This window comes from Palleronia sp., assembly GCF_042089775.1.
Classification (GTDB): Bacteria; Pseudomonadota; Alphaproteobacteria; order Rhodobacterales; family Rhodobacteraceae; genus Palleronia.
This window is the reverse complement of sequence record NZ_JBELKF010000022.1, coordinates 1-45,869: the sequence shown is the minus strand read 5'-3', so window position 1 is coordinate 45,869 and position 45,869 is coordinate 1. Positions and strand designations below refer to the sequence as shown.

Here is a 45,869-nt window from a genome sequence, read left to right as displayed (position 1 = left end):
GCGTTATGACCGAAGCCCAAAAGTCTTCCTCTCGGCCATCGCCCTCGCCGCTACCATCATCTTCTGGTTATGAGTCCAGAGCCTAAGACTGCAACTGATGCAAGAAAATTCCCAAAGTATCAGCCATTATGCATTTCCCACCCGCTTGCCAGCATATTTATCTTGACAGGGGGCGTGCATGAAACCGTCCAAACGTGCAAGGTTATGGGTCATTGGCAAAGAATGCGAAAGTGGTGCCCACGGGAGGACTCGAACCCCCAACAGCCCGATTAGAAGTCGGATATTCTATCCAGTTGAATTACGTGGGCACACCTGCGGATCCGTATCCTCGTAATGCCTTCCAGTCAACGTGGTACGGACGCGGTAGGTATACCACCTAAATTTCTCCACGAGGAGTACTTACACACATGTGGTAGGTAGTAGGGGATTATTGGCACTCTATCCAGTTGAGCTATGGGACCGCTCGACCTGTTCCATACAGGGGCAGCCCGCCGGGCGGCAAGCGGAACCGGCCCCGGCGGTGATGGTTGATCCACCACATGACCCAAAACCCGGAGATGCTCCGTCATGCTACGTACACTTCTTGGCACCTTGTCGGTCGCCGCCATAACGGCCATGCCGGCCATGGCCCAACAGGAAAGCGGCGAGGCAGAGAATGCCGCTGAAGCCACAGCCACCCAGGACGCTGGCTTTGTCACCGCTGCGCGCGCCAGCGTAGAGGACCGTGACGGCAACCAGGTCGGCACCGTCACCATCAACGAGACCCTCTCGGGCGTTCCGCTCGTCATCGTCGCGCTGAACGGAGTGCCATCGGGCGCCCATGGCATCCACCTGCACGAGACGGGCGACTGCTCGGCCGAAGACTTCACCTCGGCCGGCGGTCATATCGCGGGCGATGCCGAGCACGGCGTCTTTGCCGAGAACGGCCCCCACCCGGGCGACCTGCCCAATGGCATCGTCGACGACACCGGCGCGCTGAACGTCGAGTACTTTGTGCCGAACCTCAACATCGAAGACCAGATCTTCGACAGCGACGGCTCGGCCTTCGTGGTGCACGCGGGCGCCGACGACTACATCAGCCAGCCCGCTGGCGACTCGGGTGACCGTATCGCTTGCGGCGTCTTCGAAGAAGGCAACTGAGGCGACGGAATTTCGTGGTGCAAGGCCCGCCAGATCGGCGGGCCTTTTTCATGCGATCCGGGCCGCCCCCTGCGGCACGCGCGACAGGATCGGGGCAAGCGCCGAGACCATCACGGCAACCGCAGCAAGCCCTGCGAAGGCCAAGCGCAACGAGCTCGCCTCGGCCACCAGTCCGATGAGGGGTGGCCCCATCAGAAGCGCGCCGTATCCAAGCGTGGCGACCGCCGCGATGCCCTGCCCCGGCGGGACATGCGGATCGGACGCGGCCCGGCTGAACGCCAGTGGGATCAGCGCCGCATAGCCGATCCCCATGAAGGCGAATCCGACAAGCGCGGCCGCGAGCGTCTCCGGCACGATTGCGAGGATGAGTCCCGACGCCGCGATCAGACCGCTTGCCCGCGCCATTCGAACCGGACCGAACCGCGTCACCAGCCGGTCCACGGTCAGCCGCATCGCGACCATCGTGACCGAGAACACGGCGTATCCCAACGCGGCAGATGCCTCGCCCGCGCCCGTGACGTCGGTGAGGAAGATTGCGCTCCAGTCCGCCATCGCGCCCTCCCCCAGACCCGAGGCGAGCGCGATCATCCCCACCAGCAGCAATGGCCCGCGCGGCAGGACGAAGACGGCGTCGGTCGCGTTGCGCGGGCGCGTATGCGAGGTCCACCGGAACGCCATGAACGGCCCGAAAAGCACCGCCGCAAGCCCGGCAACGCCCGTGAAATGCACCGCGACCGGCAAGGAGAAATGGACCGCAGCAAAGCCGAGCCCCGCGCCGATGCCCGCCCCAAAGCTCCACATCGCGTGGAAGGACGACATGACCGACCGGCGCGACGTCTTCTCGACCTCGGTCGCCCATGAATTCATGCACACGTCCATCGCCCCGTGCGTTCCGCCAAAGAAGAACAGCGCGGCGGCCAGCCAGACCGGCCCCGGCGCCAACGCTACCAAGACGAGCGTCGTCAGGTAGCCCACAGCGATCCACCGGGTGACGCGCACCGCACCCACCCCGTCCGACAGCCGCCCGGCCAACGGAAAGGAGACGAGCGCGCCGATCCCCATGGACAGAAGGACCGCGCCCAGCCCTGCCTCGCCAAGGCCGTGACGCTCGACCACGGCAGGGATGCGCGAGGCCCACGTGCCCAACAGGATACCGTTCAGTGCAAAGGCGGCGGCGACCGCGCGCCACGGAGTTCTGATATCAGGCATGACGCACCTCCAGCCCGGATTCTTCGATCGCCGCGGTTTGCCCCGCGCTCGCGTCGGTGACCAGCAGGTCGAGCGCCTCGCAGGCCACCACGCGATGCCGGGCACGCCTGCCAATCTTGGCCGCCCCGGTCAGGACTACGGTGCGTGCGCTCGCACCGATCATGGCGGCCTTCACCGCCGCCTCATCGGCGTCGTCGGCCGAAAGGCCGAACCCCGCATCCAGTCCGCAGGCACCGAGCAGCGCCAAGTCGGCCGCCACGGCCTCGACGGCTTGCTCGGCCGTCCGGCCGACCGCAATCCCGCCGAATGGAGAAAGACGCCCTCCGACAAGGTAGGTCGGCGTTCCGGCACCCATTGTCGTTATGGCGACGGCTGGCGAAGGCGTCACGATCAGCCCGCGCGGCAGCGGCGGCAGCACCCGGGCGAGGCGCAGCACGGTCGTGCCACCATCAAGCATCAGGACCATCCCGTCTTCGACCAGGGCAAGAGCTGCGGCCGCGATGGCTTCGGCTGCGTCATCCGCGCCCTGCATGCGCGACGCCATCGGCGCAGCTGGCCGCGCCACCGGAAGCGCTCCGCCCCGCACCCGCCGCAAGACGCCGCGCGCCTCCAGAGCCAGAAGGTCGCGCCGCGCGGTATCGGCAGAGATCCCGAACTCCGCTACCAGCGCGGTCAGGCTCAACGAAAGTCCCCGAGCCACTCGATCCTCGAGCATGGCCTGTCTTGCTTCAGGTGTGTTCAGATCCGTGTCGCTCACTCGCGCGCCCCAGCAGAGTATTGCATTATACCGCATTATCACGCACCACACCGCATGCAAGCTCTAGCTGCCCGCCCAGAGAAGCGATGCCTCCTATGTGACGTGCTTGCACCCAGGCAGGTGCTATCCTCACCTTGAATCAACGGTGGGCCGACGGCCTTAGCGGATAAAGGACTGCAGATGACTGGAATTCTGATCGTCCTCGCGATCCTGATCCTGCTACCCGTCCTTACCACCGGCCTGCTGACGGCAGCGGGACGGCTATGGGTGCCGCCCATCGGCCGCTTCGTCACGGTTGACGGCGCGCGCCTGCACTACCGCGACGTGGGCGACGGGCCGCCAATCGTCCTGATCCACGGCGCCGGGGCGCAGATGCGCACCCTGACCGCGACGCTCGAGCCGCGCTTGTCGGACCGCTTCAGGCTGATCGCGATCGACCGCCCAGGCATGGGCTATCCCAACCCGCAGACAGATGAGTTGACGATTAGCCGGCAAGCCGAGATCCTTGTCGCAGCCCTCGACGCGCTCGACATCCGCAGGCCCGTCCTTGTCGGTCACAGCCTTGGCGGCGCGCTCGCTCTCATCTTGGCGCAGAGGGCACCGGAGCGGTTCGCTGGCCTCGCCCTCGTCGCACCGCTCACCCGGCATCTCGAGCAGATGATCGAGCCGTTCCGCTCGCTCGTCATTCCGAACGAGCGCCTGCGCACCGCCCTGTCCTACACCATTGCGTCCCCCACCGCATTGCTGCGCGGGCCCCGCACCATGCGCCAAGCCTTTGCGCCGGAAGAGCCCCCCACGTGGTTCGCGATCGAGGGCGGAGGGCTCCTGTCGGCCCGGCCGCGCATGTTTCGCGCAATGTCCGCAGAAGCCACGCTTGGCACAGGCGACATGATCGCAATCGCAGCCGCCTACCCGTCCATGACGACCCGGGTCGCGATCCTCTACGGGCGTGAGGACGCGATCCTCAACCCTGCCACACAGGGCGAGCAGACCGCGGCCGAAATCCCCGCAGCCACGATCGATCTCGTTTCTGGCGGACATCTGCTACCGATCACTCAACCCGACCTGACGGCAGACTGGATTGCCAAACGCGCGAACGAGATGCTGGCGCGGTAGCGCCGGGGTCAGACGCCCGCCGGAATGTTCATGGGATCGCGCGCCACCGCGCGGGGCGAAGTCAGCGCCTTCCACTTGGACAGAGCCTTCGCCGGCGCGCTGAAGGGCGGACGCGGGACGAACCGGCCCCTGCCCGGCCGCGGAGAGCTGTTCTGCCCCCACGCCCAGACGACCTCACCCCGCGACAGGGTGTAGCGTGGCTGGCCGGTGACCTCCCACCCCTCGTAGATGTTGTAGTCCAGGATAGACTGGTGGTTCGACACCGACAGGGTCCGCTTGATCTTGGGGTCCCAGACCGTGATGTCGGCATCCGCGCCTTCGACCAGTGCGCCCTTCCTGGGATAGATGTTGAAGATCTTGGCCGCGTTGGTCGAGGTCGCCGCAACGAATTCCTGCGGCGTCAGGCGCCCGGTCTCAACCCCGTGGGTCCAGAGCAGGGCAAGCCGCTCTTCCAGCCCATGGGTGCCGTTCGGGATGATCGTGAAGTCGTCCCGGCCCCGCCGCTTCTGCTCGCTTGAGAAGGCCGCGTGGTCGGTCGCGACCGTCTGCAAGGAGCCCGCCTGAAGCCCCGCCCAGAGCCCTTCCTGATGCTCTTTCCCGCGGAAGGGCGGAGACATCACCCGGCGCGCGGCATGGTCCCAATCCGGATTCTGGTACTCGCTGTCGTCCAGCGTCAGAAACTGGATCAGCGGCTCGCCATAGACGCGCATCCCCTTTTGCCGCGCCCGGCGGATCGCCTCGTGCGCCTGCTCGCAGGATACATGAACGATATACAAAGGCGTGCCAGCCGCATCGGCGATGGTAATCGCGCGGTTCGCCGCCTCGCCCTCGAATTCGGGCGGGCGGGAATAGCTGTGCGCCTCGGGGCCGGTGATCCCGTCGGCCAAGAGCCGCGCCTGCGCCTCGGCGACAAGGTCGCCATTCTCGGCATGGACCATCGGCAGCACGCCCAGCTCCTTGCAACGGCGGAACGAGGCAATCATCTCCTCGTCGTCGATCATCAGGGCGCCCTTGTACGCCATGAAGTGCTTGAACGAGTTGACGCCCATGTCGACGGCGTCCTTCATCTCGTTGAAGATCTGTTCGTTCCAACCGGTGATGGCCATGTGGTAGCCGACGTCGACGCAGATCTGGTCGCGCGACTTCTTGTGCCACGTCTCGATCGCGTTCTTGATCGACCCATCCTCGCCCGGAAGACAGAAGTCGATGATCATGGTCGTGCCACCGGCAGCGGCGGCGCGGGTGCCGGTTTCGAACGTCTCGGCAGCCTCGGTGCCCATGAAGGGCATCTGCATGTGGGTGTGCGGATCGATGCCGCCGGGAATGACGTAGGCGCCCTCGGCGTCGATCACCTCGTCGCCGGTCAGGTCGGTGCCGATGCGGGCGATGGTCTCGCCCTCGATCAGGATGTCGGCCTCCCACATGCGGTCGGCGGTGACGAGGGTGCCGTTCTTGATGACGGTGGACATCTTACTTCGCTCCAATCGTAGCTTTTGAGAGCAGGGAAATCAAAGGCATCACATCCGCGCCCTTCAGAAATTCGAACTGAACCAGCCCCATGCCTGAAAGCCAGATCTTCAACTCCGAATCCAAGTCGAACGTCCCGGCGGTCTCGACCGAGAACGCGGTGACCGATGCGTATGCGATGGACACGAATTCCTTCTTCTTGCCGCGCAGCCCCTGAACGTCGATCGAGATCACGCGCCTGTCCGTGCAGATGAGGCAGTCTCGGACGCTCTTGAATTCGCGCACGACCTGCTCTTCGGGTAGCAGAAGGAATTCGTAGAGAGCGGCGTTTTCTCCGACCGTCTGGTCCCGAAGCCCGACGATCTTCTTTCCGTCCCACGTCATTCCGGGACGATCTCCGCCGTCGCCACCACGGCATGCAGCAGAACATCTGCCCCGGCCTTGGCCCAGTCCTTGGTGATTTCCTCGGCCTCGTTGTGAGACAGGCCGTCTACGCAGGGGCACATGACCATCGCAGTCGGTGCCACCCGATTGATCCAGCAGGCGTCGTGCCCCGCCCCGCTGACGATGTCGCGGTGCTTGTAACCCAGCCGCTCGGCGGCATTGCGCACGGCGGCCACGCAGCCCTCGTCGAAGGTGACCGGGTCGAAATGACCGGCGATCTCGATCTCGATCCCGAGGCCCAGTTCGGCGACGATTTCGGGCGCTTCGGCTTCCAGCCGCGCCTTCATCCCGTCGAGCTTGTCCTGGTCGGGCGAGCGGAAATCGACGGTGAACACCACCTTGCCGGGGATCACGTTGCGCGAGTTGGGATAGACGTCCACATGGCCCGCCGCGCCCACGGCGTCGGGCTGGTTCTCCATCGCGATCTGGTGCACCCGTTCGAGGATTCGCGCCATCCCCAGCCCCGCGTTCCTGCGCATCGGCATTGGGGTCGATCCGGTATGCGCATCCTTGCCAGTCAGCGTGATCTGGAGCCACCACAGCCCCTGCCCATGGGTGACGACTCCGATTTCGTCGCCCTCGGCCTCAAGGATCGGCCCCTGCTCGATATGCAACTCGAAGAAGGCGCGCATCTTGCGCTGGCCCACCGGCTCGTCGCCCTTCCAGCCGATGCGCTGAAGCTCGTCGCCGAAGGTCTTACCCGCAGCGTCGGTGCGCCCGTAGGCCCAGTCCTGCTCGTGGATGCCGGCGAAGACGCCCGATGACAGCATCGCCGGGGCAAAGCGCGTGCCCTCTTCATTCGTCCAGTTGGTGACGACGATGGGGTGGCGGGTCTTCACGTCGAGGTCGTTCAGCGTGCGCACCAGTTCCAGCCCGCCGAGGACGCCCAGAACGCCGTCGTATTTCCCGCCCGTGGGCTGGGTGTCGAGGTGGCTGCCCACATAGACGGGCGGCAGATCCTCGGTCCCCTCGCGGCGGGCGAACATGTTGCCCATCGTGTCGAGGCCCATGGTCATGCCCGCCGCCTCGCACCACGACTGGAACAGGGCGCGGCCTTCGGAATCTTCGTCGGTCAGGGTCTGGCGGTTGTTGCCGCCCGCCACGCCGGGGCCAATCTTTGCCATCTCCATCAGGCTGTCCCACAGCCGGTCGGCGTTGATCGTCAGGTTGCTGTCGGGTGCTGTCATTCTGCGGCCACGGCGCTGGGATTGTGGGGGTGGGTGGTCCAGTCGGCCGGCTCCGCCTGGACGACCTTGCCGGTGCGCGGATCGACCGTGCCGGGCGAGAGCTGCTCCATCGTGATGCAATTCTCGACCGGGCAGACATCGAGGCACAGGTTGCACGCGACGCACTCGTCGTCCTTCACCTCGAACACGCGGCCGGGGTTCATCGCGATCGCCTGGTGCGAGGTGTCCTCGCAGGCAGCGTAGCAGCGGCCGCACTTGATGCACAGGTCCTGGTCGATCCGCGCCTTGGTCACGTAGTTGAGGTTGAGGTGCTTCCAGTCCGTCACGTTCGGCACGGCGCGTCCGATCAGGTCGTCCATCACCATGCCGCGCTCGTCGAGATACTGCGACAGGCCCGAGACCATCTCCTGCACGATCTTGAAGCCGTAGGTCATCGCCGCCGTGCAGACCTGCACCGACCCCGCGCCCAGCGCCATGAACTCGGCCGCATCGCGCCATGTCGTCACACCGCCGATTCCGCTGATGGGGATGCCTCCCAGTTCCGGGTCGCGGGCGATCTCGGCCACCATGTTCAGCGCAATGGGCTTCACCGCCGGGCCGCAATAGCCGCCATGGGCGCCCTTGCCGTCGATGGTCGGCTCCGGCGCGAAGAGGTCCAGATCGACGCTCGTGATCGAGTTGATCGTGTTGATGAGGGATACCGCGTCGGCCCCGCCGCGCTTGGCGGCCTCGGCCGGTTTGCGGATGTCGGTGATGTTGGGCGTCAGCTTCACGATCACGGGCATCCGGGTGTTCTGCTTCACCCAGCGCGTCACCATCTCGATATATTCGGGCACCTGCCCCACGGCCGAGCCCATGCCCCGCTCGCTCATCCCGTGGGGGCAGCCGAAGTTCAGCTCGACCCCGTGCGCGCCGGTATCCTCGACCAACGGCAGGATCATCTTCCACGGCTCTTCCTCGCACGGCACCATGAGCGACACGACCATGGCCCGGTCGGGATAGTCGCGCACGACCTGCTTGATCTCGCGCAGGTTCACCTCGAGCGGGCGGTCGGTAATCAGCTCGATATTGTTGATGCCGAGCACCCGCCGGTCGGCACCGTGGATCACGCCGTAGCGGGGGCCGTTGACGTTCACGACATGGGGGTCGAGGCCCAGCGTCTTCCACACCACGCCGCCCCAGCCGGCGTCGAATGCGCGGCGGACGTTGTATTCCTTGTCGGTGGGCGGCGCCGAGGCCAGCCAGAACGGGTTGGGCGACTTGATGCCCACGAAATTGGTGGTCAGGTCAGCCATTTGCGTGCTCCATCAGGGTCGCGTGGATATCCATGGCGGCGTCGCGGCCCTGCGCGACGGCGGTGACGGTCAGGTTCTCGCCCCGGTTCGTGCAATCGCCCCCGGCCCAGACATGCCCGAGAGAGGTCCGGCCGGTTTCACCTATGGCGATGCGTCCGTCCTCGACGGCCGGAGCCTCGACGGGGGCCAGCACCTGCCCGATAGCAAGGAAAAGCTGGTCGGCGGGGATCGTGACGATGTCCCCCGTGGGCTGCGCGAAGGAAACGGCCTCCAGCGGCGATCCGTGCAGTTCGACCGGGGCGACATCGGTCAGGATGTTCACCCCGTCCTGCGCCGCGAGATCCTGTTCATAGCGCGAGGCCTTCATCCGGTCTCGCGGACCGCGATAGGCGAGCGTCACGTTCAGCGCGCCCAGCCGCTTGGCCTGCACCGCCGCGTCCACGGCCGTCATGCCGCCCCCCACGACGATCACGTCGCGCCCGATCGCCACCGTGGACGGGTCCGACTGGCGCAGCCGGGCGATGAAGGCCACCGCATCCTCGACACCGGGCCGCTCGATATCGTCGAGCGTCAGGGCGTTCACATGGCCGAGCCCGATCCCGAGGAACACCGCGTCGAACGTCTTGCGCAGTTGCGACAGCCGATTCACGTCGACCGTTTCGCTGGTGTGCAGTTCGATCCCGCCGATGCCCATCAGCCAGTCGACCTCGGCGCGGGCAAAGTTGTTGGGGGTCTTGTAGGTGGCGATGCCGTATTCGTTCAGACCGCCGGGCTTGGCCGCCGCGTCGAACAGCGCGACCTCGTGGCCCAGCATCGCCAGCCGGTGAGCGCAGGACAGGCCCGCCGGGCCCGCGCCCACCACGGCGACGCGCTTGCCGGTCGGCGCGGCGCGGCTGAACGGATGCGCGTTGGCCGCCATGAGCGTGTCGGTGGCATAGCGTTGCAAGCGGCCGATCTCGACCGGGCGACCCTCGGCGATTTCGCGGACGCAGGACTCTTCGCACAGGGTTTCGGTCGGGCAGACGCGGGCGCACATGCCGCCCAGGATGTTCTGATCGAAGATCGTGCGCGCGGCCGCCTCGGGCGTGCCCGTCGAAATCTGGCGGATGAACAGCGGAATGTCGATTGCGGTCGGACAGGCGGTGACGCAGGGCGCGTCGTAGCAGAAATAGCAGCGGTCGGCCGCGACCATGGCCTCGTGCGCATCCAGCGGAGGATGAAGATCACTCAAGTTCGCAATCAACTGCGCCTCGGGCAAGCGGCCCGGATGGATCCCTTCGCTCCAGATACTGATCTTCATGGCTACCCTTCTCTTTTCACCGTCCGACCCTACTGAACCGCGAGGCGGGCGGGATCCTGAGCGGTCAGGCACCCGCTGAGGCGACCCCGCTTGCCCCACATTGAGGCGAAATCCTCGTGTCGCGCCAGTTTTTTCGGCAACCGCCCGGCCTGCCCCGTTCCAGGGTCGGATCACGCACCGCGGATAAGCGGTCCGCCGCCGGCACGGGAGGCTGCCCCGGCATCCCGGAACATTCGCGCACCGCACTCGTTTTCCTGACAACTTTCATTTCAAGGAGCGAAACAATGGTGACGACAGTCGGACAGGAAACCAGTGCAGCGAAACTGATCGAGAACTGCATGATCCTCGAACATGACGCCATCGCGGCCTACGACACGGTCATCGCGCGACTGGAGAGCCCGGAATACCGCGCGCAGATCGAAAGCTTCAGGAACGACCATCAGCAGCACCTCCAGGAGCTGAACCTCTTCGCCACGGAACATGGGGTGACGGCTCCGACCGAGGGCGACATCAAGCAGATGCTGACGACCGGGAAGGTCAAGCTTGCCGACATGGCCGGCGGTGACGGCGCGATCCTAAAGGCGATGAGCAGCAACGAAAGCGACACCGTCGCGGCCTACTCGAACGCGGCCAGCAACCAGGAGCTGCCGCCGAAGATGCTTCCCATGGTCGAAAAGGCCCTGGCGGATGAGAAGCGCCACAAGGAATGGATGGAGAGAACGGCCGCCCACGCCTGACTCTTCCCGCCAGAGCCGTCGAGGCGGAAGCGTGGACTCATCGGCTCCGGATTGTCCCGATCACCCCAGGGCGCTGGGGTGACCGGTTCGGTAGTTGGCGCCGGCTTCGGGGCGGGTTAAAGATCCCGTCCTCTCCCTTTGCCTGGATCACCGATGCCCTCCGATGCTTCCGCCCAGATTGTTCGACTCATCGCCAGCGATATCGGCGCCCGCCCCAATCAGGTGACCGCCGCGATCGCCCTTCTGGATGGCGGTGCGACGGTTCCGTTCGTCGCGCGCTATCGCAAGGAGGCGACCGGCGGCCTCGACGATACGCAGCTGCGCAACCTCGGGGATCGGCTGGGCTACCTGCGCGAGCTCGAGGCGCGGCGGGCGACGGTGCTCGGCAGCATTCGCGAGCAGGGCAAGCTGACCGATGATCTGAGGGCGCAGATCGAGGCGGCCACGACAAAGGCGGTGCTCGAGGATCTTTACCTGCCCTTCAAGGCCAAGCGCCGGACCAAGGCCGCCATCGCGCGCGAGCGCGGGCTTGAGCCGCTGGCCGACGCGATCCTGTCGGATCGGCGTGCCTCGCCCGAGACGCTGGCGGCCGGCTACATCACCGAAGATGTGCCCGACACTAAGGCCGCCCTGACCGGCGCCCGCGACATCCTGGCCGAACGGCTGGCCGAGGACGCGGGGCTCATCGGCCGGCTGCGAGGATTCATGCAGAAAGACGCGTTCCTGACTGCCCGCGTGGTCGAGGGGCAAGAGGAGAAGGGCGCCAAGTTCTCGGACTACTTCGCCCATAGCGAGCGCTGGTCGGCGGTGCCGAGCCACCGTGCGCTCGCCATGATGCGCGGCAGCTCCGAAGGGGTGCTGAACCTCGACATCGCACCGGACCCCGAGACCGGGCGCGATAAGGCCGAGCGCATGGTTTCGGCCGCTCTCGGCATCACAGGCGATATGCCGGGCGACGTGTGGCTGCGCGGCGTGGCCGGCTGGACGTGGCGCACGAAGCTCAGCCTTTCGATGATGCTCGACCTCATGGCCGAGCTTCGCCGCAGCGCGCAGGAAGAGGCGATCCGCGTCTTCGCCCGAAACCTCAAGGACCTGCTGCTGGCAGCCCCCGCGGGCGCGCGGCCGACGCTGGGACTCGATCCCGGCATCCGTACGGGCGTGAAGGTCGCCGTAGTCGATGCGACGGGCAAGGTACTGGACACCGGGACGGTCTACCCGTTCCAGCCGAAGAACGACGTGCGCGGCACACAGGCCACGCTGGCGACCTTGATCCGCAAACACGGGGTCGAGCTGGTCGCCATCGGCAACGGCACCGGCAGCCGCGAGACGGAGAAGCTCGTGGCCGACCTGCTGTCCAACCTGCCGGGGACGAAACCCACCAAGGTGATCGTGTCCGAGGCCGGTGCCTCGGTCTACTCCGCCTCCGAGCTTGCGGCGCGCGAGTTCCCGGGCCTCGATGTGTCACTCCGCGGCGCAGTCTCGATCGCGCGGCGACTTCAGGACCCGCTGGCCGAGCTCGTGAAGATCGAGCCGAAGGCGATTGGCGTGGGCCAGTACCAGCACGACGTCGACCAGCACCGCCTTGGACAGGCTCTCGACGGGGTGGTCGAGGATGCCGTGAACGCGGTCGGTGTGGATGTGAACATGGCCTCGGCCCCCCTGCTCGCCCGCGTCTCGGGCGTCGGCCCCGCGCTGGCCGAGGCCATCGTCACCGTCCGCAACGAGAAAGGCGCCTTCCGCAAGCGCAAGGACCTGCTGGCCGTCCCGCGCCTCGGACCCAAGGCTTTCGAGCAGTGCGCCGGCTTCCTGCGGATCGCAGACGGCGACGAACCGCTCGACGCCTCGGCCGTCCACCCCGAGGCGTACGGCCTCGCTCGGCGCATCGTGAAGGCCTGCGGCACCGATCTGAGGACGCTGATGGGGGACGAGGCACGGCTGCGCGCCCTCTCACCCGAGGATTTCGTAGACGACACGTTCGGCCTGCCAACCGTGCGCGACATCCTGTCAGAGCTCGCCAAGCCGGGCCGCGACCCCCGCCCCGACTTCAAGACGGCAAGCTTTGCCGAGGGTGTGGATGATATCAAGGACCTCAAGCCCGGCATGCAGCTTGAGGGGACGGTGACGAACGTGGCTGCCTTCGGCGCGTTCGTGGATATCGGCGTTCACCAGGACGGGCTTGTTCATGTCTCGCAACTTGCAGACCGGTTCGTCAAAGACCCGCACGAGGTGGTCAAGGCCGGCGACGTGGTGAAGGTCCGCGTGGTCGAGGTCGACATCCCCCGCAAGCGCATCGGCCTGTCCATGCGCCGGGACGGCGGAGGGGCGAACGACCGGCCGAAGCCCGAGGCGAACCGCCCGCGCGACGGCAAGGGCGGCCGGACTACCTCTTCTCCGGGGCCAAAGAAGACCGAGACCGGCTCGTTCGGAAACGCGCTGCTCGACGCCATGAAGCGAAAGTGACGGCCGAGGTGCCCCAGATCAAGGCCAGCTGAAACCGATGCGCTCCTCAGGACATGGCGGTTTCCTCGGCAGCCATCAGGTCCGGCCACGGGGCACGGATCGCATCGGCGATATGGGGCGTGATCGGGGGCGAGACGAGATCGGCATGCCGGCAGTCAAGCGAGATGCGCGCGAGGGACCGCGTATAGGGCGCCCAGAGCCCGGCGTGGTGCGGTGTGCCCGCCTGATCGCGCAAAGCCGCGACGTGGACGGTTGGCGTGCGCACTGCGACTTCCCGGTGCGCACGCACCAGGACATTCGTCGCGCGAACCGAGCGTACGATGCCGCGCTGCACCGCGACGGGAAGCTGGCCAAGGGCATGACCTTCCTGCCTCAGGAAACCCATGATCGCCTCGGGCGTCTCGAGTTCCGCATGATCATCGGGGTCGTAGCCGGCGATGGCGAGGAGCGCGCGCAGCGCCTGCCCCTCGTCCGGTTCCGGCTGATCGCGCCAGCACTCGGACGGGTAGGCGTCGAGCAAGATCAGACGCTGGACCGGCAGCCCGCGTCGCTCGGCCTCGGCCGCCATCGCGTGGGCGATGATCCCCCCGAGCGACCAGCCGAGCAAGATGAAGCCACCATTCGGGGCGGTGTTTTCGACCCGATCGACATAGGTCCGGGCGAGGTCTGACAGGCTCACCGGATCAGGCGCATCCGGAGTGAGGAGCGGCGACTGCAATCCGTTCACCGGCCAATCGTCCAAGGCCTGCGCCAGCGTTCGATAGCACCACGCGAGGCCGCCGGCGGGATGAACGGCGAAGACCGGCGCGGCATCAGCTGCTCCGGTGGACAGACGGATCACCGGCCCCAGCCCTTGGTCCGGCGCATCCCGCGACTCGAGCACCTTCGCCAGATCGGCGAGCACGGGCGTCTCGAGGATCGTGCCGAGCCCCGGATCGAAGCCCAACTCTTCCTCGAGGCAGAGCGTTAGCCGCACCGCCCGAAGCGAGTCGCCGCCCGCCAGGAAGAAGTCCGTCGTTGCCCCCGCCGGAATGCCCAGGATCTCGGCATAAAGCCGGGCAAGCAGGCGCTCGGTTTCGGACACCAGCTCGCGCGCGTCGCTGTCGGCGGCACCCTTGGGCGCGGGAAGCGCCTTCCGGTCGAGCTTGCCCGTCGGCGAAAGCGGCAGGTGGTTCAGGACGATCACGTGAGCCGGGACCATCGCCTGCGGCAGTCTGTCGGCCAGCGCGGCGCGGATTGCGGCCGGGTCGCCCTCACGCTGTTGCACCACGTAAGCGACGAGTTGCGCACCGTCGCGCAGGATGACCGCCGCCCGTTCGACCATCCCGGTGTCGATCAACGCGCGCTCGATCTCGGCCGGTTCGACCCGGGCACCACGCACCTTGATCTGGTCGTCCGCGCGCCCAACGAAGGTCAACACGCCAGCCTCGTCCGAGACGGCGAGGTCGCCGGTGTTGTACATCCGCTCGTCCGGATGAAAGGGGTCCGGCAAGAACCGTTCGGCGGTCAGCTCCGGCTGTCCCAGATACCCCCGCGCAAGCTGCCGTCCCGCCAAGTGCAGACGACCCGGTACGCCGTCCGGAACCGGCCGGCCCGCAGAGTCCAAAAGGTAGCACCGCGTGTTCCACGCCGGTCGGCCGATCGGCACGCTGAAGCCGGCATCGCCCGCGATCGCCTCGTGAGAGGTTACATCGACCGCCGCCTCGGTCGGTCCATAGAGGTTGTGCAGTCGGCCGTCGATCCGCGTGCGGAACTGTTCGGCAAGCCGGGCCGGCAGCACTTCGCCGCTGGCAAAGACGTGGCGGACACTCAGGCCGGCGGAGGCTGGCGCGGAAAGGAACAGGTCAAGCATCGAAGGCACGAAATGCAGCGTCGTGATCCGGTGCGTGCGGATCAGGTCGGCCAGCGCGGCGGGGTCACGATGCGCGCCGGGTGGTGCCACGACAAGGATCGCGCCCGCCAGGATCGGCAGAAAGAACTCCCAGACCGAGACGTCGAAGATCGGGGGCGTCTTCTGCAGGATACGGTCGCCGGGGCCGATGTCGTAGGTGTCACGCATCCACAGAAGGCGGTTCACGATGGCCCGGTGCTCGACCACGACGCCCTTCGGCGTACCGGTCGAACCGGAGGTGAAGAGGACATAGGCCGGATCTGTAGGCCGGATCGGCGCCGGATCAGCCTCGGGACCAGCGGCGCGGGCGTCGAGGCGGGGCAGGTCGCCGGCGGCGAAACCCGGTTCGGCAATCAGCGCTGCCGGCTGGCTGCGCGTCAGGATGCCTTCGCGGCGGGCGCTTTGGTCGGCGGGGTCGAGGGGCAGGAACGCGGCCCCCGCACGCAGGGTACCGACGAGCGCAACGACCAACTCGATCGACCGCGGCAGCGCCACCGCAACGATATCCCCCTGTCCGATCCCCCGCGCCGCCAGCCGCCGCGCGAGGGCGCGGGTCTCGGCATCAAGTTGCGCGTAGGTGAGCGTCTCGTCCCCGCAGTTCAGCGCGGGCGCCTCGGGGTTGGCGCGCATCCCGGCCTCGATCAGGACGGTCAGGGTCGTCTCCGGCACCTCGTGCGCGGTCGCGTTCCGGACGTGGATATGCGTCTGCGCCTCGGCCGGCGTCAGCGTCGGCACCTCGACCAGCCGCTGTGCGTCGAGGGCCGCGCCCAGAAAGGCGGCGAGGCGACGTGCGTGGATCGCCGTCTCTGCGTCCGAATAGAGGGCCGTGTTCGTGTCCACCTGCAGCACGAGCCCCGATGCGGGATGGCCGCGGTAGCAGAAGGTCACGTCGTCCACCGATCCCGCGCCGAGGATCTCGAGCCGTGTGCGGCAGCCATGCAGCTCGGGGCAGGCGTCGAACGGCAGAATGTTGACCAGCGGCCCCCAAAGCCGCCGCCCCGCCCCGATCCGCCCCAGTTCGCGCTGCAGAACCTCGCCGCGGTAGCCGGCGTTCCGACGCATGGCCGCGAGTTGTCCCGAAACAGCGCAGAGCCAATCGGACAGGGACGCGCCCTCATCTATCGCAAGGTGCAGCGGCAGGACGTTCACCCGCGTGGCCGGCACCCGCGCCACCCGGCCCATGCGGTTCTGCAGCGGGATGCCGAGGACGACCTCTGCCGCCTCGTCCCGCGCGGCTGACGGCACATGGCGCGCGACGTAGGCGCCCGTCAGCGCGGTCAGCACTTCGGTCCAATCCGCACCCGCCGCCTCTGCCTGGCGCACCAGCGCAGCGCACAGATCAGAGGGAAGCAGAGTTTTGGCGCGATGGAACCAGCGGCCGTCGCCGCCCGCAGGGCCGCGGCTCATGCTTGCGACCGGCGGCAGATCAGCCAGCGTGGCGTGCCAGTGATCCCGTTGGCGCAGGCGGGCGGGAGAGTTGGCAAATCGCGCCTCTTCTTCCAGCGCGCGTGCGTATGGCGCCAGCGCTTGGCCCCTGTCGGTGTTCGTCACGATCGCGTTGTAGAGTGCGGCGAGACGCCGGGTCACCTGCACCATGGCCTGTCCGTCTGCCGCGATGTGGTGGATGCGCTCGGTCAGGATGTGGCGCTGAGGGCCAAGCCTCCATAGCGTGAAGCCGGCGACGGCCCCGCGAGTGAGGTCCATCGATGTCCGCGCTTCGACCTCGATCTCGTCGGCCACGTCCGACGCGGCGGCGCCGGTCCTGTCGCGAAGGACGAGCACAGGCGCGCCGTCCGGCTCGATCCAGTGCGCGGGCCCGTCAGGCGCGTCGGCCACGCGCATCGCAAGGCTTTCGGCCTCGCGGCCAAGGGCGGTGACGGCGTCGGCCATTGCCGCGGCGTCGAGCGGCCCATCGATGTGGAGCGCCTGCCCGGTGACGAAGACGGGACTCTCCGGGTCGCGGCGCTGCGCGTACCAGATGCCCGACTGCGCCTCGGTCAACGGCCAGCGCGCCGTCATGCCCGGCCATCCCGCACGATCGCCCACCACTCCGCGAGCGTCTCGGCCTCGTAGAGCCGGGCGGGTTCGATTGACGGCTGCACCTCTTCCCACCGCATCAACAGTTGCATCAGCGCGACCGAGTCTAGGCCCAGATCGCCGAGGTGGTCGTCATCCGCGATCTCCTCGGGCGGAATCCGCAGAGCCTCGGCTATGTCGAGCCGCATCGTCTCGAGGGTCAGGGGCTGGGTCGGTTCGGTCATTGGCTGCCTCACTTGTTGCTGTCTGCTCCCCCAGAACCTCGTCCCGCAGCATGTCGCGCAGTTCCCGGCGGCTGATCTTGCCGACGGCCGTGGTGGCGAACGCATCGACGAAGCGGATCTCGTCTGGGATCTTGAACGCGGCGACCTCACGCCCGCGCATGTAGCGGCGAATATCGGCGGCTCGCGGCGGGCCACCTTTCGGCCGGATGAACGCGCAGGAGCGTTCGCCCAGCCGTGCATCGGGGATGGAAACGACGACTGCGTCGAACACGTCCGGGTGGCCGAGCAACAGGTCCTCGACTTCCTCGGCCGAGATCTTTTCGCCCGAGCGGTTGATCTGATCGTTCGCCCGTCCCTGCACGACGAGGTGACCCGTCGGCAGTCGGACCACGATATCTCCGGTCCTGTAGAACCCGTCTTCGGTAAAGCTGCGGGCGTTTGCCGCGGGCGCAGCGTGATAGGACCGGATCGTGTAGGGTCCGCGGGTCAGCAGGTTGCCCGGCTCCCCGTCCGGCACCGGATGGCCCGCATCATCGACGACCAGAACCTCGTCGTCGGGGCTGATCGGGCGGCCTTGGCTGCCCACCACGATGTCCTCGGGATCATCGAGCCGGGTGTAGTTCACCAGCCCCTCGGCCATGCCAAAAACCTGCTGAAGTCGGCACCCAAGCAGCGGCTTCACCCGGCGGGCGCTTTCGGGCAGGAACTTGGCGCCACCGACCTGCAGGATCTGCAGCGACGGCAAGTCCGGTGTCTCTCGTTCGGCAGCATCGAGCCAAAGCAGCGCCAGCGGCGGCACGAGGCCGGTGATCGTCACGCCCTCACGCCGGATCAGGGGGAACGCCACCTCGGGGCGCGGCGACGGGGACAGAACCACCCTCGTGCGCGCATAGAGGGCACCGAAGGCGCCAGGCGAGCTCATGGTGAAGTTGTGCGCCACCGGCAGCGTCGCCATGAAGACCGAGTCCCGGTCGAGCCCGCAGATCCGGGCGCTTTCGCGCAGCGAATAGATGTAGTCGTCATGCGTGCGCGGGATCAGCTTGGGCAGTCCGGTGCTGCCGCCCGAGATCTGCAGGAAGGCCACCGCTTGCGGGTCGGGATCGGCCGGCAGCGTGGCGGTGTCGCCCTCCACGACGTCCATTGTGATTGCGCCTTCCGGGGCCGCACCCGCAACGATCACGTACGACAGGCCCGACAGGGAAAGGGCAAGGTTCGCGTGGTCGAAGCCGTCGATGCGGTCCTGCGTCACGATCGCGACCGCCTCGGACGTGGTCGCCAGGTGGGCAAGCTCGGTCCGGCGATGCGCGGGAAGAGCATAGACCGGGATCATGCCCGCCGCGAAGAGGCCGAACACGGCCGTGAAGAAGGCGGGCACGTTGCCCATCTGCACGAGCACGCGGTCGCCCGGATGCAGCCCCAGGGCCAGCAGACCAGCGCCGAAGCGTCGCGTGCGGGCGTCCAGGTCGGCGTAGCTCCAGCGCTCGGCGCCGTCGGTGATCGCCTCGCGGTCGGGGTGGTCGGCTGCACGCGCGCGAAGCATTGCGGGGAAGGTCTCGCCCCGCCAGTAGCCCCGCTCGCGGTAGCGGGTGTCGAGCGCATCGGGCCAGGTTTGGGAAAGCGGAGTCATGCGATTGGTCCGTTCGGGATGGGGCGACCGCAGCAGGTCCTGCGGTCGCCGGTCGTGTCACTCGGCCGGGGTGATGTGGCTGATCTGGTTGGAGGTCGGATCGTCCTCGCCACCCGACTTGTTGACCACGTAAACGCCGCCCGATCCATCAACCGCGAGGTGGTTCGGGGTGCTGCCAATCGCGAGGTTCGCCAGGATCTCGCCCTCGGGTGAGATTACGGCCACCGCGTCGGCCTCGCGCAGGGCGATGAAGACGTTGCCGGTGGTCGGCTCGACCACGGCGTTCAGAGGGCTCGCGCCCACATTCACCTGGCTCAGGGTCTCGCCGGTTTCGGCATCGATGATCGACACCGCGTCGTTGCCCTGCGCAACCGTATAGAGGCGCGTTGCGTCGGGCGTGGCGGCCAGACCGATGGTGTTGACCGAATTATCCACGGCGAAGCCGCCCGTCTGGGTGTCGGTGGCAAGGTCCACCACGGCCACCTCTTCGCTGCGCAGGGACGAGACGAAGAGCTTGCCAGCCTGTTCCGCAACCGAAAGGCTCGCCGCGGCAAAGTTCTGACCGCGCCGGGCGGAGTCAAGCTCGATCACCCTCACCTCTTCGAGCGTCCCGGTGTCGAAGACATGAACCCGCGGCTCGAACGTGGCCGAGACATAGACCTTGCCGTCATGCGCCACGGCATCACGGGGGTGGCCAACGGTCTCGGGGTCGAACTGCTTGATGAGGCTCAGGTCTTCGGCATCGTAGACCGCGATCGTATTCTGGCGGGTGTTCGTGACCCAGACCTGCCCCGCCTCTTCGGCAACGCCGACCCCATAGACGGCGAAGACGCCGCCGTCGCTGCCATCCTCGCGCGCCGGTGCCTTGGACGGAGTCACTTCGGCCAGAAGCTCCAGCGTTTCCGGATCCACCTTGGCCAGCGTGCTTTCCTGGACCGGCGGACGCCCGACGGCGCCGGTCACGTAGATCGCGTCCTCCGTCACCGCCACCTGGTAGGGGTTGCGAACCGACGGGGCCGAGCTGACGTCGTATCGGTCGGTGCCGATCTCGCCCAGTTCCTTCGCGATCTTCAGATCGAAGATGGTCGCATAAGGAGCGTCGCCGCCGAGTTCCACGACGACGGGGTAGAGGCCCGGCTCGGCGCTTTCGGGAATGTCCACGGTGGCGGTCAGGTTGCCCTCGGCATCCGCGGTGAAGGGCTCGCCGCCGTTCAGATCCTCGCCGTTCTGGCGCAGCGTGACGGGCTGCTCTGGGCCGAAGCCGCGGCCCGAGATCTCGGCCGTGCTGCCCGCGACGATCGGCCCGCGATCGGGGCCTGACGCCCCAAGGCGTCCGTCGAACTCGCCGACGGCGTCGAACGGCTCGGCCACCGCCATCGAGCCTGCGAGGATTACCGCCGCCGAAAGCAGCCGGCCCATAGCTTGATGGGTTTTGTTCATTCTCATCATCTTCAGCCTATCTACTTGCGTGGTTTTGGCCCTTCGGCTGCAGCGATGCTGTGGCTGTGGAGCGCCGCAGGTGCGACGCGGGGGGAACGGGCGCAGTCCCCGTATCTTTCGGTGCTCAGTTCGCCTCTTTCAGCAGGTGCCGGATGGACGCTCGGAAGGTTTCTCCGTGGCTGAGGCCGGGAAAGATCGTCGTCTCACCCGGGATTCCCGCGGCGCGTGCGGTCGCGGCGAGGGTGCCAAATGCGTCCTCGCGCAAGGCCGCACGCATCCGGGCGAGCTTCTGCGCGTTCGGGTTGCCCGGCGTGCTGGCGCGGGCGCGTTCCATCTCGCCCCGGTGGAGGTCGAGCGGTTGGTCCGGCCAATCTCCCGCAGACATCCGGCCGACGGTCCGGTCGAAGTAGCGCCCATCATTCCACCACAGGGACGGGCTGGCCGCCACGAAATGCGCGAAGGGCGCGGACGGCGTGCCAGCGGCGTAGAGGACGAAGAGGCCGCCGTAGGAGTGCCCCCAGAGCGTCAGATCGTCGGCGTCGATTGGCGCCAGACCCTCGACCCGCGGCACGACTTCCGAGGTCAGGAGGTCCAAAAACGCAGGCGCCTGCCCGCCAGGCCGGCCGCGCGGGTCGGCAAGCGGCGCTCCGCCGGCGTCGGGAGGGGTGTAGTCGCGCGCCCGCTCTTCCGAGGCGAAGCGGCGGTCGGTATCGTAGCCGACCGAGACGACCACGGGCAGCGCATCAGGATCAAGCGTCGCCAGGAAATCCGGCGTCAGCACTTCGAGCGCGGCCTGCCCGTCGAGAAGGAAGAGCGCCGCAAACCCGTCGGCCGGGGGCGTGCGGCGCGGGGTCAGGACACCGATCTCGTAGTCCGCGCCCTGCCCCGCTCCGGCGATGGTGAACGCGTCGACAGCAAACAAGTCCGACCCCGTCTCGAGGATGGTTGGCCCCAGCGGCGTCTGCACCGGCTGCGCCACGGCCGCAACGGGCAGAACGATCGCAAGGATCAGCCCGCGCACGTTCATCGCGCCGCCTCGGCCTCGAGGTCAGCCAGAAGGGGCGCCTTCTCGCGCCAGTCCTCGTACCAAGCATCGACCGCCAAGCCGAACCAGTCACGTCCGACCGACAGGACTGGAAGACCGGTATCGCGCAGGTTCTCCAGGTTCGTCTCGTCGATCTCGGCGTAGAGATCGACCATCTCGGCGATGCGTTCGTCGAAGATCTGCGCGACGGTTGCGCGGTCTTCCTCGGTCAGCACCTGCCATTTGCGCCCCGACGCGACGGCGGCCATGGGAAACATCATGTGCCGCGAATCCAGAATGGTACTTGCGTGACGCCAATAGCCCGAGTTCCACGTTCCCTCGTGGTCGATCTGCATCGCATCGACTTGGCCATTCGCGAAGGCATCATAGAGCGCGGGCAGCGGCATGGGCGTGGCGACCGCTCCGGCTTCGCGCCAGAAGTCCATTTCGGGCGCCAGTGGCACCGTCCGGATGCGTAGCCCGGAAAGATCTTCGACCGTCTCGGCCTCGTCGCGGGTCACCACCTGTCGCATTCCCGCGGTGCCCCAAGCCAGGCCGTGCAGTCCGAAATCGGACATGCGACCCAGCAGCGTATGCGCGACGTCACCGCTCAGCAGGCGGCCCGCCCCTTCGATGTCCTCGACGATGTAGGGCGCGTAGAAGATGCCGAAGTCGGGGTCGCGGTTCGCGAACTCCGCCGCGGTCAGCATGGCGAAATCGATGGCCCCGGTCTGGAGCTGCTGCAACATCCGGGCCTCGTTGCCCAGCTGGCCCGATGGCATCACGAGAAGCTCAACGCGGCCGTCGGTCGCCGCCGCCACGTCCTCGGCGATCGTCTCGGCCGTCTTGGTCCATTGGTGGGACGGCGGCGTGATCAGGCCAAGGCGGTACTCTTCGGCAACCGCGGGAAGAGCGGTCGCGAGGGCAAGCGCGAGGATGGCGAGGCTCTGTTTCATGTGAGTTTCCTCTTGGTCATCGGAAGAACGCGAGAAGACCCAGCGCAAGACCGGGCCACAGGACGAGAACGGCAAGCACGCCAAGCACGCCCGCAAGGTACGGCAGGACCAGCCGCGCGAGGCGGTCTGCGGGCACGTCGTTCTGCATGGCCGCCGTGAACAGCCCCACGCCCACGGGGGGCGTCAGCAGGCCGACCGTCAGGTTGATGCAGGCGATCAGCCCGAAATGGACGGGGTCGATCCCGTAGATGTCGGTCGCCACGGGCAAGAGCACGGGCACGACGAGGATCAGGCACGGCAGCGGGTCCGAGATCATTCCCATGCCCAGCAGCAACAGGTTCACGAGCCCGAGAAAGACGATCGGGTTGTCCGACAGTCCCGCCAGCCAGGTCGAGACGGTCGCCGGCAGCCCCTCCCACGCGGCAACCCAGGCATAGAGACCCGCGGCCGCCACGAGAAACAGGATCGTGCCGGTCGTCAGGGCCGTCGACAGCAGGGCGCGCCAGATGTCGGGCAGGGACATCTCGCGGTAGAGGCCAAGGCCCAGCAGCAGGACAGCCGCGATGGCGACCACGCCCGCTTCGGCCGGCGTCGCGTAGCCCAGCAGGATCGCCCCGATCATCGCGCCGGGCACCGCCAGCGCCGGCAGCGCCGCAGCCGCGGTCCGCCCCGGGTTCGCCGCAGCAGCCCCGCGCGGCGCGGGGGCGGAACCATGTGCAGACGACCACCACGTGATCGCAGCGAAGACGCCCAGCATCGCCAATCCCGGCCCCACACCGGCGAGGAAGAGGTCGCCTATCGGCACCTGCGCGATCACCCCATAGACGATGAGCAGCATCGACGGCGGCAGGACCGGCGCCAGCAGGCCGCCCGCGGCCGTGATGGCGGCGGCCATATCGCGCGGATAGCCCGCCCGCTCCATTTCGGGGACGGCGAGACGCGACATCAGCGTGATCTGCGCGATGGTCGAACCCAGCACCGCCGCCATCAGCGCATTGGCAAGCAAAGTCGTCTGCGCCAGACCGCCACGCGTCCGGCCGATGCACAGCTCGGCCAGCGCGAACAGCCGGCGGCCTGCGCCGCTGGCGTTCATCAGCTCGCCCAGCAGGATGAAGATCGGCAGCGCAAGCAGTCCATAGCTTTCCATCCCGGCATAGAGCTGCTGCGGGAGGCTGAGAAGCAGGACCGCGTTGCCCCCCAGCACGATCTGCAGCACCGCGCCGCAAATCATCGCGAAGGCCACCGGCATCCCCAGAAGCAGAAGAAGCGCGAAGGTCAGAAGGCTCAGCATGGCCCGCCCCGGATCATTCGCGCCACCATGTGCAGCATGGCGCCAACCGTCGCGGGGACCATGGGCAGCCAGAACCAGACCTTCGGGACGCCAAGGGTCATGGTCGGTTCGGAATAGACGAAGTTCGCCGTCTCGCGCGCCAGGTCCTGCCCGCCGAAGCGCAAGAGGCCCACGGGGTCCAGCCATATCCACAGGCAGCCCGCGAACACCGTCACGGCCAGCAGAAGCACCGCGTCCACAGTGCGGCGGAACCGCTGCCCCATGCGACGCGAGACGATGTCCACTGTCATGTGCTTGCCCCGCGCCAGCGCCGCCGAGGCCGCGAAAAAGGCCGAGCCCGCGACAAGGTAGATCGACAATTCGTCGCTCCAGATCAGGGGGCGGCCGGCGGACCGCGCCAGCGCCGCGGCGGCCATCCAGGCCAGCATCGCAGTCAGAAGCACGGCCGAGAGACCAAGCTCGATCCGCGCGAGCGTCGCCTCTGCGCGCAACAGACGTGCGACGATCGTTCCGTTTCCTGTCAAACTGTCGCTCCCAGCCGCAAGGACTCGGTCCCGCCCGTGCAAATCGGGCGGGACGGCTCATCCCCGTTCAGAACGTCCGGGTCAGGCCGAAGTAGAAGGCGCGCCCGGGCTCGTTGTAGGTGTTGGCACCCTCGCCCGACCGCAGGATCCGCTTGTCCAGAAGGTTGGTGATGCCGGCCTTCAGGTTGGTGCCGTTGTCGAAGGCGTAGTTCACCCCGAGGTTGACCAGCGTGTAGGGATCGCGGTCCTCCAGATCATCCTCACCCGCGGGAATACCCATGGTGGCGTTGTATTCCGCTGCCTCGATCTTCCCGTAGTGGGTCAGGGACGGAATGATCTTGAGGTGATCGGTGGCCTCGAACTCGAACGAGCCGTTGATCGTGTATTCCGGCACCAGCGACAGGGGCACTTCGATCACTCGGTCGGGAAAAATCTCGCCCGACGAGGTCGTGCCCCCCTCGATTTCGAGTGTCTGCCTCGAGTTGATCATGTAGGTCGCGTTGACCGACAGGCGGGCACGCTCGCCCACCGGCGCAGCGAAGTTGCCCTCAAGCCCCTCGACCTGGGAATCCGGGACGTTCATCCACTGGAAAAGACGTGCGTTGCTGACACCGCGGAAGCCGGGCACAGCCACCCTGCCGACCTGCTCGGTTCCCGACTGGATCTTGTCGTGATAGTCGTTGTGGAAATAGGTGAGCGTGGCGTTCACCCCGCGGTCATTGTTGTAGGCGACCCCGATCTCGGAGTTGATCGACGTTTCCGGATCCAGGTCCGAGTTGCCCAGGACGTAGCACGGCCCGTCGACGTAGTAGGGATAGGGGCACCCCCTTCCGCGCGTGACATAGACGTACTTGTCCGACAGCTGATAGAGAGACGGCGCCTTGAAGGCCCGTGCGACGCCGCCCTTCACGGTCCAGTTCGGCGTGATCTCATAAGCTGCGTTCACGCCGCCCGACAGGTTGGTACCGAACGTATCCGCGAAATCCACGCGCGCCGACGGCGTGAGGGTCAGGCGGTCGGTCGCCTCGATATTCTCCTCGACGTAAAGGCCGAAGGTGGTCTGGTCCGTGACCCCGTCGGCCGTCGAGGTGTCGATGCTGCCATCAAGCGCCTCGATCGACGAGAAGGAGTTGTATTCCGTGATATCCAGCTGTTCCCAACGCAGTTCCGCCCCGAGGGTCAGCGCTGCCGGCCGGCCGAACGCGTTGTGGTCGATATAGGTCTCGCTGCGCCCGGTCACCGCATCGAGGATCGCCTCGTCCCACTCGGTCGCGGTCGCGATCGCGCCTTCGCCGCCACCCGCGGCGCCTTCGCCCAGGCGCCGGTTCAGCGTGTGCTCGTATTGCAGGTAGCTATGCGTGTCGCCCCAGCCATAGGTCCCCGTGTGGGTCAGGGCGAGCGTGCCGCGGTTGACCTCGTTGGTGGTGTCGCCGTCCTCGGCCAGTTGCTCGATGAGCGTCTCGCCATCCTCGGAAAGCCCGCCGCCCAGCTGCGTGTCGCCGGCGAAGATGTTCTCCTGCTGGGAATAGCCGAGCTCGAGGCCGAACGTGTTGGCGGTATCGGACTCCCATGAGAGCAGGACGCTGGCGTCCCGATTGACGACCCCCTCGCTTCCGGCGTCGTAGCTGCAGACCACTTCGCCGGCCCGGTTCTCTGCGCAGGTGGCAGCTTCGGCGTTGATGTCGGGATCGTCCGCGCCGGTCCTGTTGTAGTTCCCGGTGAAGCGCAGCGCGACGTCCTCGCTGAGGCGCTTGTTCCACAGCACGTTGTAGCGCTGCGTCATGCCTTCCAGGTCGCTTTCGGGCATGTCGAAACCGGCGCCGAGTTGCAGCAGATCCGCATCCGGCTGCTTGGTGATGATGTTGACCACGCCACCCGCGGCACCCGAGCCGTAGCGCGCCGCCGCCGGGCCGCGGATGACCTCGATCCGCTCGACCATTTCAGGCGGCACCCAGTTCGTGTCGCCGCGGCTGTCACGCTCGCCCGACCGCCCGATCTTGACCGAGGTGCGCGACAGAACGGGGCGGCCGTCGACCAGGATCAGGACGTTCTCCGGCCCCATGCCGCGAATGTCGATCTGGCGCTGGTTCCCGCGCTGCCCAGAGGGCGAGGTGCCGGTCAGGTTTACACCGGGCATCTTGCGGATGATCTCGGCCAGGTCGTTCACGACCGGCCGTTCCTCGATATCCTCTTCGGTGATCGTCGACACGCCGAGCGCCTGCTTGATCTGCTCCTCCGCGGTCAGGACGATCGTTCCCAGCTCGTAAAGGCCGGTTTCGGAGGTCGGTTCGACCAGTTCCGAATCCGCGGCGACATCCGCCACCTGGGCGAATGCAGGCGCGAAGTTGGCGAAGGAGGTCAATACGAGGGCGGTGCCAGACACAAGCCGAGCGCGAGATGGAGACATGCTCAATCTTTCTCTTACAGCGATTTCGGGAGGGGCTGGCGTCAGCTGGCTCGGCTTCATCTAGAACACCGCGCGCCGGAGGGACAAGACCCAAACCGACGCCCAATGGAGCCTGTGTCGAAGTCACACCGGGAGAAAGTCGCAGCCGAAGGCGACCAGCTCGGCCATGCAGGTGCCCTTGGCAGGAGTCAGCAGCGCAGCCCCTACACGAGCGCACTCCCGCGATCCGGCGAGGCGATAACGGACGCGGGACCGCTAAAGGGGGGGGGGATCCGCCTGCTCTTTCTGATGGCGCAACGCCGCCGCCCTTCAGACGCTCACGGACGGCTGCCTCGGGCGTTGGTCACGATGGGTCAGCCTGCCGACACGTCTTCCACCGCCAGCCTGGCCATCTGCATGATCGCATCCCGGGTGCACGCCACTGCGATGAACCGGCCGTTATGGCAGAACTTCGCACCTTTCACGCCCGAAGCGGCTTCAAGGGCTTTATCCGTCAGCCCCGCCCAAGCCGCTGGCAGATCAGCGCGGGCTTCGAACGTGTTTTCGCCTGTGCGGATCGTGGTCAGCGCCCAATCCGTGCCGCGTGGATGAACGACAAACAGAAGATGATCGGCGCCTGCCGCCTCGATCCCGGCGCGAAAGGGCATGCCCATCGGCAACTCCAGGACACGATCTTGGCCTGCCGCCTCGATCGCCGCCGCGACGATCCCTTGGGCGCGCAATTTCGCGGCCTCGCGGCGGATCGCGGCTTCGACGAAGGCGGCAGCAATCGGCAGCGCGGCGGCGAAGGCGCGGTCGTCCGCGTCCTCGTCCGGATCGTCGAATACCGGCTTGAGCGTCTCGAGCAGCGCGGGCAGCGTCAGCCCGGCAAAAAGCGGCCCCGCTTCCGACGGATTCACCGCGCCATTGTCCATCAGATCGATGGGTAGCACAAAGTCGCGGTCGAAGGAGGCGTGGACTGCGCCGATATCATGCTCGGGCACGGCCAGGGCGCGCAGATAGTCCCGCCCGTACCGGGCCCAGATCAGACCGAAGGAGCTGAAGGGCTGGCCATCCTCGCGCAGGGGATTTGGCTTCTGATGATGATCAAAGATCCCGGCCTCGGCGTCGAACTGGCCGCCGACGTCATAGATGATGCGCCCGTCCGCCGGAGCGATCCAGGCGGCGTCGCGGCTGCGGACCAACTGCGCCGTCGGGAAAAGGCGCGTGAGTATGACCGACGACAGAAGCTCGTCGGCGTGAAACCCGCCGGAATGCGTGACGAGGTGAGTGATGGTCATGGATGCCCCTCAAATAAAACGGGCGACCATCAGGCCGCCCTTTGTGCATTTCCCCGGATCGCTCGCCTTCAGAACCCGCTGCTGACTATCGGAGCGTCAGTGCGTCCAGGCACCACGCCGCGAGGTGGCAAAGTTCTCGCCATAGCCGCCGGTGCGGACGTTGGCGCGGCGCTTCTTGGGCAGCGTCACGATCACGTCGATGCCATGCGCCTCGGCGTAGTCGAGCGCCTCTTCCTTCGTGGGAAACCGCAGGCTGACCTGCGCCTGGGTGTCGTGCGACGATGTCCAGCCCATCAGCGGCTCGATCCGCTTGGGCGTGTCGGCCGTAAACTCGAGCACCCACTCCCGGGTCTTGGCCATCCCCGAGGACATGGCCGTCTTGGTGGGCTGGTAGATGCGCGCGGTCATCGGTCGCCTCCTTCTCTGGTTGCTCGACATATGAGAAATCGCGCGGCGCGGCGCAAGTCTTCGTGACAGCCGCGCGACGCCTTCGACACCGCTTGCACCGCGCCCGCGCGCGCATATCTTCACGCCATGCACAACAATCGCCCCGATCAGATGCCCGTCCTGCTGCACGCCCCGGCGCCGGACGTGAAGACGCGCGAAAAGCTTGAAGGCGGCATCGCCTTCCGCATGAACAGCACGTTCCAGCCGGCGGGGGACCAGCCGACAGCCATCGCCGAATTGTCCGAGGGCGTGCGCAATGGCGAGCGCGACCAGGTCCTGCTGGGCGCGACCGGCACCGGCAAGACCTTCACCATGGCCAAGGTCATCGAAGAGACGCAGCGCCCGGCCATCATCCTCGCGCCGAACAAGACGCTGGCGGCCCAGCTTTACGGCGAGTTCAAGGGGTTCTTCCCCGACAACGCGGTCGAGTATTTCGTCAGCTACTACGACTATTACCAGCCGGAAGCCTACGTGCCGCGGTCGGACACCTTCATCGAGAAGGAATCCCAGATCAACGAGCAGATCGACCGGATGCGCCACTCCGCCACGCGGGCGCTGCTGGAACGGGACGACGTCATCATCGTCGCCTCGGTGTCGTGCATCTACGGTATCGGCTCGGTCGAGACCTACGGCGCGATGACGGTCGACCTGCATACCGGCAACGACTACGACCAGCGGCAGGTGATGGCCGACCTCGTCGCCCAGCAATACCGCCGCAACGACCAGGCGTTCCAGCGTGGCAGCTTCCGCGTGCGGGGCGATGTGGTCGAAGTCTGGCCCGCCCACCTCGAAGATCGCGCGTGGCGCCTGTCCTTCTTCGGCAATGAGCTGGAGTCGATCGTCGAGTTCGATCCACTGACCGGCGAGAAGGTGGACAGCTTCGAGCGGGTCCGCATCTACGCCAACTCGCACTACGTGACGCCGCGCCCGACGATGAAGCAGGCGATCAACGGCATCAAGAAAGAGCTGCGGATCCGGCTCGACCAGCTTGTGGGCGACGGCAAGCTCCTCGAGGCGCAGCGGCTCGAGCAGCGGACGAATTTCGACCTCGAAATGCTCGAGGCGACCGGCGTCTGCAACGGGATCGAGAACTACTCGCGCTACCTGACCGGCCGTGCCCCGGGTGAGCCGCCCCCTACCCTGTTCGAGTTCATCCCCGACGACGCGCTCGTCTTCGCCGACGAAAGCCACGTTTCGGTTCCGCAGATCGGCGGCATGTACAAGGGCGACTTCCGGCGCAAGATGACGCTGGCCGAGCACGGGTTCCGCCTGCCCTCGTGTATGGATAACCGCCCCCTGAAGTTCGAGGAATGGGACGCGATGCGGCCCCAGTCGGTCTTTGTCTCGGCCACCCCCGCCGCCTGGGAGATGGAGCAGTCAGGCGGCGTCTTCACGGAACAGATCATCCGTCCCACCGGCCTTCTGGACCCGCAGGTCGAGATCCGCCCCGTCGAGATGCAGGTGGACGACCTGCTGGACGAGATTCGGCGCGTCAGCCAGGCTGGCTACCGGACGCTCGCCACCGTGCTGACCAAGCGCATGGCCGAGGATCTGACGGAATACCTGCACGAGCAGGGCATCAAGGTCCGCTACATGCACTCGGACATCGACACCATCGAGCGGATCGAGATCCTGCGCGACCTGCGCCTCGGCGCCTTCGACGTGCTGGTGGGCATCAACCTGCTGCGCGAAGGGCTCGACATTCCCGAATGCGGGCTGGTGGCAATTCTTGATGCCGACAAGGAAGGCTTCCTGCGGTCCGAGACGTCGCTGATCCAGACCATCGGCCGCGCCGCGCGAAATTCCGAAGGGCGGGTCATCATGTATGCCGACCGCATCACCGGCTCGATGGAGCGTGCGATGCGCGAGACGGATCGCCGGCGCGAGAAGCAGATCGCCTATAACGAGCTGCACGGAATCACCCCCGCGACCATCAAGAAGAACGTCGACGACATCCTGTCGGGGCTCTACCAGGGCGACGTGGACATGAACCGCGTGACCGCGAAGATCGACAACAAGCGGGGCGGCTCGAACCTTCAGGCGGTACTTGAAGGGCTGCGCACCGACATGCGCAAGGCGGCCGAGAACCTCGAATTCGAAGAGGCTGCTCGCCTCCGCGACGAGGTCAAACGACTCGAAGCCGTGGATCTCGCGGTCTCGGACGACCCGCTTGCCCGACAATCGGCGGTCGAGGCCGCGGCCGACGCGGCGACGAAATCGGCGGGCCGTTCGACGGCGGGACGCCCGGGCCAGCGGGGTGGCAACGTCAAGCGGCGGAAAAAGTAGCCCAGGCAAGGTCGCACACCTGATCGGCGAGCGCCGTTAATCGGCGGTTTACCCTCTTGGGCGATGAAGCAAGCATGAGCCTGCTTCGCGCCCTTGTCCTCCTTTTCGCTGTGACCGCCACGGCGGCCACACCGGGCGCTTGGCCGCGTCCCGAGGGCGAGACGTTCCTGTCCCTGAAGTTCGGGAGGCAGGGCGAGACCGAAGTTCAGAGCCTCTATGCCGAGTACGGCATGACCCCCCGACTGACCTTCGGCGCTGCCGCCGACCGTTACGGCCCCAGCAGCGGCGCCGTTTCGGCTTTCAGCCGTGTGGCGCTGACGCCCGAGGGGCCGTGGCAGGTGTCGGTCTCGGCCAGCACATCGTTCGAACTGGAAGGTGGCACGCCCGAGGACCTGGCGTTCCTGCCCGGCGAGGTCCGCAACGGCGTCAGCCTGCATGTGGGCCGCGGCTTCATGATCGGCAACCGAGCCGCCTGGTTCGATGCCGAAGCGGCCCGGGACAGCAGCGGTTTGGAAGAACAGTGGCGGATGGGCCTGGTCGCCGGCGTCGCGGTGACTGACCGCAGCAAGCTCTTCGTCGAGTTCGAAGGCGCCGAGGACGAGGACGGCACGGCTCTGCGCATTGCCCCCAACGCCACCTACGCAATCGCCGAGGGGATTGACGTGACCGTGGGCTACGCCTTCGATCCAACCGGCGACACCCCCAGCCGGATCGACCTCGGGGCTTGGCTGGCGTTCTGACCCGGCGGGAGGCGGAGGGTCGCCCCGCACACCGCCGATCAGTTGGCGAGATCGCCCGCGAGCGCCCGGTCGATCAGAGCGATCGTCTCGTCCACGCCGTAAAGCGCGATGAAACCGCCAAAACGCGGCCCTTGGCTCTGGCCCAGCAGCACTTCGTAGAGCGCCTTGAACCAGTCGCGCAGCGGCTCGATCTCGTGCGCTTTGCCGACGGCAAAGACCTCGGATTGCAGCGCCTCGGCGTCGAGGCCGCCCTCCCACGCGACGAGCCGGTCGCGCAGGTCGACGATCGCGGCGCGCTCGGCCTCGGAAGGCTGGCGGAAGGTCTTCTCGGGCTTCACGAAGTCGTTGTAGTAGCGGATCGCGTAGCCCGCCGCCTGGTCGAGCTGCGGGTTCGCTTCGGGCGAGGCCTCGGGCGCATAGCGGCGGATGAAGCCCCAGAGCGTCTCCTTCTCCTCGGCGCCTGACACGCTGGCGAGATTCAGGAGCATCGCGAAGGGCACCACCATGTCCGACTGCGGTACGTCCTCGTTGCCGTGGATGTGCCAGACGGGATTATTAAGCCGCGCCGTCGGGTCCTGCTCGGGATAGGCGCGCAGCTGCTGATGGTACTCGTCCACGGCCTTTGGAATCACGTCGAAATATAGCCGCTTCGCCGTCTTGGGCTTTTGATACATGAAGTAGGCGAGGCTCTCGGGCGCGGCGTAGGTCAGCCACTCTTCCATCGACAGGCCGTTGCCTTTCGACTTCGAGATCTTCTGCCCCTTCTCGTCGTTGAAGAGTTCATAGGTCAGCGTCTCAGGGCCGGGGCTGCCCAGCGCGCGGCAGATCTTGCCCGCCTGCGTGACCGAATCGATCAGGTCCTTGCCCGACATCTCGTAATCCACGCCCAGCGCATACCACCGCATCGCCCAGTCGGGCTTCCACTGCAGCTTCACATTGCCGCCCGTCACCGGGACCTCGACCCGCTCGCCGTCGGGCTCCTCGTAGACGATCGTGCCCTTTTCGACGTTGCGCTCGAGCGTCGGGACCTGAAGGACATGGCCGGTCTTGGGGCTGACGGGCAAGAAGGGCGAGTAGGTCGCGCGCCGGTCCGGCCCGAGGGTCGGCAGCATGATCGCCATGATCTCGTCGAACTGCTCGAGCGCACGCTGCAGCGCCGCATCGAACCGGCCGCTGGCATAGTAGGCGGTCGAAGAGGCGAACTCGTACTCGAACCCGTAGCTGTCGAGGAAGGCGCGGAGGCGGGCGTTGTTGTGCGCGCCGAAGCTGTCATGCGTGCCGAACGGATCGCGCACGCGGGTCAGCGGCAGGTGTAGGTCCTCGGCCATCTGCTCCTGGTTCGGGACGTTCGTGGGCACCTTGCGGAGCCCGTCCATGTCATCGGAGAAACAAAGCAGCTTCGTCGGAATGTCCGACAGCGTCTCGAAGGCGCGGCGCACCATGGTCGTGCGCGCCACTTCGCCGAAGGTCCCGATATGCGGCAGGCCCGAGGGGCCATAGCCCGTCTCGAACAGGGCAAAGCCCTTCTCGGGCGGATGTTTCTCAAAGCGTTTGACCAGCTTGCGGGCCTCTTCGAACGGCCAGGCCTTCGAGGTCATCGCAATTTCACGCAACTCGGTCATCGCTTTCTCCACCATGGAATGCGCGTTTGCAGTATTGCCGCGGCGCGGAACCGTCAATTACCATGCACCCAACCCAGACCCCGGAGCACAGATGAACGACGTCGCCCCCAGCCTCAGCCCGCAAGACTGCCTCGTCGCGGTCATGGTTGCCGTGTCCGCCTCGGACGAGAACCTGCGGACGACCGAGCTCGTCACGATCGAGCGGATCGTCAACCACCTGCCGATCTTTGCGAAGTACGACCAGGACCGCATTCGCACCGTGTCCCAGACCGTGTTCGATCTCTTCGCCGAAGAAGACGGCCTGGACGCGCTGTTCGGCCTGATCCGCGACAACCTGCCCGAGCACCTGTTCGAGACCGCCTATGCCCTCGCCTGCGACGTGGCCGCGGCCGATGGCTCGCTCGGCGAGACCGAGATCCGGCTGCTTGAAGAGATCCGGTTCGAACTCGCGATCCCGCGGCTGAACGCGGCCGCGATCGAGCGGGGCGCGCGGGCGCGGCATTTGACGCTTTAGGTCAGGTAGGCCTTGCCCCAGCTTTCGAGTAGCTGCCGCTGGAGGTACTTCGACGACGCGATCCAGCTGCGCCCCCCTTCGGGCCGCTCGCGCTGCTCGATGGTCAGCGCGTCGCGGCGGGGGATGTCGCCGGTGAGGATCGAGAAGGCGAGTGTCCGTCCCTGCTTCGGCCCCGTCACATAGCCGGTCAGCGCGCTGACGAAATTCAGTGTGCCGGTCTTGGCCGTGACGGCAAAGCGGGTATCGTCCAGCGGGAAGGCTTTCATCAGCGGCTTCAGCACGTTGCCCTTGTGGCTTGATACCATCGCCCGCGCCATGTCCGCCGGAGACACGCGGCTGTCGTCGCCCAGCCCCGAATGATCCTCGAGCGCGACCGAGTTCAGTCCATGCTCGCGCTTCAGCCATGCGTTCATCTGGGCGGCGCTTTCGGCCAACGTTCCGATCGGCCCAACGGTCTGGGAGGCCGACAGGCCCATGACCTCGGCGGTGATGTTGGTCGAGTAGTTCAGCATGTCGGTCAGGATCGGCGGCAACACGTCGCTGCGATGGGTGTGCAGCAGCCCGCCCTTTGCGCTGTCGGCATAGTCGACCGCCCCGCCCGAGATGATGCCTTGCGACTGCGCGAGCGTCTGGAAGACTTCACCAGCATAGAGGCCGGGGAACCGGACGGGCAACCAGCGCGAGCCGCCATTGCCTAGGGCGGTGCGGGCCACGGTCCACTCGTCCATGCGCTCGCCGCGGTCGTAGGTGTAGACCGGGCCTCTCCGGTCCGCGACCTGCATCCGAGCCGTGGTCACGGCCGCCGTCTGGCGCATGCCGGGCGAGTCCATCGTCACCTCATAGTCGCCGCCCTGCCGCTCCCACCCGAAATGGACGCGGTTGTAGTTCAGGTTCAGACCGCCGATTGCGGGATTGTAGGCGACGTGGGCCGGCTGCTCTTCGTCGATTTCGCGCAGGTTCGGCAGAGCGCCGGTCCACACCCGCATCCGGCCGCCGATCTCGCGCACGCCTGCGTCCTTCAGCGCGACGGCCATGGACCGCAGCCCGTCGGTGTCGAGCGTCGGATCGCCGCCGCCGGCAAGGATGAGGTCGCCCTCGATCCGCCCGTTCGTCACGGGACCGGTCGCGATGAGCTGCGTCTCGAAGCGGTGTTGCGGCCCCAGCCGGTCAAGCGCCCACATCGTCGTCAGCGCCTTGGCGGTCGACGCCGGAGGCATCCCGACCTCGGGGTTGCGCGCCTCGAGCACCTGGCCGGTAGCCGCATCGGCCACTGTGAAGCCCACGACGCCCGTGAGGCTGGAGCGGTCGACGAGGTCATTGCCCGACGGGACGGATTGCCTGGAAGCGGGCTCCTCGCGAAGACTCTGATCGCGGTATCGGGGGCGGATCGTGCGCGGCGGAGCCTCGGCCCACGCGCCGGTTGCGCTGGCCGACAAGAGGCCCGCCAGCATGTGGCGTCTGCTCAGGCGCATGATTCCTCCGAAGTTGCCGCAGGCGATTTATGACAATAGACAGGACGATCAACCATAAGCGACTGACATTCCGATCACTTCAGTGTTTCCACCGTCCGGCCCGTCGCAGCTCCGTGGACGATTCCGCCCTGAGCGGAATATTGACGAAGGACCACGCGGGGGGCTTGGATCGTGCCAGCATGCTGGGCGGGACGCGCGCGTCCTCCAGCCGCCGCGGCGTCGGGGCGTTCAGCGCCCGCAGGCGGTCTCCGGGCCGGGCGAATATGCCGAGGGGCACGCGGCGCGCGATCTCTTCCCACCGGTCCCAGCGGTGGAAGTGGGCAAGGTTGTCCGATCCCATCAGCCAGACGAACCGCACGTCGGGATAAGTCTCTTTCAGGATCGCCACCGTGTCCGCCGTGAAGCGCGACGAGAGGCTAGCCTCGATTTCCGTCACGCGCACGCGGGGGTGGCGCATCATCTCTTGTGCCTGGGCCATCCGCCGGGGCAGCGCGGCGGGCGCGTCCGGCTTCAGAGGGTTGCCGGGCGAGACAAGCCACCAGACCCAATCGAGCCGGAAGTGCGCAAGCGCCGCGCGGGTGATCGCCGCGTGCCCGGCATGGGCGGGGTCGAACGAGCCGCCCAGAAGGCCCACGCTCTGCCCACGTCCCGCCACGGGCCATCCAGGCCGCCTCATGTCTCAGATCTTCTCATGGCGCCCTGAATACCCGTGCGTAAACCGCGACCGCAAGGCTCGGCCATGCGGCGGGTCAGGCGAGTTCTATTCGAATTGCCGGAGCGACCCGCAGGCCGCGCCAAAACGTATCATTGCGATGACCGCCTGTTGGGCATAGAACGCCTTTCGACGCGCGCGAGGCTCGGAGTCTGCGTGCCTCTCAGTCAACGGGAACCAGGAGGGACGACATGGCTGACGCAGCCGTCCAGGGCCATGGTGGACACGAGGACGATCGGGGGTTCTTCACCCGGTGGTTCATGTCCACCAATCACAAGGATATCGGCATCCTTTACCTCGTCACCGCGGCGGTGACGGGTTTCATCTCTGTCGCCTTCACGGTGTACATGCGCATGGAGCTCATGGAGCCCGGCGTCCAGTTCATGTGCATGGAAGGCGCGCGTCTCTTCCCGACCGCGACCGAAAATTGCACGCCGAACGGGCACCTGTGGAACGTGCTGATCACGGCTCACGGCATCCTGATGATGTTCTTCGTGGTGATTCCGGCGCTCTTCGGTGGCTTCGGCAACTACCTGATGCCGCTGCAGATCGGCGCGCCGGACATGGCGTTCCCGCGGCTCAACAACCTCAGCTACTGGCTTTTCGTGGCCGGTTCGGCGCTGGCGGTGTGCTCGCTTTTCGCGCCGGGCGGTAACGGGCAGCCAGGTTCGGGGATCGGCTGGGTGCTTTATCCGCCCCTGTCGACGACCGAGGGCGGCTATTCGACCGATCTCGCCATCTTCGCCGTGCACGTCTCGGGCGCGTCCTCGATCCTCGGCGCGATCAACATCATCACCACCTTCCTGAACATGCGCGCTCCGGGCATGACGCTGTTCAAGGTGCCGCTGTTTGCATGGTCGGTGTTCGTCACCGCGTGGCTGATCCTTCTGGCGCTGCCCGTTCTCGCCGGCGCGATCACCATGCTGCTGACCGACCGCAACTTCGGGACGACCTTCTTCGACCCGTCCGGCGGCGGCGATCCGATCCTCTACCAGCACATCCTGTGGTTCTTCGGCCATCCGGAGGTGTACATCGTGATCCTGCCCGGCTTCGGCATCATCAGCCACATCATCGCGACCTTCTCGAAGAAGCCGATCTTCGGCTACCTGCCGATGGTCTGGGCGCTGATCGCGATCGGCGTCCTGGGCTTCGTCGTCTGGGCACACCACATGTACACCGTCGGCATGTCGCTCACCCAGCAGAGCTACTTCATGATGGCGACCATGGTCATCGCGGTGCCCACGGGCATCAAGATCTTCTCGTGGTTGGCAACGATGTGGGGCGGGTCGGTCGAACTCAAGGCGCCGATGCTCTGGGCCTGCGGCTTCCTTGCCGTGTTCACCATCGGCGGCGTGACCGGCGTCGTCCTGTCGCAAGCCCCGATCGACCGTGCGTATCACGACACCTACTACGTGGTGGCCCACTTCCACTACGTCATGTCGCTGGGCGCCGTCTTCGCCATCTTCGCGGGCATCTACTTCTACTTCCCGAAGTTCACCGGCAAGATGATACCAGAATGGATCGGCCACGTGCATTTCTGGGCGATGTTCATCGGCGCCAATCTGACCTTCTTCCCCCAGCACTTCCTGGGCCGTCAGGGCATGCCCCGTCGCTACATCGACTACCCCGAGGCCTTCGCGCTGTGGCACAATGTCTCGTCCTGGGGGGCCTTCCTGTCCTTCGCGTCCTTCGTGTTCTTCATCGGCGCGATCTTCTGGGTCCTCGTGAAAGTGCCGCGCACGGCCCCCGCGAACCCCTGGAACGAGTGGGCCGATACGCTGGAATGGACCCTGCCCTCGCCGCCGCCGGAGCATACGTTCGAGACGCTCCCCAAGCGCGAGGACTGGGACAAGGGCCACGCTCACTGACCATGCCGGTTCAATGGACCACATCCAAAGAGGAGGCCCCGGCATCGCCCGGGGCCTTTTCGCGTGAGGGGGGAAAGCCCTTCGCGACCTTGCGGCTCTGGCCGCACCGGTCCCTGCCTGTGACGGGCTTCGTGGGGATCATGGGCTTTACCGGCTGCATGTTCCTCGTCCCCCTCGCGCCATTCATCGGCACGCCGGTATTCTGGGGGCTCCTGCCGTTCCTCTGTGCGGCGATGGCGGCGCTGTATCTCTTTTTTCTCAGGAACTACCGCGATGGCGAGCTCACCGAAGAGCTGATCGTCTGGTCGGACCGGATCGAGCTGGTGCGGCACAATCCCCGTTCGCCGGACCAGTTCTGGGAGGCCAATCCCTATTGGATGCGCCTCTCCCTCCACGCAAACCGGGGGCCGGTCCAGAGCTACCTGACGATGAATGGTGGCGGTCGCGAGGTCGAACTCGGCGCCTTCCTCAGCCCCGAAGAGCGCGAGGCAGTCTATGACGACCTCGACCGGCTGCTGAAGCGCCTTCCCCGCTAAGGGCGTGAAGCCTATCGACAGACGGGCGTTAGCGCCTCATGAACGGGCACGGGGGCGGCGGCGTCACGCTCTGCCCCGGTTCATGCCTCAGCCCAGCCTGGCCTTCACTTTCGGACCGACAGTGCCGAAGTCCATCTGGCCCGTGTAGCGCTCTTTCAAAACGCCCACGACGTTCCCCATATCCCGGATCGATTTCGCGCCCGTCTCGGCAATCGCGGCTCCGATGGCCTCGTCGACCTCTTCTTCCGTCAGGCGGCGGGGCAGGAACTCCTCGATGATGGCAATTTCCTCGCGCTCGCTCTCGGCCAGCTCCAGGCGCCCGCCCTCTTCATAGGCGCGGGCGCTCTCCTGGCGCTGCTTGATCATCCGGCCGAGGATCTGGCGCACCTCGAAATCGGTGACCCCGTCGGGACCGTCCTCGGTCGAGCGGGCGGCGATGTCCCGGTCCTTGATCGCGGCGTTGATCAGCCGCAGCGTCGACAGGCGCGCGGCCTGCCTTTCTTTCATCGCCGTCTTCAGGGCGGCATTGATGCGGTCGCGCAGTTCCATGGCATGTCCTCGATCAACGCGGAAAAACGGCCCCTCACCTATTACCCGGGGGCGTGAACGGCAAGGCGCTTGACCGGCCGGGGTGATCTCCATACATCGCGGTAGATTTGCGCCCAGCCCGGAGATCCCGCCATGCCTCGCCAGACCCCGACCGCCTGCCTCGCCCTTGCCGACGGGACTGTCTTCTACGGCCGCGGCTTTGGTGCCACGGGACAGACCACGGCAGAACTTTGCTTCAACACCGCCATGACCGGCTATCAGGAGATCGTGACCGACCCCTCCTATGCCGGCCAGATCGTGACGTTCACCTTTCCCCACATCGGCAACACCGGCGTCACGCCCGAGGATGACGAGACGGCGATCCCCTTCGCCGAAGGCATGGTGGTCAAGTGGGACCCGACGGCCTCGTCGAACTGGCGGGCGGCCGAAGAGCTGGGCGAATGGCTGCGCCGCCACGGCAAGATCGGCATCGGGGGTCTCGACACCCGCCGCCTGACCCGCGCGATCCGTCAGCAGGGCGCACCGCACGTCGCCCTCGCACATGATCCCGAGGGAAAGTTCGATATCGAGGCGCTGATCGCCGCCGCACGCTCGTTCCCCGGCCTCGTCGGGCTCGACCTCGCCAAGGATGTCAGCTGCCTGCAATCCTACCGCTGGGACGAAATGCGTTGGGCCTGGCCGGCCGGCTACCTCAACCGCGACCAGCCCGGCCACAAGGTCGTGGCCATTGACTACGGCGCCAAGCGCAACATCCTGCGCTGCCTCGCCTCAGCCGGTTGTGACGTCACCGTCCTTCCGGCGACGGCGACGGCCGAGGAAGTCATGGCCCATAACCCCGCTGGGCTGTTCCTGTCGAATGGCCCCGGCGACCCGGCGGCGACCGGCAAGTATGCGGTGCCCATGATCCAGGAGGTGCTCAAGACCTCGGACATCCCGGTGTTCGGCATCTGCCTCGGGCACCAGCTTCTGGGCCTCGCCCTCGGGGCCGAGACGCAAAAGATGGGCCACGGCCATCACGGCGCGAACCATCCCGTGAAGGAACTGGCAACCGGCAAGGTCGAGATCACGTCGATGAACCACGGCTTCACAGTGAACTCGCAGACCCTGCCGAAGGGTGTGGAAGAGACGCATATCTCGCTCTTCGACGGCTCGAACTGTGGCATCCGCGTTCCCGACCGCCCCGTCTGGGGCGTCCAGCACCACCCCGAGGCCAGCCCCGGCCCGCAGGACAGCTTCTACCTGTTCGAGCGGTTCGCGAAGGTGATGGACGACGCGGCCTGATCCCCGTTCACCATCTCTTAACCGCGCGGTGAGACATTCGGCGGGTCCACGACCGGAACCGCCATGTTCGATCTCGCGCATCTCGACCCTCTGCCGCCGGTCATTCCGGGTCGCGACGCTGTGCCCTTGCCCGATGCGCGCGCGATCCGGCGGCTAGGCGCCGGGTTCTGCGCGCGCCACGCAGTGCTTCCCCTTCGGGCTCAGGCGGGGGTTCAGCCGCTCGCCGTCGCGGATCCAGACCGCTATACTCTGGTGGCCGCCCGGATCAGAGCGGTCCTTGGCGAAACGGTGCCGCTGCCCGCGGATCGTGCCGAGGTGATGGCAGGGTTGACGCGCCACGCCGGACTGACTCTTGCGCGCGAGGCTGAAGAACGATGTCCGCCGGATCGAAGCTGCCGGGAGCTTCGGGTTGCTCCGGCCCTCGCGTTGGGGCTCACGGTTCTGCTGGCGGGCGCGATCTGCCTCGCACCGGGGTCAGCGCTATTTATCGGACAGTTTCTCGCGGCTGGTCTGCTGGCCGTCCAGACGGCGCTCTACCTCGTGGCAATGATCCCGCACCGTAGCGGACAGGCGCTGCGGCCCCCGCTTGCTGGGTTGCCGACGATCTCCCTCTTCCTGCCGCTTTACCACGAACAGGACATCGCGCCGATGCTCCTCGAGCGGATCGAAGCGCTCGACTACCCGCGAGACCGGCTCGAGGTGTGGCTCATCATGGAATGCGACGATCGCGTCACGGCGCAGGCGATCTCGCGGGTGGCGCTTCCCCCGTGGGCGCACGTCCTGACCGTCGCACCGGGCGAGGTACAGACCAAGCCGCGTGCGATGAACGTGGCGCTGGATTTCTGCCGCGGGTCGATCGTCGGCGTCTATGATGCCGAGGATGCGCCCGAACCCGACCAGCTGCGCCGCGTCGCGGCCCGCTTCGCCGCCGCGAAGCCTAACGTCGCGGCACTGCAGGGGCGGCTGAGCTTCTACAACACCCGCGCGACCTGGCTGACGCGGTGTTTCTCGATCGACTACGCGGCGTGGTTCTGGATGATACTGCCGGCGATCGGGCGGCTCGGGTGGCCCATTCCGTTGGGCGGAACCACGATCTTCCTGCGCCGGGACGCGCTGGAAAGCGTGGGCGGCTGGGATGCTCATAACGTGACCGAGGATGCGGATCTGGGCCTGCGCCTGGCCCGCGCGGGATGGCGGACCGAGTTGATCGACAGCGTCACGCTTGAAGAGGCGACAGCCCGGCCGCGCGCGTGGATCAAGCAGCGATCGCGCTGGCAGAAGGGCTACGCGATCACGTGGGCCGCGCACATGCGCCACCCGCTGCGCCTGATCCGTGACCTCGGGCCCTGGGGCTTCGTGGGCGTTCATGTTCTGTTCCTCGGCTCGCTCGTCGGGGCTGCACTGGCGCCCCTTCTGTGGCCGTTCTGGCTGCTTCTTGCCGCGGCTCCCGTTCCATACGCTCCGGTGCTACCGCTTCAAGCGGTGTGGATCGTGCAAGTCGGGTTGGGCCTCATGCTTGCAGTGCAGGCGAGCGGCCTGGTCATCGCGCTGTCCCGGCAAAGCCGCCTCGCGCTAGTCCGCTGGCTGCCCGCGATGATGCTCTACTACCCGCTGGCGACGATCTCGCTCGGCAAGGCCGTGGCCGAACTCGTCACCCGCCCCTTCTACTGGGACAAGACCGCCCACGGCGTCACGCGCCCGGACAGCTAGAGCATCGCGTCCCGCGACGCGTCGAGCCGCAAGCGCGTCTCGTAGGCCGTCGAGATATGCGCACAAAGCGCCCTCCGCGCCGCCTGCCCGTCCCGCGCCTCGAGTGCCGAGACAATCGCGTCATGCTCGGCGAGCGCGTCCTCTCCCCGTCCCTCGACGGCCAGAGATGTCGTCGCGAGTAGCGCCATCGAGCGGTGCACGAGGTCGAGCTGCTGCACGAGGAACATGTTGTGCGAGGCCAGGTGGATCTGCTTGTGGAATCGCCGGTTCGACCGGCTGAGCGCGTGGGGATCGTCCAGCCGGGTCCGATCCTCTTCGATCATTCGCCGCAGAACACGCAGTTCCTCAGCCGTCGCATGACGCGCGGCAAGCTCTGCCGCCAGCCCTTCGAGTTCCGTGCGGACCGCGTACAGCTCGGCCATCTGGTTGTGATCCAGCGACGAGACGATCAGGCTGCGCCCGTCCCGCGTCAGCAGCGACTGCGTCTCGAGCCGCTGCAGCGCCTCACGGATCGGCGTGCGGCTGACGCCGAAGCGTTCTGCCAGCTCGTTCTCGACCAGACGATCACCGGGCTTGTAGATCCCCTCGTCGATTGCCTCGAGAATCAGCCGGTAGGCATCTTTCTGCGGCAGTTTCGGCTCGACCATGCGCTGCCCTCCCTCCACGGCGGTATAGACAGCCCGCCAGCCCGCCGCTAGGGCGGCGGCATGACCATCGACACATGGATCTTCGACCTCGACGACACGCTCTACCCGCCCGAATCGGGGGTCGTGGCCGCGATCGAGGCGCGCATGACCGACTGGATCGCGCAACGCCTCGGGCTGGACCGGACCGAGGCCGATCGCCTGCGCCACACCTACTGGCGCGACTATGGCGGCACGCTGCCGGGCCTCGTCGCCCGCCACGGCATCTCGCCCGAAGCCTTCCTGCGCGACGTGCACGATATTCCGCTGACCGATCTCGCCGCGGATCCCGCCCTCGGGACGGCACTCGCCACCCTGCCCGGCCGGCGCGTCGTCTTCACAAATGGCAGCGCCACGCACGCGGAACGGGTGCTGATGGCGCGGGGGCTGACGGACCATTTCCACGGCACGTTCTCGATCGAGCACGCGGATTTCGTGGCAAAGCCCGACGCCCGCGCCTTCGACTCGGCCTTTCGGGCGCTGGACATCGACCCTACCCGCGCCGCGATGTTCGAGGACAGCCCCGCGAACCTGCGCGTTCCCAGCTCGCGCGGCGTGCGGACGGTGCTCGTCGGACCCAGCGCGCCGGCCGAACCTTTTATCGACCACCATGCCCCCGACCTGACGGCTTTTCTGTCGCAGGTGGGCATCAGCGGCTTCCCGACGCCGCCCTGACACCTATCATGAGTGCCATGGACACCGACATCTTCATCTCGGGCGCCGGCATTGCCGGCATGGTGCTGGCGGCGCTTCTGGCCAAGCGTGGCTGGCGCGTGACGATCTGCGACCCGTCGACCCCGCCCGACAGCGAGGGGGCCGAGGGATCGGACCTACGCTCGACCGCCTACCTCGAGCCCTCGGTCGCCGTTCTGCGCGAGGCGGGGCTGTGGGAGCATCTGTCGCCGGACGCCACGCCGCTCGAGGCGCTGCGCGTCGTGGATTCAGCCGGCTGGCCGCCGCGGCAGACCGCGCTGCGCACGTTCCGTCCCGATGACCTGGGCCTCATGGCCTTCGGGTGGAACGTGATGAACTGGCGCGCCCACCGGACACTGACCGAGGCGCTGAGCCAGGCGCCGGGCATAGACCTACGGCTCGGCACCGGGTTTGCCGACATGACCGCGCGGGACGACATGGCCTTCGTCACCCTGACCGACGGCAGCCGCCTGACCGCGCGGCTGGTCGTGGGCGCCGACGGGCGCACCTCGGCTGTGCGCGAAGCCGCCGGCATCGACACCCGCATCCGGCGCTATGGGCAGAAGGCCCTCGCCTTCGCCTGCACCCATGTCGAGCCGCACGAGCGCATCTCGACCGAGATCTACAACGCCGGCGGCGCGATGGTCACGGTGCCCCTGTCGGACCACGATGGGCAGCCCGCCTCTTCGATCGTGTGGATGGACGACGGGGCGCGCGTGAACGACCTGGCGCAGATGGATGAGGGGGCGTTCAACCAGCGCCTCACCGAACGCGCGCTCGCCCTCCTTGGCCCGATGCGCCGCGTCACGCCGCTGAGGGTCTGGCCTGTCGTCACCCAGACCGCGCGAACGCTGACCGCAAAGCGGACGGTACTGGTGGCCGAGGCTGCGCACGTGCTGCCGCCGATCGGGGCGCAGGGGCTGAACACGTCGATTGCCGACATCGCGGCGCTTGCCGACAGCCTGCAGGACGATCCGGGCGCGCCCGGCGCGTTGAGCCTCTATGCCCGCGCACGGCAGGCGGACATGGTGGGGCGCGCGGCTGCGATCGATGCCTACAACCGGCTCTGCCGCTCGGGGCTGGCCCCGGTGCAGAGGCTGCGGGCAGAGGGGCTGAAGCTTGTGAACGACGTGGCCCCGCTGCGGCGGCGGGTGATGATGGCGGGTATGGGCGCGCTCAAATCGGACCGGAGCGCCGCTCCTCGCTGAGAAGCACGTTTGCCTCGACATTCCCGACCCCCGGCAGCGTCAGGATGCGGCGGCGCAGGACGCGCTCGAAATCCGCGATGTCGCGGGCGACGACCCGCACGCGATAGTCATAAAGGCCGAGGACGTGCTCGACCGTCTGCACCTCGGGGATGGCGGTGATCGCGCGTTCGAACGCGGCGAGGTCCAGCCGCCCCTTCGCCGCCAGCTTCACCCCCAGGAACATCGTCACCCCGAAGCCGAGCGTCTCGAGATCCAGATCGAGGCGCCGACCGGCAAGGATACCCGCCCCTTCCAACCGGCGGACCCTGCGCCACGCCACGGGTTGCGACAGCCCGACCCGTTCGCCAAGCGCCGCCGAGGATAGCGTGGCGTCCCCGGTCAGGGCGCGCAGAATGGCGCGGTCGGTGTCGTCGGGGGTCACAAGGGCAGCCTTTCGTCTGCTTTCAGCGTGGCGACCTGCATCAGCGCCTCGATCTCGGCGATATGCGGCAAGGTCAGGATGCGCTCGCGGTACAGGCGGTGGTAGTCGGCCAGGTTGCGCGCCACGAGGGACAGGCGCACGTCGACGCGGCCAAGGAAGGTCTGGATCTCGATCACCTCGGGCACCTCGCGGGCGGCGGCGAGGAAGCCGTCGAAGGCGCGCGGGTCGGCCTTGTCGAGCGTGAATCGCAAGGAAACCTCGATCTCGTAGCCCAACCTTCGCCAGTTGATGCGGGCATGCTGGCCACGCAGCACACCGTTGGCACGCAGCCGGTCGAACCGGCGGGTGGCAAGCTGGGTGGTCACGCCGGCACGGGAGGCCAGCGCCGACAGCGTGGCGGCTGGGTCGTTCTGCAATTGGCGCAAAAGGCGCCGGTCGGTGTCGTCAAGCATGGTTACTTATACCGACAACCAGCATGCGAATAGAACCCGTCATATAGAGCTAGTTTTTCGGCGGTTTCATGGCTTTCGCCCGGCTGTTCAAGGCCGTAGGTTGCGCCCATCAAACCGGAGGGACCGACATGCGCGTCTATTACGATCAGGACTGCGACATTAACCTTATCAAGGACAAGAAGGTGGCGATCCTGGGCTACGGCTCGCAAGGCCACGCCCATGCGTTAAACCTGCGCGACTCGGGCGCCAAGAACCTTGTCGTCGCGCTGCGCGAAGGCTCGCCCAGCCGCAAGAAGGCCGAGGGCGAGGGCCTGCAGGTCATGGGCATCGCCGAGGCCGCCGCGTGGTGCGACCTGATCATGTTCACCATGCCCGACGAGCTGCAGGCCGAGACCTACAAGAAGCACGTCCATGACAACCTGCGCGAGGGTGCCGCGATCGCCTTCGCCCACGGCCTAAACGTGCATTTCGGCCTGATCGAGCCGAAGCCGGGCGTCGACGTCATCATGATGGCCCCCAAGGGTCCCGGCCACACGGTACGCGGCGAATACGTCAAGGGCGGCGGCGTGCCCTGCCTCGTCGCGGTCGAGCAGGACGCGAGCGGCAAGGCCATGGAGATCGGCCTGTCCTATTGCTCCGCCATCGGTGGCGGCCGCTCGGGCATCATCGAGACCAACTTCCGCCAGGAATGCGAGACCGACCTGTTCGGCGAGCAGGCCGTGCTGTGCGGTGGCCTTGTCGAGCTGATCCGCATGGGCTTCGAGACGCTGGTCGAGGCCGGTTACGAGCCCGAAATGGCCTATTTCGAGTGCCTGCACGAGGTGAAGCTGATCGTGGACCTGATCTACGAAGGCGGCATCGC

At 66.9% G+C, this 45,869-nt stretch carries 39 protein-coding genes and 1 tRNA gene; 14 read left to right on the top strand and 26 right to left on the bottom strand.

What is annotated here, in order from left to right; genetic code table 11:
• Window positions 1-231: 231 nt before the first annotated feature.
• Window positions 232-308: transfer RNA gene (locus tag ACFDS3_RS08065), tRNA-Arg, on the bottom strand.
• Between the two features lie 259 nt (window positions 309-567).
• Here ACFDS3_RS08065 and ACFDS3_RS08060 point away from each other — a divergent pair.
• The gene (locus tag ACFDS3_RS08060) at window positions 568-1,140 is read left to right on the top strand and encodes a superoxide dismutase family protein (RefSeq protein WP_375261839.1); all 573 of its coding nucleotides are present in this window, start codon (window positions 568-570) and stop codon (window positions 1,138-1,140) included.
• A gap of 48 nt (window positions 1,141-1,188) precedes the next feature.
• Here ACFDS3_RS08060 and ACFDS3_RS08055 read toward each other — a convergent pair whose 3' ends face one another.
• Both ACFDS3_RS08055 and ACFDS3_RS08050 read right to left on the bottom strand, forming a co-directional pair.
• Window positions 1,189-2,349, bottom strand: a complete 1,161-nt coding sequence (locus tag ACFDS3_RS08055) for an MFS transporter (RefSeq protein ID WP_375261838.1) — start codon at window positions 2,347-2,349, stop codon at window positions 1,189-1,191.
• Window positions 2,342-3,064 (bottom strand): DeoR/GlpR family DNA-binding transcription regulator, encoded by a 723-nt coding sequence (locus tag ACFDS3_RS08050; RefSeq protein WP_375261837.1) that lies wholly within the window; start codon window positions 3,062-3,064, stop codon window positions 2,342-2,344. Before ACFDS3_RS08050 ends, ACFDS3_RS08055 begins: the two co-directional genes overlap by 8 nt.
• 222 nt (window positions 3,065-3,286) lie before the next feature.
• Here ACFDS3_RS08050 and ACFDS3_RS08045 point away from each other — a divergent pair, with 222 nt between their 5' ends.
• On the top strand, window positions 3,287-4,222 hold the full coding sequence (locus ACFDS3_RS08045) for an alpha/beta fold hydrolase (protein WP_375261836.1): 936 nt from the start codon (window positions 3,287-3,289) through the stop codon (window positions 4,220-4,222).
• Between the two features lie 8 nt (window positions 4,223-4,230).
• Here ACFDS3_RS08045 and hydA read toward each other — a convergent pair whose 3' ends face one another.
• The 5 genes from hydA to ACFDS3_RS08020 are packed head-to-tail and all read right to left on the bottom strand — an operon-like array spanning window position 4,231 to window position 9,915.
• Window positions 4,231-5,691 (bottom strand): dihydropyrimidinase, encoded by a 1,461-nt coding sequence (gene hydA / locus ACFDS3_RS08040; RefSeq protein WP_375261835.1) that lies wholly within the window; start codon window positions 5,689-5,691, stop codon window positions 4,231-4,233.
• A gap of 1 nt (window position 5,692) precedes the next feature.
• Complete coding sequence (locus ACFDS3_RS08035; RefSeq protein ID WP_375261834.1) at window positions 5,693-6,073, bottom strand: PH domain-containing protein; 381 nt, start codon at window positions 6,071-6,073, stop codon at window positions 5,693-5,695.
• On the bottom strand, window positions 6,070-7,320 hold the full coding sequence (locus ACFDS3_RS08030; RefSeq protein ID WP_375261833.1) for a Zn-dependent hydrolase: 1,251 nt from the start codon (window positions 7,318-7,320) through the stop codon (window positions 6,070-6,072). The genes ACFDS3_RS08035 and ACFDS3_RS08030 overlap by 4 nt, the downstream gene beginning before the upstream one ends.
• Window positions 7,317-8,615: an NAD-dependent dihydropyrimidine dehydrogenase subunit PreA gene (gene preA, locus ACFDS3_RS08025; RefSeq protein ID WP_375261832.1), complete on the bottom strand. Its 1,299-nt coding sequence runs from the start codon at window positions 8,613-8,615 to the stop codon at window positions 7,317-7,319. The genes ACFDS3_RS08030 and preA overlap by 4 nt, the downstream gene beginning before the upstream one ends.
• Window positions 8,608-9,915 (bottom strand): NAD(P)-dependent oxidoreductase, encoded by a 1,308-nt coding sequence (locus tag ACFDS3_RS08020; RefSeq protein ID WP_375261831.1) that lies wholly within the window; start codon window positions 9,913-9,915, stop codon window positions 8,608-8,610. The genes preA and ACFDS3_RS08020 overlap by 8 nt, the downstream gene beginning before the upstream one ends.
• Before the next feature lie 284 nt (window positions 9,916-10,199).
• On the opposite strand from ACFDS3_RS08020, the gene ACFDS3_RS08015 reads away from it, so the two are divergent.
• The gene (locus ACFDS3_RS08015; protein WP_375261830.1) at window positions 10,200-10,652 is read left to right on the top strand and encodes a ferritin-like domain-containing protein; all 453 of its coding nucleotides are present in this window, start codon (window positions 10,200-10,202) and stop codon (window positions 10,650-10,652) included.
• Window positions 10,653-10,805: 153 nt separating this feature from the next.
• Window positions 10,806-13,112: a Tex family protein gene (locus ACFDS3_RS08010; protein ID WP_375261829.1), complete on the top strand. Its 2,307-nt coding sequence runs from the start codon at window positions 10,806-10,808 to the stop codon at window positions 13,110-13,112.
• Window positions 13,113-13,158: 46 nt separating this feature from the next.
• On the opposite strand, the gene ACFDS3_RS08005 is transcribed toward ACFDS3_RS08010, so the two are convergent.
• The 11 genes from ACFDS3_RS08005 to ACFDS3_RS07955 all read right to left on the bottom strand — a co-directional run bounded on the left by ACFDS3_RS08005 (window position 13,159) and on the right by ACFDS3_RS07955 (window position 28,221).
• The gene (locus ACFDS3_RS08005; protein WP_375261828.1) at window positions 13,159-17,022 is read right to left on the bottom strand and encodes an amino acid adenylation domain-containing protein; all 3,864 of its coding nucleotides are present in this window, start codon (window positions 17,020-17,022) and stop codon (window positions 13,159-13,161) included.
• The gene (locus ACFDS3_RS08000; protein WP_375261827.1) at window positions 17,019-17,264 is read right to left on the bottom strand and encodes a phosphopantetheine-binding protein; all 246 of its coding nucleotides are present in this window, start codon (window positions 17,262-17,264) and stop codon (window positions 17,019-17,021) included. Before ACFDS3_RS08000 ends, ACFDS3_RS08005 begins: the two co-directional genes overlap by 4 nt.
• A complete protein-coding gene (locus ACFDS3_RS07995) occupies window positions 17,173-18,891 on the bottom strand; it encodes a (2,3-dihydroxybenzoyl)adenylate synthase (protein WP_375261826.1) in 1,719 nt (572 codons plus the stop codon). The genes ACFDS3_RS08000 and ACFDS3_RS07995 overlap by 92 nt, the downstream gene beginning before the upstream one ends.
• 57 nt (window positions 18,892-18,948) lie before the next feature.
• A complete protein-coding gene (locus ACFDS3_RS07990) occupies window positions 18,949-20,331 on the bottom strand; it encodes an ATP-binding protein (RefSeq protein ID WP_375261825.1) in 1,383 nt (460 codons plus the stop codon).
• A 124-nt stretch (window positions 20,332-20,455) separates the two neighbouring features.
• On the bottom strand, window positions 20,456-21,358 hold the full coding sequence (locus tag ACFDS3_RS07985; RefSeq protein ID WP_375261824.1) for an alpha/beta hydrolase: 903 nt from the start codon (window positions 21,356-21,358) through the stop codon (window positions 20,456-20,458).
• Entirely contained in the window at window positions 21,355-22,311 is a 957-nt protein-coding gene (locus tag ACFDS3_RS07980) for a TRAP transporter substrate-binding protein (protein WP_375261823.1), read from the bottom strand. Before ACFDS3_RS07980 ends, ACFDS3_RS07985 begins: the two co-directional genes overlap by 4 nt.
• Window positions 22,312-22,327: 16 nt before the next feature.
• Window positions 22,328-23,602 carry a TRAP transporter large permease gene (locus ACFDS3_RS07975; protein WP_375261822.1) on the bottom strand — a complete coding sequence of 425 codons (1,275 nt, stop codon included), beginning with the start codon at window positions 23,600-23,602 and terminating at the stop codon, window positions 22,328-22,330.
• Complete coding sequence (locus tag ACFDS3_RS07970) at window positions 23,596-24,126, bottom strand: TRAP transporter small permease (RefSeq protein WP_375261821.1); 531 nt, start codon at window positions 24,124-24,126, stop codon at window positions 23,596-23,598. The genes ACFDS3_RS07975 and ACFDS3_RS07970 overlap by 7 nt, the downstream gene beginning before the upstream one ends.
• 67 nt (window positions 24,127-24,193) lie before the next feature.
• Complete coding sequence (locus tag ACFDS3_RS07965; RefSeq protein ID WP_375261820.1) at window positions 24,194-26,533, bottom strand: FepA family TonB-dependent siderophore receptor; 2,340 nt, start codon at window positions 26,531-26,533, stop codon at window positions 24,194-24,196.
• Between the two features lie 353 nt (window positions 26,534-26,886).
• Complete coding sequence (locus ACFDS3_RS07960) at window positions 26,887-27,813, bottom strand: MYG1 family protein (RefSeq protein ID WP_375261819.1); 927 nt, start codon at window positions 27,811-27,813, stop codon at window positions 26,887-26,889.
• A gap of 96 nt (window positions 27,814-27,909) precedes the next feature.
• Window positions 27,910-28,221 carry an ETC complex I subunit gene (locus ACFDS3_RS07955; protein WP_375261818.1) on the bottom strand — a complete coding sequence of 104 codons (312 nt, stop codon included), beginning with the start codon at window positions 28,219-28,221 and terminating at the stop codon, window positions 27,910-27,912.
• A 126-nt stretch (window positions 28,222-28,347) separates the two neighbouring features.
• Here ACFDS3_RS07955 and uvrB point away from each other — a divergent pair, with 126 nt between their 5' ends.
• Both uvrB and ACFDS3_RS07945 read left to right on the top strand, forming a co-directional pair.
• Window positions 28,348-30,546: an excinuclease ABC subunit UvrB gene (uvrB, locus tag ACFDS3_RS07950; protein ID WP_375261817.1), complete on the top strand. Its 2,199-nt coding sequence runs from the start codon at window positions 28,348-28,350 to the stop codon at window positions 30,544-30,546.
• A gap of 74 nt (window positions 30,547-30,620) precedes the next feature.
• Entirely contained in the window at window positions 30,621-31,286 is a 666-nt protein-coding gene (locus ACFDS3_RS07945) for a hypothetical protein (RefSeq protein WP_375261816.1), read from the top strand.
• A 38-nt stretch (window positions 31,287-31,324) separates the two neighbouring features.
• Here the strand turns inward: ACFDS3_RS07945 and ACFDS3_RS07940 are convergent, their stop codons facing one another.
• Window positions 31,325-32,908 (bottom strand): lysine--tRNA ligase, encoded by a 1,584-nt coding sequence (locus tag ACFDS3_RS07940; RefSeq protein ID WP_375261815.1) that lies wholly within the window; start codon window positions 32,906-32,908, stop codon window positions 31,325-31,327.
• Window positions 32,909-32,999: 91 nt separating this feature from the next.
• Between ACFDS3_RS07940 and ACFDS3_RS07935 the strand changes: the two genes are divergently transcribed.
• Window positions 33,000-33,422 (top strand): tellurite resistance TerB family protein, encoded by a 423-nt coding sequence (locus tag ACFDS3_RS07935; protein WP_375261814.1) that lies wholly within the window; start codon window positions 33,000-33,002, stop codon window positions 33,420-33,422.
• Here ACFDS3_RS07935 and dacB read toward each other — a convergent pair.
• Both dacB and ACFDS3_RS07925 read right to left on the bottom strand, forming a co-directional pair.
• On the bottom strand, window positions 33,419-34,894 hold the full coding sequence (dacB, locus tag ACFDS3_RS07930) for a D-alanyl-D-alanine carboxypeptidase/D-alanyl-D-alanine-endopeptidase (protein ID WP_375261813.1): 1,476 nt from the start codon (window positions 34,892-34,894) through the stop codon (window positions 33,419-33,421). The genes ACFDS3_RS07935 and dacB overlap by 4 nt on opposite strands.
• Before the next feature lie 79 nt (window positions 34,895-34,973).
• Window positions 34,974-35,570, bottom strand: a complete 597-nt coding sequence (locus ACFDS3_RS07925) for a nicotinate-nucleotide adenylyltransferase (protein ID WP_375261812.1) — start codon at window positions 35,568-35,570, stop codon at window positions 34,974-34,976.
• A gap of 227 nt (window positions 35,571-35,797) precedes the next feature.
• Between ACFDS3_RS07925 and ctaD the strand changes: the two genes are divergently transcribed.
• Together ctaD and ACFDS3_RS07915 are read left to right on the top strand one after the other, a co-directional pair.
• Window positions 35,798-37,474: a cytochrome c oxidase subunit I gene (gene ctaD / locus ACFDS3_RS07920; RefSeq protein ID WP_375261811.1), complete on the top strand. Its 1,677-nt coding sequence runs from the start codon at window positions 35,798-35,800 to the stop codon at window positions 37,472-37,474.
• Between the two features lie 89 nt (window positions 37,475-37,563).
• Complete coding sequence (locus tag ACFDS3_RS07915; protein ID WP_375261810.1) at window positions 37,564-38,010, top strand: DUF2244 domain-containing protein; 447 nt, start codon at window positions 37,564-37,566, stop codon at window positions 38,008-38,010.
• Window positions 38,011-38,097: 87 nt separating this feature from the next.
• Here ACFDS3_RS07915 and ACFDS3_RS07910 read toward each other — a convergent pair whose 3' ends face one another.
• Window positions 38,098-38,559 (bottom strand): GatB/YqeY domain-containing protein, encoded by a 462-nt coding sequence (locus tag ACFDS3_RS07910; protein ID WP_375261809.1) that lies wholly within the window; start codon window positions 38,557-38,559, stop codon window positions 38,098-38,100.
• A gap of 132 nt (window positions 38,560-38,691) precedes the next feature.
• Here ACFDS3_RS07910 and carA point away from each other — a divergent pair, with 132 nt between their 5' ends.
• Together carA and ACFDS3_RS07900 are read left to right on the top strand one after the other, a co-directional pair.
• Window positions 38,692-39,840, top strand: coding sequence for a glutamine-hydrolyzing carbamoyl-phosphate synthase small subunit (gene carA / locus ACFDS3_RS07905; protein WP_375261808.1), 1,149 nt, complete (start codon window positions 38,692-38,694; stop codon window positions 39,838-39,840).
• 63 nt (window positions 39,841-39,903) lie between these two features.
• Window positions 39,904-41,550 carry a glycosyltransferase family 2 protein gene (locus ACFDS3_RS07900; protein WP_375261807.1) on the top strand — a complete coding sequence of 549 codons (1,647 nt, stop codon included), beginning with the start codon at window positions 39,904-39,906 and terminating at the stop codon, window positions 41,548-41,550.
• Here the strand turns inward: ACFDS3_RS07900 and ACFDS3_RS07895 are convergent.
• Window positions 41,547-42,197, bottom strand: coding sequence for a GntR family transcriptional regulator (locus ACFDS3_RS07895; RefSeq protein ID WP_375261806.1), 651 nt, complete (start codon window positions 42,195-42,197; stop codon window positions 41,547-41,549). The genes ACFDS3_RS07900 and ACFDS3_RS07895 overlap by 4 nt on opposite strands.
• A gap of 60 nt (window positions 42,198-42,257) precedes the next feature.
• Here ACFDS3_RS07895 and ACFDS3_RS07890 point away from each other — a divergent pair, with 60 nt between their 5' ends.
• Together ACFDS3_RS07890 and ACFDS3_RS07885 are read left to right on the top strand one after the other, a co-directional pair.
• Window positions 42,258-42,908: a pyrimidine 5'-nucleotidase gene (locus tag ACFDS3_RS07890; RefSeq protein WP_375261805.1), complete on the top strand. Its 651-nt coding sequence runs from the start codon at window positions 42,258-42,260 to the stop codon at window positions 42,906-42,908.
• Between the two features lie 8 nt (window positions 42,909-42,916).
• Window positions 42,917-44,134 (top strand): FAD-dependent monooxygenase, encoded by a 1,218-nt coding sequence (locus ACFDS3_RS07885; protein ID WP_375261804.1) that lies wholly within the window; start codon window positions 42,917-42,919, stop codon window positions 44,132-44,134.
• Here ACFDS3_RS07885 and ACFDS3_RS07880 read toward each other — a convergent pair.
• Both ACFDS3_RS07880 and ACFDS3_RS07875 read right to left on the bottom strand, forming a co-directional pair.
• Window positions 44,103-44,555 (bottom strand): Lrp/AsnC family transcriptional regulator, encoded by a 453-nt coding sequence (locus tag ACFDS3_RS07880; protein ID WP_375261803.1) that lies wholly within the window; start codon window positions 44,553-44,555, stop codon window positions 44,103-44,105. The genes ACFDS3_RS07885 and ACFDS3_RS07880 overlap by 32 nt on opposite strands.
• The gene (locus ACFDS3_RS07875; RefSeq protein ID WP_375261802.1) at window positions 44,552-45,007 is read right to left on the bottom strand and encodes an Lrp/AsnC family transcriptional regulator; all 456 of its coding nucleotides are present in this window, start codon (window positions 45,005-45,007) and stop codon (window positions 44,552-44,554) included. The genes ACFDS3_RS07880 and ACFDS3_RS07875 overlap by 4 nt, the downstream gene beginning before the upstream one ends.
• Before the next feature lie 128 nt (window positions 45,008-45,135).
• On the opposite strand from ACFDS3_RS07875, the gene ilvC reads away from it, so the two are divergent.
• Window positions 45,136-45,869 (top strand): ketol-acid reductoisomerase (gene ilvC, locus ACFDS3_RS07870; RefSeq protein ID WP_375261801.1); only part of this gene is annotated, 734 nt, incomplete at its 3' end.

What these genes read in the sequence shown, in the direction of transcription:
- ACFDS3_RS08060 (WP_375261839.1), top strand. Translation starts at nt 568, where the DNA reads ATGCTACGTACACTTCTTGGCACCTTGTCGGTCGCCGCCATAACGGCC.
- ACFDS3_RS08055 (WP_375261838.1), bottom strand. Translation starts at nt 2,349, where the DNA reads ATGCCTGATATCAGAACTCCGTGGCGCGCGGTCGCCGCCGCCTTTGCA.
- ACFDS3_RS08050 (WP_375261837.1), bottom strand. Translation starts at nt 3,064, where the DNA reads ATGCTCGAGGATCGAGTGGCTCGGGGACTTTCGTTGAGCCTGACCGCG.
- ACFDS3_RS08045 (WP_375261836.1), top strand. Translation starts at nt 3,287, where the DNA reads ATGACTGGAATTCTGATCGTCCTCGCGATCCTGATCCTGCTACCCGTC.
- hydA (WP_375261835.1), bottom strand. Translation starts at nt 5,691, where the DNA reads ATGTCCACCGTCATCAAGAACGGCACCCTCGTCACCGCCGACCGCATG.
- ACFDS3_RS08035 (WP_375261834.1), bottom strand. Translation starts at nt 6,073, where the DNA reads ATGACGTGGGACGGAAAGAAGATCGTCGGGCTTCGGGACCAGACGGTC.
- ACFDS3_RS08030 (WP_375261833.1), bottom strand. Translation starts at nt 7,320, where the DNA reads ATGACAGCACCCGACAGCAACCTGACGATCAACGCCGACCGGCTGTGG.
- preA (WP_375261832.1), bottom strand. Translation starts at nt 8,615, where the DNA reads ATGGCTGACCTGACCACCAATTTCGTGGGCATCAAGTCGCCCAACCCG.
- ACFDS3_RS08020 (WP_375261831.1), bottom strand. Translation starts at nt 9,915, where the DNA reads ATGAAGATCAGTATCTGGAGCGAAGGGATCCATCCGGGCCGCTTGCCC.
- ACFDS3_RS08015 (WP_375261830.1), top strand. Translation starts at nt 10,200, where the DNA reads ATGGTGACGACAGTCGGACAGGAAACCAGTGCAGCGAAACTGATCGAG.
- ACFDS3_RS08010 (WP_375261829.1), top strand. Translation starts at nt 10,806, where the DNA reads ATGCCCTCCGATGCTTCCGCCCAGATTGTTCGACTCATCGCCAGCGAT.
- ACFDS3_RS08005 (WP_375261828.1), bottom strand. Translation starts at nt 17,022, where the DNA reads ATGACGGCGCGCTGGCCGTTGACCGAGGCGCAGTCGGGCATCTGGTAC.
- ACFDS3_RS08000 (WP_375261827.1), bottom strand. Translation starts at nt 17,264, where the DNA reads ATGACCGAACCGACCCAGCCCCTGACCCTCGAGACGATGCGGCTCGAC.
- ACFDS3_RS07995 (WP_375261826.1), bottom strand. Translation starts at nt 18,891, where the DNA reads ATGACTCCGCTTTCCCAAACCTGGCCCGATGCGCTCGACACCCGCTAC.
- ACFDS3_RS07990 (WP_375261825.1), bottom strand. Translation starts at nt 20,331, where the DNA reads ATGAACAAAACCCATCAAGCTATGGGCCGGCTGCTTTCGGCGGCGGTA.
- ACFDS3_RS07985 (WP_375261824.1), bottom strand. Translation starts at nt 21,358, where the DNA reads ATGAACGTGCGCGGGCTGATCCTTGCGATCGTTCTGCCCGTTGCGGCC.
- ACFDS3_RS07980 (WP_375261823.1), bottom strand. Translation starts at nt 22,311, where the DNA reads ATGAAACAGAGCCTCGCCATCCTCGCGCTTGCCCTCGCGACCGCTCTT.
- ACFDS3_RS07975 (WP_375261822.1), bottom strand. Translation starts at nt 23,602, where the DNA reads ATGCTGAGCCTTCTGACCTTCGCGCTTCTTCTGCTTCTGGGGATGCCG.
- ACFDS3_RS07965 (WP_375261820.1), bottom strand. Translation starts at nt 26,533, where the DNA reads ATGTCTCCATCTCGCGCTCGGCTTGTGTCTGGCACCGCCCTCGTATTG.
- ACFDS3_RS07960 (WP_375261819.1), bottom strand. Translation starts at nt 27,813, where the DNA reads ATGACCATCACTCACCTCGTCACGCATTCCGGCGGGTTTCACGCCGAC.
- ACFDS3_RS07955 (WP_375261818.1), bottom strand. Translation starts at nt 28,221, where the DNA reads ATGACCGCGCGCATCTACCAGCCCACCAAGACGGCCATGTCCTCGGGG.
- uvrB (WP_375261817.1), top strand. Translation starts at nt 28,348, where the DNA reads ATGCACAACAATCGCCCCGATCAGATGCCCGTCCTGCTGCACGCCCCG.
- ACFDS3_RS07945 (WP_375261816.1), top strand. Translation starts at nt 30,621, where the DNA reads ATGAGCCTGCTTCGCGCCCTTGTCCTCCTTTTCGCTGTGACCGCCACG.
- ACFDS3_RS07940 (WP_375261815.1), bottom strand. Translation starts at nt 32,908, where the DNA reads ATGACCGAGTTGCGTGAAATTGCGATGACCTCGAAGGCCTGGCCGTTC.
- ACFDS3_RS07935 (WP_375261814.1), top strand. Translation starts at nt 33,000, where the DNA reads ATGAACGACGTCGCCCCCAGCCTCAGCCCGCAAGACTGCCTCGTCGCG.
- dacB (WP_375261813.1), bottom strand. Translation starts at nt 34,894, where the DNA reads ATGCGCCTGAGCAGACGCCACATGCTGGCGGGCCTCTTGTCGGCCAGC.
- ACFDS3_RS07925 (WP_375261812.1), bottom strand. Translation starts at nt 35,570, where the DNA reads ATGAGGCGGCCTGGATGGCCCGTGGCGGGACGTGGGCAGAGCGTGGGC.
- ctaD (WP_375261811.1), top strand. Translation starts at nt 35,798, where the DNA reads ATGGCTGACGCAGCCGTCCAGGGCCATGGTGGACACGAGGACGATCGG.
- ACFDS3_RS07910 (WP_375261809.1), bottom strand. Translation starts at nt 38,559, where the DNA reads ATGGAACTGCGCGACCGCATCAATGCCGCCCTGAAGACGGCGATGAAA.
- carA (WP_375261808.1), top strand. Translation starts at nt 38,692, where the DNA reads ATGCCTCGCCAGACCCCGACCGCCTGCCTCGCCCTTGCCGACGGGACT.
- ACFDS3_RS07900 (WP_375261807.1), top strand. Translation starts at nt 39,904, where the DNA reads ATGTTCGATCTCGCGCATCTCGACCCTCTGCCGCCGGTCATTCCGGGT.
- ACFDS3_RS07895 (WP_375261806.1), bottom strand. Translation starts at nt 42,197, where the DNA reads ATGGTCGAGCCGAAACTGCCGCAGAAAGATGCCTACCGGCTGATTCTC.
- ACFDS3_RS07890 (WP_375261805.1), top strand. Translation starts at nt 42,258, where the DNA reads ATGACCATCGACACATGGATCTTCGACCTCGACGACACGCTCTACCCG.
- ACFDS3_RS07885 (WP_375261804.1), top strand. Translation starts at nt 42,917, where the DNA reads ATGAGTGCCATGGACACCGACATCTTCATCTCGGGCGCCGGCATTGCC.
- ACFDS3_RS07875 (WP_375261802.1), bottom strand. Translation starts at nt 45,007, where the DNA reads ATGCTTGACGACACCGACCGGCGCCTTTTGCGCCAATTGCAGAACGAC.